Source organism: Aquibium sp. ELW1220, assembly GCF_030398385.1.
In the GTDB taxonomy this organism is placed as follows: Bacteria; Pseudomonadota; Alphaproteobacteria; order Rhizobiales; family Rhizobiaceae; genus Aquibium.
In genome coordinates this window covers 112,479-165,418 of the sequence record NZ_JAOAOQ010000010.1, presented here as the reverse complement: position 1 = coordinate 165,418, position 52,940 = coordinate 112,479, and the positions used below count along the sequence as shown (strand labels likewise).

Genomic DNA, 52,940 nt, shown 5'->3' with positions numbered 1-52,940 from the left:
GGTGTGGCTCGCGCGATGTTGTCGGCAGGATTGGCCTAAGCAACGAATCCTACGCCAAATCAACCGCTTATGCTACATCCGCCAGCCTTGCGAACACGCCGTCATGAATAAGACGGGCTAGGTTCGGGCAACTATAGAGAGCCATTCGAAACGAACTTTCGACTAACTCCAGGTAGCCGATGCGGGGATCGTGTGACACGGGGATTGTGTGATCCGGCTTGCGGCACCAATCGGCCATTGCCATCCAGAATTTTACATGGTCGCGATCAGCGAAGTTGCCGTAGTGATACGACAATATGTAGTTCAAGTCATCGAAGTGGCCTGCCCGCACGGACTCGTCAAAGTATGCAACCAGTTCTTGGTGACATAACTGGAATGCATCACGCACTCCGCGCAGAGGCAGCGCCCCGGGCGGTGTTCCCTGCCGAATTAGGAAGCTGAGAGCACGGAAGTGCTCGATCCTTGTATGGTCTTCATCTTTACGCTCCGTCTCTCCAAATCGCGGGAAGAGAACCTGTACCAGCTTCGCTTCTGGGCGCTTTCGCGTGTAGTCGTGCCCCAAAACGTCCGATAGCTGTTCTGCGGGCTTGGGAGCATTGACGCCGTACCGCAGATATGACGCACCGCCACGACCAAAATCTGACGAGAAGAATATTGGATCACTCTTGATCCGTTCCGTGAGGCTGGGCGCTTTCGTCAGCAAAGCCGCGTAACCAAGCAAGTCCATCCAACTGACTTCGCCTCCGACCATCAGAAAGAGTGCGCGGAAAATGCCGATGCATCTTTTCAGGTCACGTGGAGTTCGGATGAGACTCGGAAATATCGCATTCTCGACCTCTGAATAGCGATTGTCTGAATATCGCGAATCAGGGAATTCCACATCACCGACGATTACCTTCAGCTCCGTCCGAAACAACTCGATAAGTTCGGCTTCGAACAAAGCCGGTAGGAACACTTGGTGTTGAACCACTTTTTCGAGATATGCGCGACCCCGGTGATTAGGGTCTTCCGCGCTGCGTGCGTTCGCACCTAGGGCTTCCACAACTCGGTCAACATCGTAGGCCAGCATGTATGAAACGTTCGGGAAGTCAGCAACCGCCTTTACAAGCCGCATAATCTCCAATACTTCGCCGTCCTCTAGCCTGTCTACTTCATCTATAAGAATAATAATCGGATGTTTTATTTCCATAATTGCAGAATTTATCTCAGCCTTTAATTGATGAAGCGTCTTCTCCTTTTTCTTGAGCGCACTTTTTGTAGCTTTTAGCCCGCCCGTTAGAAACGGAATCGAAAGTAACCCAACTGCGTCTATGCCGACGTTGATTACGTCGTCATATTCTGAAAGGAGTTTTCCCGCCTTTTTCGCCGCACGGTGAGCAGCACCGGCATCTCTTGTAAGAATGGTCCCCAAGTCAGAGAGGAACTGCCTGATCAAGCTGTCACGATTGGCAATCAACCATGGATCGAAGCGCAACACTTTTGCATGGGCGTACCGTGACGTGATTTCCAACTCAAGCAGGTTTAGAATGCTTGACTTGCCACTTCCCCATGCGCCCAAAAGCGATACGACCAAGCCAGAAGATTTCCCGGTTGTTTTGTCTATAAGCGCATCTGTTAATTGCTGGACGAAAAGGCCTCGTCCTAGTCGGTCGTCTTCCTTCCTTGCAATTGGACGATCAAGTTCTTGAGCCACCGCTACCCTCCGCCGATGCAAGTCACTCCGAACTTTTACACAGTCGGAGCGAGTTGCCAAAGCGATCGTCGCCTAACCTTCGTCATCCCGGGCGAAGCCGGAGCGAAGCGGAGGCGCAGACCCGGGATCCATGCCTCGACGGTGGCGACGGGCATAGGGCTGGCTTTGCAACACCGTGCATGACGTCGGCGATCAGCCTGCACCGCCCTGCCCTCCGCCACCGTCGAGGCATGGATCCTCGGGTCTGCGCGACGGCCTTCGGCCTGCTTCGCCCGAGGATGACGAGGCGGAGGGGGTTGCCCCTGCGCCCCTACGCCCCCTCCCGATACCTGTTCGTGATCGGATACCGCCGGTCCCGCCCGAAATTCTTCCGCGTGATTTTGACGCCGGGCGCCGCCTGGCGGCGCTTGTATTCGGCGACGTAGAGAAGGTGTTCCATCCGGGTGACCGTGGCGGCGTCGTGGCCGCGGGCGACGATATCGTCGACCGACATCTCGTTTTCGACGAGGCATTCCAGGATGTCGTCGAGGACGGGATAGGGCGGCAGCGAATCCTGGTCGGTCTGGTTCTCGCGCAGCTCCGCCGAGGGCGCCTTGTCGATGATGTTTTGCGGGATGACCTCGCCCGACGGGCCGAGCGCGCCGGGGGGGACGGTCGTGTTGCGCCAGGCCGACAGCTTGTAGACCTGCATCTTGTAGAGGTCCTTGATCGGGTTGAAGCCGCCATTCATGTCGCCATAGAGCGTGGCGTAGCCGACCGACATTTCCGACTTGTTGCCGGTGGTGACGACCATCGAGCCGAACTTGTTGGACAGCGCCATCAAAAGCGTGCCGCGCGCGCGGCTCTGCAGGTTCTCCTCGGTGATGCCGGCCGTGGTGCCCTGGAACAGCGGGCCGAGCGCAGACATGAAGCCCTCGACGGGTTCGGCGATCGGGATGACATCGTAGCGGCAGCCGAGCGCCCGCGCGCAGGCCTCGGCGTCGGCAAGCGAATCCTTCGAGGTGTAGCGATAGGGCATCATGACGGCGTGCAGCCGCTCCTCGCCCAGCGCATCGACGGCGAGAGCCGCGCAGAGCGCCGAATCGATGCCGCCCGACAGGCCGAGCACGACGTCCCTGAAGCCGTTCTTGTTGACGTAGTCGCGCAGGCCGAGCATGCAGGCGCGGTAGTCGGCCTCCTCGGTCTCGGGAATGCGCGACATCGGCCCCTGGGCGCAGCGCCAGCCGGCCGCCTCCCGCTTCCAGGTGGAGACGGAGACGGCCTCCTCGAACTGGCTCATCTGGAAGGCGAGCGACTTGTCGGCCTGGATGGCGAAGGAGGCGCCGTCGAAGACGAGCTCGTCCTGGCCGCCGAGCTGGTTGGCGTAGAGGATCGGCAGCCCGCTCTCGATCACCTGGCGGATGACCACCTGGTGGCGCACGTCGACCTTGCCGCGATAATAGGGCGAGCCGTTGGGCACGAGCAGGATCTCGGCACCGGCCTCCGCCAGCGTCTCGCAGATACCGAGTTCGCCCCAGATGTCCTCGCAGACGGGGATGCCGAGCCGCACGCCGCGGAAATTGACCGGGCCCTGGATCTCGGGCGCCGGCTGGAAGACGCGCTTCTCGTCGAACTCGCCGTAATTCGGCAGGTCGAGCTTGTAGCGCTCGGCCAGCGCCCGGCCGGCATCGGCCACGACGACCGAATTGTGCAGCCCGGTGGCGCGGCGCAGCGGCGTACCGATGACGAGCCCCGGCCCGCCATCGGCGGTGTCGGCGACGAGATCGGCCACCGCCGCCTCGCAGGCCTCCACGAAGGAGGCGCGCAGCACGAGGTCCTCCGGCGGATAGCCGGAGATGAAGAGCTCGGTGAACAGCACCAGCTCCGCGCCGTGGCGCGCGGCTTCCGCGCGGGCCGCGCGAGCGCGGGCGAGATTGCCGGAAATATCGCCCATCACGGGGTTGAGCTGGGCGACGGCGATGCGGAGCGTGTCGGGCGTTGTCATGCGGCCGGTTTAGCGCGGGGCATGGGCGGCGGCAATGGCGGGTGGAGAGGAGGAAGCGAAGTGCAATCGCTGCATTGCCCAGCGAGCGTATCAGACCATGATACGGTCATGATGAGAACTGGTCATGCCCAGACCAGGAGGCCACGCCATGCTGCGCTTTTCCCGTCCGATCCATCCCGGCGAATATCTGCGCGAAGAGTATCTCACGCCGCTCGGCATGAGCGCTGGCCAGCTCGCCCGGCATCTCCGGCTGCCGCGCACGCGCATCGAAAGGATCGTCAAGGAGGAAATCGGTCTCACGCCTGATACGGCGCTGCGGCTGGCGCGCGTCTTCGACACGACGCCGCAGTTCTGGATGAATTTCCAGCAGGCCTGGGAACTGGAGACAGCCGCGGAGCGGCTGAAGGACGAGCTGGCGCATATCGAGCCGATGGACCGAGCCGCCGGAGTATCTACTCCCCCGCATAGGCCCTGAGATCCTCCGCCGCCCGGTTCTCGCCGATCGACATGGCGAGGATGCGCGAGAGATGGACGTAGGGGAGACCTGTCTCGGCGCGCCAGGCGTTGAGCTGCCCCTGGATGGCGGCGAGGTCCTTCTTCGAGGTCGGGGCCGCCGCGATCTCCAGCCCGGCGTCGCGGAGCGCGGCGGCCATGTCGGGCGAGACCACGTAGCTATCGAAGCCGATCCAGCGGAGAAAGTATTGGCCGGTCGCGCCGCCCAGTCGACTGCCCTGCTTCGCAAGCAAGGCGACGAGGCCGGCCTGGTCGTCCTTCGGCCAGGTGGCGAGGAAGCGGCCGAAGCCGCCATGCTCGGCCGAGACGCGGTCGACGAAGGCCGCGTTGTCGCGCACCGAGCGGATCTTCTGCGGGTTGCGCACGATGCGGGTGTCGCTGGCCAGCCCTTCCCAGAATTCGTCGGGCTGGAACAGCAGCCGCTTCGGCTCGAAGCCGAGGAAAGCCTCCTCGAAGCCCGGCCATTTCTGCTCGATGACGCGCCAGACGAAGCCGGCCGAAAAGACGCGCGCGGCCATCGCCGAGAGGATGCGGTGGTCGGGCACCGCGGCGAGCGCGGCGTTGTCTGGCGCTGCCGGCAGCAGCGTCGCCAGCACGGCCTCGCCGCCCTTGCGGCCGGCCGCCCGCGCCCGGATGGTCTCGAAACGCGTCATCCCATCCTCCCCGAACCGCCGCCTTGCGGCTTGCAACGCCGCGGTCGTCTCTGCTCTATGGCGGCCGGCACAGCACCGCCGGCGACCGCAGGAGACCCGCATGAACAGGACGATAGCCGATCTGGCGCACCGGATGCTAGGGCGCCGCCAGGAGGCGCTGTCGTCGGCGGAGAACCGGGTGCTGGCGAGCGCGATCGAGGGCCGCACCGTCGCCCGCGACGTCAACACCGACGTCTCCGACCGCCAGAGCCGCGGCGACCGCATCGCCGATTCGATCGCCCGGGTCGGCGGCTCATGGTCCTTCATCATCGGCTTCGTGGTCTTCCTCGCCGCCTGGACCTCGGCCAACGCGGTGCTGCTCGGCCGGGAGTCCTTCGACCCCTACCCGTTCATCTTTCTCAACCTGATCCTGTCGATGGTGGCCGCGCTGCAGGCGCCGATCATCATGATGGCGCAGAACCGGCAGGCGCAGCGCGACCGCATCGACGCCGCACACGACTATGAGGTGAACCTGAAGGCCGAGATCGAGGTCATGGCGCTGCACGAGAAGGTCGACGAGCTCCGCCGCAAGGAGATCGCGCTGCTGCGCGAGGAAATCGCCATCCTCACGGCCGAGCTGCGCGACTGGCGCGCCGAGGGACGCTCCGGCGCGACGTCATGAGCGATTTCGTCCACGGGCTGATCGAGCAGTACGGGCTGCTGGCGGTGTTCCTCGGCTGCGTGGCGGAGGGCGAGACGGCGGCGCTGCTCGGCGGCTTCTTCGCCCACCAGGCGGTCTTTCCCGCCTGGCAGGCTTATGGTGCAGCCTTCTGTGGCGCGTTCCTCGGCGACACGCTGTTCTTCTTCGCCGGCCGCCGCCTGCTTGGCCATCCGAGGCTTTCGCGGCTGCGCGGCACGCCCGGCTTCACCCGCGCGCTCGGCTGGATCGACCGCCACCCGAACCTCTTCGTGCTGGCCAACCGCTACGTCTACGGCCTTCGCCTCGTCGGCGGCGTCGCGGCCGGCGCATCCGCCATCCCGGCGGCCCGCTTCCTCGTCCTCAACGCGGTCTCGGCCGCGATCTGGGCAGCCCTGTTCACGACCGCCGGCTACGTCCTCGGCCTCGGCGCGGAGGCGGCCTTCGGCGCAGCGCTCGAACGCCACGAGCGCCTGCTCGCCGGGCTGGCGATCGCGGTCGTGGCGCTGGCGGTGGCGAGGCTGTTCGTGCGGCGACGCGCGCGACGGGGCGCCTAGGGCTCGAGCGCGGCGTCGCCGCGATCGAGAATCAGCGGGATGATCAGGTCTTCCTCGTCGTCGAGATGCCGGGCGAGCATGGCGACCAGCGACTGGTTCGCCTCGGCATAGGCGTCGGCGGCGAAGCGCTGCCGGTCCTCGCTCTCGCGCAGCGCCCGCAGGAAGACATTCGCCGTCTCGGCATTCAGCCCGAGCGCGTCGTGGATCTGGTGATGGTCGCCGTCGAGAATGTCGAAACCGCGCTTCAGCCGCGCCTCGGCCTTCGCAAAGACCGGAAAATAGTGCTGGTCTTCGACATTGTGGTGCCCGTCGAGATTGCCGAGGAAGAAGTTCAGCCGCGGCGCGAACCATTGCGCGAAGTCCGGCGCCGACTTGCGGCCCTCGCGATAGTCGGTGATGCCGTCCGTCAGCATGGCGCCGACCTCGCGGAACATGTCGTGCCGCTGCAGCCAGAAGGCGGCCATGCCCTGGATGTTGTCGTGCGAACTCCAGTCGCTGCGCGGATACTTCTCCACGAGAAAGCGCAGGTCGTCCGGCAGGCCGGCGCGCAGCTTAAGGTCGATGTCGGGTCTGTCGGTCATGCGGGAGGTCCTTTGTGCGCGCCCTATATAGGACCTTCCGCCCGCCGCGAAAGAAGGCACCCGCGGCTGCCTCGGTTACGCCCGCGAAACCGGCCTCAGTGGAAGAGATAGGAATCGTAGGCGAAGAAGCCGAGTTCCCGCGAGGCATGCACGCGCTCCGCCCTCGCCCCCTCGCCCGCCGCGCCGAGCGCAAAGAAGATCGGCATCAGATGATCGTCCGTCGGATGGTTGTCGGCCACGAAAGGTGCCTGACGGCGCCAGTCGAGCAGCGCCTCGACGTCACCTGCCGCCATCTTCTGCGCAAACCAGGCGACGAAGGCGTCGAACCGGGCACCGAGTTCCGGCGGCATCGTCGCCCCGGACCGCATGACGGTGATCACCGCGCGCAGATTGTGCGTGATGTGGCCCGAGCCGATCAGCAGGTTGCCCTCCTCGCGCAGCGGCGCCAGCGCACGACCCACCGCATGGTGCCAGCGCGCGTCGCGGTTCGGGTCGATCGAGACCTGCACGACCGGGATGTCGCCGCGCGGGAAGGCGAGCTTCAGCGGCGTCCAGGTGCCGTGGTCGTAGCCGCGCCGGCCGAGCCGCGCCGGCGAAAGGCCGGCCGCGTCGAGCAGCCCGACAACCCGCTCGGCCAGTTCCGGCTCGCCGGGCGCGGGATAGACCATGCGGTAGAGCTGCGGGTCGAAGCCGCCGAAATCGTAGATCATGGCCGGCTTCGGGTCCGTCACCACGGTGACGCCGTGGGTCTCGAAATGCGCGGACATGATGACGATGGCCTTCGGGCGCTCGACCAGCCCGGAAAGCCCCTCGAGGAAATGCCGCGCGGGCATGTCGTCGAGGACGATGTTGGGTCCGCCATGCGAGATGAAGAGCGAGGGAAGCGTTGTCATCGGCGATCTCCTTGACCGCAATGTAAGGCGGCCTGAATCGCTTGTGCAGGGTGCGGAGCCGAGACTGAGCGTTCAGCAATAGAGAACGACATTGAGGCTGCCGTTCAAGACGCAGCGGTTTGCAGCGGCATCAGGCGCTGAGCTGCAGCGGCTCGTTCGCGCGGGGATGAATGCACACCGTGCCGCGCCCCTGCGCCTTGGCGGCATAGCAGCCCTTGTCGGCATCGGCGACGATGTCGGCCGGGTCTCGGCCTGCGGCGATGGCGGCGATGCCGATCGAGGCGCCGACGCGGTGTTCCCTGCCGTCCCACTCGAAGGCGAGGCGCCCGATCGCCTGGACCAGCAGCCTGGCGATGGCTTCCGCTTCCATGGACCGGCAGCCGCGCAGGATGACGGCGAACTCGTCGCCTCCGAGGCGCGCGAGGATGTCGCTCGAGCGGATGCAGTCCTGCATGGTCGACGCGATCCGCTTCAGCAGCGCGTCGCCGGCGACGTGGCCCGCCGTGTCGTTGACCAGTTTGAAGCGGTCGAGGTCGATGAAGAGCATGTGGTTTTCTTCGCCGAAGACGCTGTCGCGGCCCTCGGTCAGGTCTTCGAGCGCATCCATGAAGCGGCTGCGGTTCGCCACCCCGGTCAGGGAATCATGGCTGGCCGCATGCGCGAGCTGGCGCTGCACGGCGCGCGCGTCCGACATGTCCTGGAAGACGATGACGGTGCCTTCGTACTCTCCGTCGGACGAGAGGATCGGCGAGGCGACCTGCCGGATGAAGCTGCGCGTCGCGTCGGGACGCACCAGCATCGCCCGGTGCTGCACGGCATCGCCCTCCGCGCCCGCGTCGCGGACGACGGCGGCGATCGGCTCGCGGGTGTCCTCGTCGAGCGGCGAATGGATGTCGGCGAGAGGAACGCCGATGGCCGTCTCCAGCCGATGCCCGGTCAGGCTCTCGGCAACCGGATTCATGAAGGCGACGCGCCCCTCGGCGTCGGTGCAGATGACGGCGTCGCCGATCGACCGCAACATGACGCGCAGGCGGTCCTTCTCGGCCCGCAGCGCCCGCGCGGTTTCCGCCAGGCGCTCCTGCGCCTCCTTCTGGCGGGTGATGTCGGTGTGCGTGCCGATCGCGCGGATGATCGACCCGCCCGGGCCGCGCTCGAGAATGCGGCCCCGGTCGAGCACCCAGATCCAGTGCCCGTCCTTGTGACGCATCCGGAACTCCGCCTCGAAGAAGGCATTCGAACCTTGCCGGTTGGCACGATCCATCCCGATCGCGATGTCGAGATCGTCGGGATGGATCAGCTGCAGCCAGAGGCCGGGGGCATCGGCCAGCTCGGACTCGCCATAGCCGAGCATCTCCTTCCAGATGGCCGAATGGTAGACCCTGTTCTTGCGCAGATCGAGATCCCAGACGCCCTGCCGCGCGCTCGACAGCGCAAAGTTCCAGCGGTTCTCTGCTTCGGCGATCGCCTCCATCGTGCGGCGCCGCTCGTCGACGTTCTCGATATGGCAGATGAGATGGGTCGCCCGATCGGTCTCGGCATTGAACACGGCGGAGATCGAGCCCTGCCCCCACACCTGGGTCCCATCCTTGCGGAGGTAGCGCTTCTCGACGCGCGCCGACGTCCGTCGATCCCGGATCGCCTGCCGGCCCTGATCGAGGGCGCTGGCGCGTTCATCCTCGTGGACGAGATCGGCCAGGACCATTCCTTCGAGTTCGTCGATCGAGTAGCCGAGCATGGAGGCCAGCGCGCCGTTGGTCTTCTGGATGCGGCCGCAGACGTCGAGGATCGCCATGCCGATCGCCGAATCCTCCATCGAGCGGCGGAACACGGCGTCGCTTTCTTCCTTGGCGCGACGGTCGACGAGGCCGCGCGCCCGGACGATGGCGAAGAAGGCGGGCACCACCAGCGCGAGGGACAGCGAAGCCTGAAGACGCGGGGGAAAGGGTGCGCCCATCGTCTCGAAGCCCGGAACCAGTCCGAGAGAGGCGATCACGACGGCGATCATCCCGCAGATCGAGCTGATGAACGCCGTTTCCTCCAGCGGTCGCACGAAGGCGACGACCAGCAGGCTGAGCCCGATGAGGGCCAGCGGATGATTGAGCGTCAGCGTGGCGACGCCCGTCGCGACGGCCAGGCCGATCGCTGCCTGCGCGAACGCCGTCCGGTCGGACCGGTTGGCGACGAGGTTCGTCAGCAGGGAGCCACCGCAAATCGCCAGCGGCATCATGATGGCCGCGCCGAGCAAATGGCCTGCGATGAAGTCATGAATCGTGACGATGGTATTCCAGCCGGCCAGCGGCGCGACCAGCGGTCCTGCGACCAGCCCGAACAGGAGCGGCATCGCGAGTGCGACGATCGCGAAGTACTGAAGCTGCTTTTCGGGCGAGCGCACCTCCGGGACGCCGGCCTCGAGCCACACGCGCGCGACCCAGACGGTGACCGACACCTGGGCGGCCAGAATCAGGGAGAGAGACACCGCCGCCAGTGGCGGCATGCCCGAGACGAGAAGCGGGAGAAGTGCAGCGGTCAGGACGATGACGAAGGGCGTTGCGCCCCGCGCGTCCATTCGCGCGAACTGCACCACCACGAGGGGACTGGCCAGCCATATGGCAATCGGAGCATCGGCGCCGCCCGAGAGCCACAGGGACACGGACGCCGCAAGCAGATACCCGGCCCATAGCCAGGCAAACTCCGCTTTGAGGCGAGGCTCCGTCCACAAGGTCGTGATGCTCCCCGATCCAGTGTCTGTTCTTCGATCGCGGGACAATGGCACCCCGGTGCTTAATGGCGGATTTCGGAAAATGACGTTTGCGGAAATCGGACGAATCCAGGGCAAACGGAGGGTTAACCGAAAGAACGGGATTAGAGTCATCGGCCCCGCCGGCTGCGATTTTGCCGGTGCCGCGCAGCTTCACCCGTCGCGCTGGCGGACCCGTAGAAAAGGAAAGGCCCGGACCTTCACTGGGAAGGCCGGGCCCTTTGGCGTTCGTCGATGCGTTCGGGGGAACGGCGGATCAGCCGTTGACGACCTGCTTCTGCGCGCCGCCGGCGTTGCTGTTCTTCAGAAGCTCGCTGACCAGGAAGGCCAGTTCGATGGCCTGGTCGGCATTGAGGCGCGGGTCGCAATGCGTGTGGTAGCGGTCCTGCAGCTCGTCGTCGCGGATGGCGCGGGCGCCGCCGGTGCATTCGGTCACGTTCTTGCCGGTCATCTCGATGTGGATGCCGCCCGGATGCGTGCCCTCGGCGCGATGGATCTCGAAGAAGCTGCGCACCTCCTTGAGGATCCGGTCGAACGGCCGCGTCTTGTAGCCGGCGGCCGTGATCGTGTTGCCGTGCATCGGATCGCAGGACCAGACGACCTTGCGCCCCTCCTTCTGCACGGCCCGCACCAGCGCCGGCAGGTGGTCGCCGACTTTCTCGGCCCCGAAGCGGGCGATCAGCGTCAGCCGGCCGGGCTCGTTCTCGGGATTGAGCAGGTCGATCAGGTTGAGCAGGCCGTCGGCCGTCAGCGACGGACCGCATTTCAGACCGAGCGGATTCTTGATGCCGCGGCAGTACTCGATATGCGCATGGTCGGGCTGGCGGGTGCGGTCGCCGATCCAGATCATGTGGCCGGACGTCGCGTACCAGTCGCCGGAGGTCGAATCGACGCGCGTCAGCGCTTCCTCGTAGCCGAGCAGCAGCGCCTCGTGGCTGGTGTAGAAATCCGTCTCGCGCAGCGCGTAATGCGTCTCCGAGGTGATGCCGACGGCGCGCATGAAGTCCATCGTCTCGGTGATGCGGTTGGCGAGCGCCTCGTAGCGCTCGGCCTGCGGGCTGTCGGAGACGAAGCCCAGCATCCACTTGTGCACGTTCTCCAGCGAGGCGTAGCCACCCTGCGCGAAGGCCCGCAGCAGGTTGAGGGTCGCCGCCGACTGGCGGTAGGCCATCTCCTGGCGCGCGGGATCGGGCAGCCGCGCCTTCTCCTCGAACTCGATGCCGTTGATGATGTCGCCGCGGTAGCTCGGCAGTGTCGTGCCGTCCTTGGTCTCGAAGTCGGACGAGCGCGGCTTGGCGAACTGGCCGGCGATGCGCCCGACCTTCACCACCGGCTGGGAGCCGGCGAAGGTCAGCACCACCGACATCTGCAGGAAGACGCGGAAGAAGTCGCGGATGTTGTCGGCGCCGTGCTCGGCGAAGCTTTCGGCGCAGTCGCCGCCCTGAAGCAGGAACGCCTTGCCCTCGGCAACGGCAGCCAGCTGCTTCTTCAGCTTGCGCGCCTCACCTGCAAAAACCAGCGGCGGGAAGGTCGAGAGCTGCTTTTCCACGGCCACGACCGCGGCCGGGTCCGGATAGGACGGGACCTGGCTGATCGGCAGGTTGCGCCAGGAGTTCGGTGACCACTTCTTCGACATGACAGCACCCAATGATGGCTCGCTGAAATCTTGCGATTTCACCCCCGGGATGGCCGGGATGCGGTCCTATACAGGAACAAGGGGGGCGATTCTACCCCCGTATCGGGCGCCGGCCCGCACCGCGCGGGGCCTCAGCCTGCAACGCCCGGGCGAGCAGCGTGTCGAAGAGCGCGGCCTCATGCGCGGCGAGGTCGACGGCCCGCGGGTAGATCGGTCGATGCCGGTCGTCGTGGACCGGCGTCTCGAAGCCCTCCGTCTCGGCCAGGAAACGGTGCACGCCCGCCTCGCCGTGCTCGGCCAGGAAACCCTGCAGCACGGCGTCGAGATAGGACCGCAGGATCATCGGCGGCTCGGGATGCGGCGGGATGTCGGTCTGCGCGACATAGACGAAGAGCGGCAGTGCGTCCGGCAACGGCGCCGCCGTCTGCAGGCTGCCGACGTCGAGCGCCACGCGAAGGTACCGCGCCTCACGCGCATCGACGGCGGCGAGGTTCTCCGCCCGGTCGAAGACGATCAGCCCGTCACAGACGGCTTGCGGTTCCGGCCGGACGCTGAGCAGGGCGGCGGGAAATCCCGGCATGTCGGGCCGCGGCCGCCAGATCCGACGCCAGCCCTTCAGCCGCGCAGGCACCGCATGCAGGATGGCGGTGCGGTGCGTGGCGCGGTTGACCAGCGAGCCATAGCCGAAATAGGCGACCACCGTGCCCCGCGCATGGAGCGAGGCGAGATCGCCGGGAGCCATGGTCGTCATCGCGGCCCTGCCCGTCCCGTCAGGCGACGCGCTCGCCGTCCTTCAGCCGGTAGGTCGGCTGGTACATGGTGACGAGTTCCTCGGCGGCGCTCGGATGGACGGCCATGGTGCGGTCGAAATCGGCCTTGGTGAGGCCGGCCTTCACCGCGATGCCGAGCAGCTGCGCCATCTCGCCGGCGTCCGGCCCGAGGATGTGCGCGCCGACGACGCGTTTCGACTGGCCGTCGACCACCAGCTTCATCAGCATCTTCTCGTCGCGCCCCGACAGCGTATGCCGCATCGGCCGGAACAGCGCGCGGTAGATCTCGACATCGGAATAGCGCTTGCCGGCATCGTCCTCCGACAGGCCGACCGTGCCGATCTCGGGCTGGGAGAAGACGGCGGTCGCCACGCAGTCGTGGTCGGGCGCGGTCGGATTGTCCCGGAACACCGTCTCCACGAAACACATCGCCTCGTGGATCGCCACCGGCGTCAGCGCCACGCGGTCGGTGACGTCGCCCACCGCGTAGATGTTGTCGACATTGGTGCGCGAATAGGCATCGACCCTGATCTCGCCCTTGGGGCCGAGCTCGACGCCCGCCGCCTCGAGACCGAGACCGTCGGTGTTGGGATCGCGGCCGAGCGCCAGCATGACGTGGTCCGTGGCAAGGACGCTGCCGTCGGACAGATGCGCGTCGAGCCGGCCGTCGCCGCGCTTCTCGATCTTCTCGAAGATCGTGTGGCAGAGGATGCGGATGCCCTTCTTCTCCATCGTCTCGTGCAGCTGGCGCCTGAGGTCCATGTCGAAGCGGCCGAGGATTTCGCGGCCGCGATAGACCAGCGTCGTCTCGACGCCGAGCCCGTGGAAGATGTTGGCGAACTCGACTGCGATGTAGCCGCCGCCCGCGATGACGATCGAGCGCGGCAGGTCGTTGAGGTAGAAGGCCTCGTTGGAGGAGATGCAGAGCTCGTGGCCGGGAAGCGCGGCATGGGGGTTCGGCCGGCCGCCGGTGGCAACGAGGATCGTGTCGGCCGTCACGGTGCGGTCCTGCCCGACGAGGCGGATCATGTGACGGTCGACGAGTTCGGCGCGGCAGTCGAACAGCTCCGCACCGGCATTCGACAGCCCGCGCCGGTAGATGCCCTCCAGCCGGGCGATCTCCAGGTCCTTGTTGGCGATCATCGTGCGCCAGTCGAAGGACGCCTGCGGCACCGTCCAGCCATAGCCGGCCGCGTCCTCGAAATGCTCTGGGAACTGCGAGGCGTAGACGAGGAGCTTCTTGGGGACGCAGCCGCGGATGACGCAGGTGCCGCCGTAGCGGTGCTCCTCGGCGATGCCGACCCGCTTGCCCATCGAGGCCGTCAGCCGGCCCGCCCGCACGCCGCCCGAACCGCCGCCGATGACGAAGAGGTCGTAGTCGTGATGCGCCATGTCGTCGGCTCCCGTGCTGCCTGAATGTGCCTGCGCGCCCTGTGCGCGGCCGTTTCGAAGATGCCCCGCCAGGCGGCGCAGCTCCTCCATAGAACAACGACCGCCGGCGCGAAATGCCGCGACCGCCCGCGGCCGGCCCGAAACGGAAGAAAGCCCGGACGATGCCGGGCTTTCACGATGGTTTGACGACGGCGTCTCTTACTGCGCGGGTGCCGGAGCCGGCTGCGCGGCCACCCTGGCCTGGATCGCCTGGCCAACGGCCTGTGCGAGATCGCGGGCCAGGCCGCGCTGCCAGATCTCGGCGGCCTGCGCCACCTCGCGAATGATGTTGGACCCGTTGGCCAGCAGGGCCTTGCCCGCCTCCGAATTGTAGAAGGCGGCGATCGCCGTCAGGTCGGCCTCGGAGAAGGTGCGGGCATAGGCGAGCGCGGCCTCGCGCTCGAGATCGCCGCGGCGGCTGGCGAATTCCAGCGACTTTTCGTCCACGATCTCGTTGATGACGTCCTGCAGGTGCGGATCCTTCTGGATCAGCTCGTTCTTCAGTGCCGCGCCTGCTCCGAGCAGGATGTTGTCATACTGCTCCGTGGCCTTCAGCGCTGCGATCGCCTCGCGCGCGGCCTTCAGGTGCGTGTCCGGGACGGTCTGCGCCAGCGCGGACGAGGCACCGGCCATGAAGGCCACCATTGCGATGGCCGTCGTGAGACGTCGCGCGGTCGGGATGAGGAACATGCGAGAAACTCCCTTCTATCGGGTGGCGGCGAGCGTGTTGATGCCGTTCTGGCCGGCAATGATCGCGACGCTCGCGAGATCGAGGAAAAGACCGTGCTCCACCACGCCTGGAATCGCATGGAGCGCATTCGAAAGTGCTCTTGGATCGGGAATGAGGCCAAAAGATGCATCGAGGATGCAGTGGCCACCGTCGGTGAGGAACGGCTCCTCGCCCACCATGCGCAGCTCGAGCGCGCCATCAAGGCCGAGCCGGGCGGCAGCCGCGCCGATGGCGCGCCGCGTGGCGGCGAGGCCGAAGCGGTTGACCTCGATCGGCAGCGGGAAGCGGCCGAGCGTTTCGACCAGCTTGGTCGCGTCGGCGATCACGATCATCCGGTCGGAGGCCGCCGCGACGATCTTCTCGCGCAGCAGCGCGCCGCCGCCGCCCTTGATCAGGGCGAGTTCCGGCCCGACCTCGTCGGCGCCGTCGATCGTCACCGAAAGATGCGGGTTCTCCTCGAGCGTGGTCAGCGGCACGCCGAGTTCGCGGCAGAGCGTGGCGGTGCGCTCCGACGTCGGCACGCCGGTGACCTGCATGCCGCCGGCGACCGCCGCCGCCAGCAGCCGCACGAATTCCTCGGCGGTCGATCCGGTGCCGATGCCGATCACCGTGCCGCTCTCGACATACGACAGCGCGGCGCGCGCGGCTTCGATCTTCAGCAGTCTGGCATCCATCGACGGCCCGTCGGCTCCCCTTGGCGCGCTTCTCGCGATTTTGCGGCTGCTCCTATCATTTCTGGCCCGCACGGCAAAGGCTTTCTCGCCGGGGCGGCAGGCGCCTTGCGGCGTCGCGCCGGAAGGCCTATCGCGGCGCAAGCAGCCGCAACGGACGGACACGCGCATGCCGGGCCCCTCGCCGACCATCGTCTTCGACCTCGACGGAACGCTGGTCGATACCGCCGACGACCTGATCGCCTCGATCAACCACGCGCTGGCCGACGAGGGCATGCGCGCGGTCGACCCGGCCTGGCTCCGGCCCTTCGCCGGCCATGGCGGCAAGGCGATGATCGAACGCGTGTTCTCGGCCGAGCGGCGGCTCCTGAAGCCGGAAACCACCGACCGGCTGGTGAAGCTGTTCCTCGACCACTATGCCGACACCATCCCCGGCGTATCGCGGCCTTATGACGGCGCGCTATCGGCGCTCGACCGCTTCGCCGGCATCGGCGCACGGCTGGCGATCTGCACCAACAAGCCGCAGGCCTTCGCCGACAAGCTGATCGGCGCGCTGGGGCTCGCCGGGCGCTTCGCGACGATCTGCGGCGCCGACTGTTTCACCTTCCGCAAGCCCGACCCGCGCCATCTGACCGAGACGATCCTGCGCGCCGGCGGCGACCCGGCGCATGCACTGATGGTGGGGGATTCGCGCACCGACGTCGACACCGCCCGCAACGCCGGCATCCCCGTCGTCGCCGTCTCCTTCGGCTATTCCGACGTGCCGGTGAAGGATCTCGGGCCGAGCGTCGTCATCGACCATCTCGACGAACTGACGGTGGAACTGGCGCAGCGGCTGATGCGGGCGGCGCGGGGATAGGCGCGGCGCGGCGCGCGCGAGACCATCGAAGGCCGTGAGACGCACCGGCCGACACGTCGTGAAAACGACCGCGCGACGGTCCTTGACTTTGCCCCGGACCCGAACGTATATCGCCGCCACTGTTCAGGGGCGACCAACGCCCCCGGCGGGCGCGTAGCTCAGCGGGAGAGCATTCGCTTCACACGCGAAGGGTCACAGGTTCAATCCCTGTCGCGCCCACCATTCGACCTCCATATCCGAAATCTTGATTACGTTCGAACGGACTGCGGGAAATGCCGCCTTCCACGCGGCGTGACAAACCCATGACCCTGCGCTAGTGTCCGACTCGTCCGGGGCTCAGTCGCCCACCGGTTCGCGGGAGAGAGCCCGAAAGGGTCGCCGAAGGGGAAATCGCCCGAAATCTCTCAGGCAAAAGAACCGCTTGCCGGAAGGACGCTCTGGAAAGTCGGGGGCAACCCCGCGCCGAAGGTGTAAGCGCAGCCGCCATCGTCAGGCCGCGCGAGTCTCTCAGGCTTCAGACAGAGGGGCACGAAATGGACCGCTTCGCGGCGGTCGAGGACGTGCGCCTTTGGAGAAGTCATGACCGGCCCGGACGAGCTGAAATCCCTCCCCCTTCGCGATCTGCCGCTCCGTGACATGCACGAGACCGCCGGTGCACGTTTCGGCGGCTTCGCCGGCTGGTCGATGCCGATCACCTATCCTCTCGGCGTGATGAAGGAGCACCTTCACTGCCGCGAGCAGGCGGGGCTGTTCGACATCTCGCACATGAAGCTGTTCCGGCTCGCGGGACCGCAGGCGGAGGCGGCGCTGGCCCGCGCCTGCCCCATCGCCCCGGCGGCGATCGCGCAGAACCGCTCGAAATACACGCTGCTGCTCGACGACCGCGCCGGCATCCTCGACGACCTGATCGTCACGCGGCTGGGGCCGGATGCCTTCATGGTGGTGGCCAATGCCGGCAACGCCGAGGCGGACGAGGCCGAACTGCGGGCGCGGGCCCAGGGGCTCGACGTCGCGATCGAGCCGCTCGACCGCGTGTTTCTCGCCTTGCAGGGCCTGGGCGCCGAGGCAGCCGCGATCCGCGCAGGTCTTCCGGTCGAAGGCCTGGTCTTCATGCAGGGCATCGAGCCGCGCGAACACTGGTTCCTGTCGCGATCGGGCTACACCGGCGAGGACGGCTTCGAGATCGGCCTGCCGGAAGCAGACGCCCGTGCGCTGGCCGGGACGCTTCTCGCGGATCCGACGGTCGCCTGGATCGGGCTGGCCGCGCGCGATTCGCTCCGGCTGGAAGCCGGGCTGTGCCTGCACGGGCAGGACATCACCTCGGAGGCGAACCCGGTCGAGGCCGGCCTGATGTGGGCGATCCCGAAGGCCGTGCGCGAGCGCGGCGGCTTCGTCGGCGCCGAGGCGCTTGCGGCCGCGATGGCGGCAGCGCCGGCCCGGCGCAGGGTCGGCCTGAAGCCGGAAGGCCGCCAGCCCGTACGCGCCGGAGCGGTCATCCTCGACGACGACGGCGCGGCGGCGGGCATCGTCACCTCGGGCGGCTTCGGCCCTTCGGCCAACCATCCCGTCGCCATGGGCTATGTCCGCGCCGATCGTGCCGACGATGCGTTCCACACCGAAATCCGCGGCAACCGCATCGCGCTCGCCGTCCACCCGCTTCCCTTCACGCCGCATCGCTATCGCAGAGGATGACCAGCATGGCAGCCACCTATTTTACCGAAGACCACGAGTGGATCCGCGTCGAGGGCGACACGGCCATCGTCGGCATCACCGACTACGCCCAGGAACAGCTCGGCGATCTGGTCTTCGTCGAACTGCCGGAGGTCGGGCGGACGCTGGCCAGGGGCGACGCCGCCGTCGTGGTCGAATCGGTCAAGGCCGCGTCGGACGTCTACGCCCCCTGCGACGGCGAGATCCTCGCGGTCAACGAGGCGCTGTCGGGCGACCCGGCGCTGGTCAATTCGGCGGCCACCGGCGACGGCTGGCTGTGGAAGATGAAGCTCGCCGACGCCTCGCAGCTCGACGGGCTGATGGACGCCGCCGCCTACGAAAAGCACATCGGTTAGGAGCTTCCATGACCGCCGCCCCACGCATCCTCCCCTTCGCCGACCGCCACATCGGCCCCGGCCCCGACGACGAGCGCACGATGCTGAAGACGCTCGGGCTCACCTCGCGCGAGACGCTGGTCAGCCAGGCGATCCCGCAATCGATCCGGCTTGATCGTCCGCTCGACCTGCCGGCGCCGGCCTCGGAGGCCGAGGCACTGGCCGAACTCGGCGCGATCATGGGGCAAAACGTCGTGGCCCGCAGCTTCCTCGGCCAGGGTTACCACGGCACTTTCGTTCCACCTGTCATCCAGCGGAATCTGTTCGAAAATCCGGCCTGGTACACGGCCTATACACCCTACCAGTCGGAAATCAGCCAGGGGCGGCTGGAACTGCTGTTCCACTTCCAGACCCTGGTGGCGGAGCTGACCGGCCTGCCGGTCGCGTCGGCCTCGCTGCTCGACGAGGCGACGGCGGTGGCGGAGGCCGTCGGCGTGGCGCTGCGCCACCATCGCGACAGGCGCCACCGCATCGCGCTGGCCGGCTTGCTGCATCCGCAGGTGCTCGACGTGGTGAAGACCCGCGCCACCGCCCTCGGCGTGTCCGTGGAGGCGGGCGAGGCAGACGATGCGACCGCGGCGCTGATCGTGCCCTGGCCGGACACGCACGGCGTCTACGGTGACCACGCGGCTGCGATCCGCGCGGCGAAGGCTGCGGGAGCGCTCGTGATCATCGTCGCCGACCCGCTCGCGCTGACGATCACGGCGTCTCCGGCGAGCCTCGGTGCCGACATCGCCGCCGGTTCTATGCAGCGTTTCGGCGTGCCGATGGGTTTTGGCGGGCCGCATGCGGCCTATCTCGCCGTCTCCGAACCGCTGACCCGGCTGATGCCCGGCCGTCTGGTGGGCCAGTCGGTCGACCGCCACGGCCGCCCCGGCTATCGCCTGGCGCTGCAGACGCGCGAGCAGCACATCCGCCGCGACAAGGCCACGTCGAACATCTGCACCGCGCAGGCGCTGCTGGCCAACATGGCGGCCAGCTATGCGATCTGGCACGGGCCGGAAGGCCTGCGCGCGATCGCCGCGCGGATCCACGGCCTCGCCGCGCGCTTCGCTGCCGCAGTGTCCTCGGAAGGCTTCGGCACGGCGGGCGACCGCTTCTTCGACACGGTGACCGTGCGGGCGAAGGGCAAGGCGCATGACATAGCCGTGAAGGCCGGGACCGCCGGCATGCTGCTGCGCGTCGTCGATGCCGACCGCATCGGCGTGACCTTCGACGAAACAACGACCGAGCCCGAGCTTGCCGCGCTCGGCGCGCTGTTCGGCGCGGCGGTTCCCTCGACGGCGCCGGCCGCCCTGCCCGCGACGCGGCCGCTCGACGGCTTCATGACGCAGACCGTGTTCCACCAGAGCCGGTCCGAAACCGAGATGATGCGATTCCTGCGAAGGCTGGCCGACAAGGACCTGGCGCTCGACCGGGCGATGATCCCGCTCGGCTCGTGCACCATGAAACTGAATGCGGCGGCCGAGATGATGCCGGTCTCCTGGGGCAGCGTGGCTGCCCTGCACCCCTTCGCGCCGACGGCTCACGTCGCCGGATACAAGGCCATGACCGACGAGCTGGAGCGCTGGCTGGCCGAGATCACCGGCTTCGACGCCGTGTCGCTCCAACCAAACGCAGGCAGCCAGGGCGAATATGCCGGGCTGCTGGCGATCCGACGCTTCCACGAGGCGAACGGCGACACGGAGCGCACCGTGTGCCTGATCCCGTCGTCCGCGCACGGGACCAACCCGGCGAGCGCCGCCATGGCCGGGATGCGGGTCGTGGTGGTGAAATGCACCGACGAAGGCGACATCGACGTGGAGGATCTGCGCGCCCGGGCCGACCAGCACGCCGGCCAGCTCGCGGCGCTGATGATCACCTATCCGTCGACGCACGGCGTCTTCGAGGAAGGCGTGAAGGCGATGTGCGGCATCGTCCACGCGCATGGCGGCCAGGTCTATCTCGACGGCGCGAACCTCAATGCCATGGTGGGCCTTGCGCGGCCGGGCGACATCGGCGCCGATGTCTGCCACATGAATTTGCACAAGACCTTCTGCATCCCGCATGGCGGCGGCGGTCCGGGCGTCGGGCCGATCGGGGTGAAGGCGCATCTGGCGCCCCACGTGCCGGGGCATGTCGCCTGGGGCAGCGGCCATGCGGTGGCAGGGGCGCCCTATGGCAGCGCCTCGATCCTGCCGATCACCTGGATGTACATCCGCATGATGGGCGCGGCCGGCCTCAGGCACGCCACCGAGACGGCGATCCTGTCAGCCAACTACATCGCCGAACGGCTGAAGCAGCATTACCCGGTGCTGTTTTCCGGCCGCAACGGCCGCGTGGCGCATGAATGCATCCTCGACACGCGGGTGCTGAAGGAGAGCGCCGGCATCGGCGTCGAGGACATCGCCAAGCGGCTGATCGACTACGGCTTCCATGCGCCGACCATGTCCTGGCCGGTGGCCGGCACGCTGATGGTGGAGCCGACCGAATCGGAGCCGCTGGCCGAGATCGACCGCTTCTGCGAGGCCATGATCGCCATCGCCGGGGAGGCAGCGGCCGTGGCGTCGGGCAAATGGCCAAAGGACGACAATCCGCTGGTCAACGCCCCGCATACCGCCGCCGAGACCATGGCCGACGACTGGTCGCACCCCTACCCGCGCAGCACCGCCGCCTTCCCGCTCGGCACCGGCGACGGCGCCGGCCTGAAATACTGGCCGCCGGTGTCGCGCGTCGACAACGTCGCCGGCGACCGCAACCTCATCTGCGCCTGCCCTCCGATCGAAGCGCTGGCGAGCTGAGCAACCGCTCTTCGCCGCCCCGCCGCGAGCCTCTTCGCTGCGGGGCCGGACGAGACCTGTTCGGCCGCAGGGTTCTTGATATGTTCCGAAAGTCGCGATAGACTCGCTTCGTCTTTCGCGACTTTCGGGTGGATCATGGAAGCGACGGCGGCCGGCCATTTCCTGTTCGATACCGCACTCGGCGTCGTCGGCATCGCCTGGACGCCGCGCGGGATCACGCGGCTGCAGCTGCCCGGCAGCGGCACGACGGATACGGAGCGCCTGCTGACGGCGGTCCGCAACGGCTTTCCGCGGTCCGAATGCGCCGCCGACGCCAGGGTGAGGCTGGAACGGCTGCTGCCGCCGAAGATTGCCGCAGCCGTCGACCTGCTGCGCCGCTATGCGACCGGTGAGCCGGTCGATCTTTCGAGCATTCCGGTCGACCTGCCGCATGTGTCGGACTTCCGGCGCGATATCTATCGAACGGCGCGGCGGATCGCCCATGGCGAAGTGCTGACCTATGGCGAGCTGGCCGATCGCGCCGGTCATGCGGGCGCTTTCAGGGAGACCGGTTCGGCGATGGGCTCGAACCCGGTGCCGCTGCTGGTGCCCTGCCACCGGGTGCTCGCTGCCGGCCACAAGGCCGGCGGATTCTCGGCGCCTGGCGGCGTCGAGACCAAGCTGCGGCTGCTCGCGCTGGAGGGAGCAAGACTGGAGCCTGTCGATCCCGCTCAGGCTAGCTTCGGCTTTTGAGACGGCGCGGCATGCAGACTGGGCGTGGGATCATGGGCACGGAGCCGGATGCGGGCGCAGTGGCCTCAGCGGAACTCCCGCACCACCTCGATCGTCCCGACGATCGCTGCGTTGAAAGCCTCGAGTTCTTCGGCGGGTATCCAGTATTCGCGTAAGGCGCGGCCACCGGCCTCCTGCACGTCGAATCGCGCCAGGAAGTCGCGGCGCACTTCGAAGCGCGTGACGAAACCCGCCCCACTTTGAGGCACGTTCCAGTCGCGCGCGATCCTGATCGCGTAGTCTTCCGACAGCACGGGATAGAAAATCGGCTGATCCGGCAGGCGCGGCGGGAACGAACGCATGCCGCTTTCGGCGATGAGCGCGAGTTCGGCCGGGCCAACCGGCCGCCACAACAGGATCGTGTCAGGCTTCATGTTGGCAGGTTAGCCGACGGCGGGCGACGTTTCCACCGTCGAACGCCTGCATGGATTCGCTGCTAGTCGCGGAACGGGAAGACGTTTTCCCGCTCGTAGGACCTGCACTTGAGGACGTAGCAGCTTCGGTCATCCCTGGTCGGGACCGACGAACCGACGGCCACCTCGCCCACGGAGCAGAAGCGCCCGCCGCTCACATAGCGGTCGTAGAGAGGCAGGCTCGGGTTGCGTGCCGAACGGTAGCGCAGGATCACAGCGCCCTCCCGCTGCACGGCCGCCTGGACCGCGTTGCAGCTCATGCCTTGCGAGTTGTAGCGCGAGATGGCGTGCGCCGGCGCGGCCAGCACGGTGGCCGCCAGCGCGATCATCAGAAGTCTCGTCATGATTCCTCCAGTGGCAGGACCTTTGGTGGCACATCAGCGCCCGGATTGCGGCGGGCTCACGGCATTGCACGTCCGTCCTGCCGGGAACGCGAACGAACCATCGGCCTTCCGGTTCCGCAGGCAGAATGCCGGCAACCGGCACCCGCGGCTGCGAAAAAACTCTCACTTCCAGTATCTTGTCTGAAAAGCGCGCAGCGTATATGTTTACCCCGTTGAAATTTTCGGCCGATCGATCTGGCTGCCCGCGATCTTCGCGTTTGCTCGGTTCTATCTCCAAAATCTCGATATCCCCGACCGCCGTTCGTGGGGGTCAACCGAAGTTGCAAACGCAAGGAATATCTACATGGCAACTGGCACCGTAAAGTGGTTCAACGCGACCAAGGGCTACGGCTTCATCCAGCCCGACAATGGCGGCGCTGACGTGTTCGTCCACATCTCGGCCGTCGAGCGCGCCGGCATGACCAGCCTCAACGAAGGCCAGAAGGTCTCTTTCGAGATCGAGCAGGACCGTCGCACCGGCAAGTCGGCCGCGGGCAAGCTCACCGCGGCCTGATCGCGAAGCATCCGGGTGACGCGCGGTCCGGGCGATCCGGCGGCGTGATCGGCGGAACGACAGTCCGCCTCCGGCGGATCGAAAGGCGGGGCTGGTCCCCGCCTTTCTGATTCGGATCCGCCGCCTGACCGCGGTTACCCCGTATCGACACCGGCGAAGACCACGGGTGACGGCCCCTGCCCCAGCCTCTATCCTGTCCTCCGGACAAGGAGGAGAACCGTCATGGCACAGGAACGAGTAGGCTTCGTCGGCATCGGACTGATGGGGCGTGGCATGGCGAGGAACGTCCTTGCCAAGGGCTACGACCTGACCATCCTGGCCCACCGCCGCCGCGAGGCGGCCGAGGAACTGGTCGCGCTCGGCGCGAGCGAGGCGGGCTCGGCCCGCGAACTGGCGGAGCACTGCGACATCGTCGTCCTCTGCGTCACCGGCAGCCCGCAGGTCGAGGCCATCGTGCACGGGCCGAGCGGGCTGGCGAGCGCCGGCCGTCCGATCCTGATCTGCGACTGCTCGACCTCGGACCCGTCGTCCACGGTGCGGCTTGCGACAGAACTGGCAGCAAAGGGCATCGCGCTGGTCGACGCGCCGCTGTCGCGCACGCCGAAGGAGGCAGAAGCCGGCACGCTCGACGTCATGGCCGGAGGAAGCGACGCGGATTTCGCGCGCGCGCGGCCGGTGCTCGCCACCTTCGCGCAGAAGATCGTCCACACCGGGCCGGTCGGTTCGGGTCACACGATGAAGCTCCTCAACAATTTCCTGTCGCTCGGCTACGCCGCGATCTATGCCGAGGCGCTGGCGCTCGGCGCCAAGGCCGGCCTGACGCCGCAGGTCTTCGACAGCGTCATCCGCGGCGGGCGCATGGACTGCGGCTTCTACCAGACCTTCTTCAAATACGTGCTCGAGCGCGACCGCAATGCCCACCGCTTCGCGCTCGCCAACGGCCTGAAGGATCTGAGCTACCTCTCGGCCTTCGCCAACGCCACTGAGACGCCCAATCCCGTCGGCGCCGCCGTCCGCAACACGTTCGCGCTGGCCGTCGGCACGGGCCACGGCGAGGATTTCGTGCCGATGCTGTCGGACGTCATCGGCGAACTGTCGGGGGTGGTGGCGAAGCCGGGCGGATAATATGGCTCAGGCGCGCCGCGTCACGCCGCCGGCCACGAGGTCGCGGATCTGGAGCGGCGCCTCGTCGACGATGGTGCCGGCGAGCGCGGGGCGCGCGAGCAGATAGCCCTGCAGCAGGTCGGCCCCCGCCTCGACGGCGGCGAGCAGGTGCCGCGGCGTCTCGATCCCCTCCACGAGGATGGTGCAGCCGAGATCGGAGAGCCGCGAAAACAGCACCGGCAGCAGCCGCAGCGCGTCCGGCCGTGCCACCACCGAGCGGAACCACTTCGCGTCGACCTTGACCGTATCCGGCCGCAAGGCGCGCACACGCCCGGCCGTGGAGTGCCCGGCGCCGAAATCGTCGACGGCGAGCCGGACGCCGATGGCCCGCAACTCGGCAGCAAGCGCTTGCAGGCGGGCGTCGTCGCCGGCCTGCTCGGTGATCTCGCAGGTGACGAGTTCCGGGGCGACCCCTTCTTCGGCCAGCATCCAGGCGAGGTGCTCGACGTCTCCGGCCGTGAACCCGGGGTCGGCATTGAAGAAGAGCTGCATTCCGGGCAGGCCCATGGCGTGGTGGTTGCGCACGTGCAGGGTCCGGCACAGCCGGTCGAGCGCTTCCCGTCTCTCGCCCGCGACGAGGCCGAGGATTTCGTCCGCCCGGACCGCCACCCCCTCCCGCAGGCCGGTGACGAGCGCCTCGACGCCGAAGGGCTGGAGCCAGTATCCTTCCACGCAGTACAGCGGCTGGTAGCTGCTCTTCAGCACGATGTCACCGAAGCGGCCATAGGCGATGCCGACCTCGTCGACCAGGAACTCCAGCGTCGCCGCATCGGTCACGCCGGCCGGCCCTGCCGGCGCCGCCGTGTCGTCGATCTTTCGAAGCGGGGCAGTCGTCCCGGACGCCATGCGTGTATGCCTCATCGAAGGGACCCGCGGCGGCCGAAGGCCCGCATCGCCGGGTGCGGGCGGACCGCCTGCGCGAACGTACGGTCGGGCGCAGCCGCAGCCTCGCAAGGCGGGGCGGCTTCGGCGGTCACCGGACGGGAGAAGACCGAGAAGCTGGTCGGCGCCAGCTCGGGCCGCGCCAGCACGAAGCCCTGCACCATCGAGGCGCCGCAGCGCTCGGCGATCTCGAGCTGCCAGGTCTCCTCGATGCCCTCGAAGACGGTGGCGATGCCACGCTCGCGGAAGGTCGAGACCATGGTCCTGAGCAAGGCGAAGCCTGGACCCGACAGCATCAGCCGCGAGATCCACTTGGCGTCGAACTTGACGATGTCCGGCCGCAGATCGTCGATCCGAGAGATGTCGGAATCGTCGGCCCCGTAGTCGTCGACCGCGATGCGGAAACCGTGCGCGCGCAGCATCCCGACGAAGAGGTGCAGCGTCGCCCGCGACCCCGTCTTCTGTTCGGTCATCTCGCAGACGATGCGCGCCGGCTGGATACCGGCTTCGTGCATGACGAGGCGCGTATCGCGCAGGGCGACCTCCGCCACGGCCCGGTCCGAAAACAGCGACGGATCGAAATTGACGAACAGGAGCGCCTCCGGATCGAGGCAGGCGCCGGCGTTGAGGAGATGCAGCGTCCGGGTCAGCGTCTCGACGTGGAAGCGGTCGACGGCCGGAACGCCGTGGAAGAAGCTTCCGGGAGACACCGGCTCGCCGTCGCGGAAGGCGCGGATGAGGCCCTCGTAGGCGGCGATGCGCAGCCTGCCGGCTTCGAAAGCGAAGATCGGCTGGAAGGCGCTCTTCAGCACATGGATTCCCCACACGCCGGTCGACGTGCCGTCGTCGTTGCGAACGATATGCGCCAGGCCCGCGCTGCGCGCCATTCAAAACCCCGGAGTTTCCTGAGCTCCCATCATGGCAGCAAAGGTTTCTTGGCGGGTTAACGGTCGAATTTTTCGGGATTCGAGCGCGGGGCGCCGCGACTTCCCTTGCGATCCGCCCGCCGTTCGGACATTAGAAAGCCGCCGAAACGGCGATCCGTCGTCACTCCCAGGAGAACTGAACCATGGCATTCCTTGCCGACGCCCTGTCCCGCGTGAAGCCTTCCGCAACGATCGCGGTCGCCCAGAAAGCGCGCGAGCTGAAGGCGCAGGGACGGGACGTGATCAGCCTCGGCGCGGGCGAGCCGGATTTCGACACGCCCGACAACATCAAGAATGCCGCCATCGAGGCCATCCGCCGCGGCGAGACCAAGTACCCGCCCGTGTCCGGCATCGTGCCGCTGCGCGAGGCGATCGCCGCCAAGTTCAAGCGCGAGAACAACCTCGAATACACCGCCGCCCACACCATCGTCGGTACCGGCGGCAAGCAGATCCTGTTCAACGCCTTCATGGCGACGCTGAACCCCGGCGACGAGGTCGTCATTCCGGCGCCTTACTGGGTCAGCTATCCCGAGATGGTGCTGCTCTGCGGCGGCACGCCGGTCACCGCCGACACGACCATCGAAAACGGCTTCAAGCTGACCGCCGAGGCGCTGGAGAAGGCGATCACCCCGAAGACCAAGTGGCTGGTGATGAACTCGCCGTCCAACCCGTCGGGCGCGGCCTACACCTGGGACGAACTGCGCGCGCTGGCCGACGTTCTCCTGAGGCACCCGCATGTCTGGACGCTGACGGATGACATGTACGAGCACCTTACCTATGGCGACTTCGTGTTCCGCACGATTGCCGAGGTGGAGCCGGCGCTGATCGACCGCACGCTGACCATGAACGGCGTGTCGAAGGCCTATGCCATGACCGGCTGGCGCATCGGCTACGCCGCCGGCCCGCTGCCGCTCATCAAGGCGATGGACACCATCCAGAGCCAGCAGACGTCCGGCGCCTGCACGATCGCGCAGTGGGCTTCGGTGGAGGCGCTGAACGGCCCGCAGGACTTCGTCGTGCAGAACAAGGCGATCTTCCAGGGCCGCCGCGACCTCGTGGTCTCGATGCTCAACCAGGCACGCGGCATCAACTGCCCCGTGCCGGAAGGCGCGTTCTACGTCTATCCGTCCTGCCAGGGCACGATCGGCCGCAAGGCGCCGTCGGGCAAGGTGATCGAGACCGACCAGGACTTCGTCACCGAACTGCTCGAGGCCGAGGGTGTGGCGGTCGTACACGGGTCGGCCTTCGGTCTCGGCCCCAACTTCCGCATCTCCTATGCGACGTCGGAGACGCTGCTGGAGGAATCCTGCATGCGCATCCAGCGCTTCACCGCCTCGCTCAGCTGAGACCGGCCTCGCCGCGGCGCCACTCTCCGGGCGTCGCGGCGAAGCGCGCCTTGAAGGCGCGTCCGAAATGGGAGACGTCGGCGAAGCCGCAGTCGCACGCCAGCGTCGCCACCGGCAGGCCGGCCCACCGCCGGTCACGCAGCCGCGACGCCGCCAGCAGCAGCCGCTCCTCGAGCACATGGGCACCGAAGCTCGTTCCGGCGCGTTCGAACAGACGGTGCAGATAGCGCGGCGAGATGCCGGCGGCGCGCGCGGTGCTGGCGACGTCGAGCCGCCGATCGCACAGATGTCGGGAAATGTGGCTCTTGAGCCGCAGCAGTGTGGCCTCGCCGCGCGCCGATTGCGCCTCCGCCGCACCCGTCTCCCGGCCACCGAGCGCCAGCGCCGTCAATTCGACGAGGACGGAGAACAGCCGCGCCGCCGCAGCCGGCGACAGTCCCGCCGCATCTGTCCCGAGCGTGCGCGCCGTCTCGACGATGAGGGGTCCCACCACGGGATCGCGTCCTACCTCCACCGGCCTCCGCGGCGCGCCACCTTCGACTCGCGCGTCGAGGAGCCGCGCGGGGACGAAGAACGAATGGACGCCGAGCGTCGGCCTGCGCCGATGTTCCAGCACGAAGGGCGCGCCCGAGGCGAAGATGGCCACGCTGCCGGGAAGAAGGGTGAAGCCGGCATCCGCCTGCTCGATGTCGCACAGGCCCTCCGTCTGGAAGTTCAGGTAGAAGCACTCCTCCGGCGAACGTGAGATCTCCGTGGGCGTGCGCACCACCTCGTGCGCGGTGGCGCGGACCCGGTTCACCGCCCCCTCGCCGAGCGGCACGTGCTCGACGCGGGCCGAGAACCGCTGCCGCACCGGCGCGTCCACTTCCGGTACGAGGTCCATGAAGGCCTCGCAGATGCCCTCGCGGTAGTAGCCGAACGCCTCGCGTGCATCCACGTCGCGCGTGTCCCAGACGCGGCCGGACACCGTGCAGGGCGCCTGCGACGATCCGGACGGAATGGGCTGGCGCATGGGCCTTCCCCCTTTGTGCACGCTCGGCAGTCGACGGTGCGCTCCGAGCCATGTTCAGCAGCCGGCGGACGCGCTCAACTGCTGCCCGTCACCATAACCCAAGGGGGAAACCATGACCACATATGTGCTTGTCCACGGCGCCTGGCATACGGGCGACCTGTTCGAGGAGGTCGCCGCGCCGATCCGCGCGGCGGGACACACCGTCCACCTGCCGACGATCGCCGGCAACCGTCCCGGCGACGCCAAGTCGACCGGACTGGCCGAGGCGATCGCCTCGATCGTCGACTATCTCGCCGCAAACGACCTGTCCGACGTCGTGCTGCTCGGCCACTCCTATGGCGGCATGATCATCACCGGCGTGGCCGATGCCGTGCCCGAGCGCATCCGCCGGCTGATCTACTGGAACGCCTTCGTCCCGAACGACGGCGAGTGCCTCAACGACATGGTGCCGCCGCACTACATCGCGCTGTTCGACGCCATGAGCGCCCAGAGCGGCGACAATTCCGTGGCGCTGCCCTACCCGATCTGGCGCGAGGCCTTCATCAACGACGGCGACGCGGAGCTCGCCCAGGCGTCCTACGACAGGCTCAACCCGCATCCCTATGCGACCTTCACCGACCGGATCAGCCTGAAGACCAACCCGGCCGCCATGCAGGTCGCGAAGTCCTACATCAACGCGACCGAGGACACCGCCCTGCCCCAGAGCCTCGGCTGGCATCCGCGCCTGTCGGAGAAGCTCGGCCTGTTCCGGCTCGTCCAGACGCCTGGCAGCCACGAGATGTGCTTCTCGAACCCGGCGGGGCTGGCGCAGGCGATCATGGCCGCGGGCCGCGACTGATTTTCCGCGCAGCGGCGCGCGCGTGCCGCTGCGCCCCGCAGCGTGCGTTTTCCGGCTTGTCATCCACCTGTCGAAAACGCACGCTACCCGCACGTCGATGCCAACGACTGCGCACCTCGGCGAACGGGAGAAGAAACAATGAAGAAGATATGGCTTGCCGCAGCGGCCGCCTGCGTGCTTGGCACGAATGCCATGGCACAGGACAATCGAATCGATCAGGTGCGCCCCGACGCGCCGGAACTTGCCGCTCCGGGCCCGAACGCCATCGGCGTGCGCACGCTCGATCTCGTCCACAAGGACCAGGTCGACATCCTCAACGTCGAGGCCGGCAAGGACCACCCGCGCTACGACCGGCCCCTGACCGTCGAGATCTGGTACCCGGCCGAGGGTGAAGCCGTCGGCGGCACCTACGAGGGCGTGTTCCTCCGCGACGGGGTCACGCAGGTTTCGCTGAAGGGCCGCGCCGTGCGCGACGCCGCGCCGAAAAAGGCTGCCACCGGCGCCTGGCCGCTGGTGGTGATCTCGCACGGCTATCCGGGAAATCGATTCCTGCTCAGCCATTTGGCGGAAAATCTTGCCACCAAGGGTTACGTCGTCGCTTCGATCGACCACACCGATTCCACCTACAACGACCAGGGCAAGTTCGGCTCCACGCTGGTCAACCGCTCGCTCGACCAGATCTTCGTGCTGAACGAGATGGCGCGGCTCTCGGCCGACGCGTCGAGCTTCCTCTCCGGCGTCGTCGACGCCTCGAACGCCGGCCTCGTCGGCTATTCGATGGGCGGCTACGGTGCGGTCATCACCGCCGGCGGCGGCGTCACGCAGGCTTCGGTCGACTTTGCCTGGGGCGCGCCGGACGGCACGCTCGGCATCCATCTCGCCGGCTCGGAAAGCCATGAGAGCCTGCCCGACGCGCGCTACAAGGCGGCCATCGCCTTCGCCCCCTGGGGCATGGAGCGCGGCTTCTGGGATGCCGAGGGCCTGAAGGGCATCGAGATCCCGATGTTCTTCGTGGCCGGCAGCGTCGACGACGTGTCGGGCTACGAGAAAGGCGTCAAGGCGATCTACGAGGGCGCCATCAATGCCGACCGCTATCTGCTCACCTTCGAGAACGCCAACCACAATGCCGCCGCCCCGATGCCGGCGCCGGCCGAATCCTGGACCGTCTCGGAAAAGCTCGGCTGGGCGCCCTTCGACCACTATGCCGACCCGGTGTGGGACACGGTGCGGATGAACAACATCGCCCAGCACTTCGCCACCGTCTTCCTCGGCAGGCACCTGAAGGGCGACGCGGCCATGGACCCCTATCTCGACCTGGTCGAGAACGCGCAGGACGGCGTCTGGGCGGTCAACGAGGACAAGAGCCTCAAGCCCGAGCACAGCTACTGGAAGGGCTTCGGCAACCGCACCGCAAAGGGCCTGAGCCTGATGCACGCGGAGCCGGCCGCGCAGTGAGGGTTTAGGCGGGCGGCGGTCGAGGGGCTCGCGGCAGGCCGGGTGCGCAGGCGCGGACGTCGCACCACGTCGCGCCCCCCTCTGCCCTGCCGGGCGGGGCGAACCACCGGTCTCGCCCGTCCTTCGGACCCCCCACGAGGGGGGAGATCACGTGCTCCGCCGCCTTCGACAACAGCCGACGTCGTTGGACGGGCGCCGAGACCGAAGCTGCCGATCTCCCCCCGTGTGGGGGAGATGGCCGGCAGGCCAGAGGGGGCGCGACGGGCCGTGACGTCCGCGCCTCGGCCTGCCGCAACCTCCCTTCGATACCACCCCTTCCGATGGACTTTTCAGGCGGCGCCGCTACAACGGCGCTGCCTTTCGTTCCAGCCAGGAGCCCGAACGTGACCGAGCCGGTTCTCGCCGACCTCTTCCCCTTGGCGCCCGACCAGACGCCCTATCGCAAGCTCACCTCCGACCACGTGGCCGTCGAGACATTCAGGGGCCAGGACGTCCTCGTCGTCGAACCCGAGGCGCTGCGGCTCCTGTCGGAGACGGCCTTCGCCGACATCAACCACCTCTTGCGCCCCGGCCACCTGCGGCAGCTGGCGTCGATCCTCGAAGACCCGGAGGCGACCGACAACGACCGCTTCGTGGCCTACGACCTCCTGAAGAATGCCAACATCGCCGCCGGCGGCATCCTGCCGATGTGCCAGGACACCGGCACGGCGATCATCATGGGCAAGAAAGGCCGCCGCGTCTGGACCGAAGGCGGCGACGCGGCAGCGCTGGGCCAGGGCGTGCTCGACGCCTATGAGCGCAAGAACCTGCGCTATTCGCAGCTCGCGCCGCTCTCGATGTTCCAGGAGAAGAACACGAGGAACAATTTGCCGGCGCAGATCGACATCTACGAGGAGGGCGAGGACGCCTACAAGTTCCTGTTCGTGGCCAAGGGCGGTGGCTCGGCCAACAAGACCTTCCTCTACCAGGGCACGCCGTCGCTGATGACGCACGACCGCATGATCGACTTCCTGAAGGAGAAGATCCTGACGCTCGGCACCGCCGCCTGCCCGCCCTACCACCTCGCCATCGTCATCGGCGGCACCTCGGCCGAGATGAACCTGAAGACCGTCAAGCTCGCCTCGACCCGCTACCTCGACGGCCTGCCGACCGAGGGTTCGGAGGACGGCCACGCCTTCCGCGACGTGGCGATGGAGGCCGAAATCCACCGCCTGACGCAGCAGATGGGCGTCGGCGCGCAGTTCGGCGGGAAATATTTCTGCCACGACGTGCGCGTCATCCGCCTGCCCCGCCACGGCGCCTCGCTGCCGATCGGCCTCGGCGTCTCCTGCTCGGCCGACCGCCAGGCGCTGGGCAAGATCACGAAGGACGGCGTCTATATCGAGGAACTCGAGACCAATCCGGCCCGCTACATGCCCGACATCGACGAGGAGAAGCTGACCGCGCACGTCGTCCAGGTGGACCTGAACCGGCCGATGGCGGAGATCCTCGCCACGCTGTCGCAGCATCCTGTGAAGACGCGTCTGTCGCTGACGGGAACCATCGTCGTTGCGCGCGACATCGCCCATGCCAAGATCCGCGAGCGGCTGGAGCGCGGCGAAGGCATGCCCGACTACATGAAGAACCACCCGGTCTACTATGCCGGCCCGGCCAAGACGCCCGCCGGCTACGCCTCCGGATCCTTCGGGCCGACGACGGCGGGCCGGATGGACAGCTATGTCGACCAGTTCCAGTCCTTCGGCGGGTCGATGGTGATGCTGGCCAAGGGCAACCGCTCGCGCCAGGTGCGCGAGGCCTGCGGGACGCATGGCGGCTTCTACCTCGGCTCGATCGGCGGCCCTGCCGCCCGGCTGGCGCAGGACTGCATCAAGAAGGTCGAGGTGCTGGAATATCCAGAACTCGGCATGGAGGCGGTGTGGCGGATCGAAGTGGTCGATTTCCCCGCCTTCATCGTCATCGACGACAAGGGCAACGACTTCTTCAAGGAGCTCAATCTCGGCTGACAGTCGGCGGGCCGGACGGCCGCACGCCGCGCGCGTGAAATATCTCGCAGTAACCCTTCCGTTACCGGGTTTAATGTCTGTTGAGCGTTCGCGCTCGACTGATAATCTCCGGACAACGACGAGAGAGGGGAACCATGAGACAGATCGGATTTCGACTTGCCGCCGTCTTCGCAGCGGTGATGACGCTGAGCCTCGGCCTGCCGCTGGCAGTCGCGCCCGCTGAGGCCGAAACCTTCTGGCAGAGGGTGATCCGCGGCGGCCACGACCGCCCGGGCGCCGGCACCCAGCGCATGTCGAACCAGTCGCCGATCCCGCGCCAGACCGTGCGTTACGACGGGCCGCACGGCCCCAACACCATCATCGTCGACACCTCCGAGCGCCGCCTCTACTACACGCTGGGCAACGGCCGGGCGATCAAGTACGGCGTCGGCGTCGGCCGCGACGGCTTCACCTGGGCGGGCTCCAACCGCATCACCCGCAAGGCCGAATGGCCGGGCTGGACGCCTCCCCCGCAGATGATCCGCCGGGAGGCCGCCAAGGGCCGCAAGCTGCCGGCCTACATGCCGGGCGGTCCCAACAATCCGCTGGGCGCCCGGGCGCTCTACATCGGGTCGACGATGTACCGGATCCATGGCACCAACCAGCCCTGGACGATCGGCCAGGCGATGTCGTCGGGCTGCATCCGCATGGCAAACGACGATGTCGTCCACCTCTACAGCCAGGTGAACGTGGGCACGAGGGTCGTCGTCCGGCACTGACGGGGACGCGCGGAGAAAAACGCATGACGGCGAAGAAGGGCTACAAGGATCTGCTGGCGGAGGCGAACGCCATGGTCGAGGCCCTGGCCCCGGCCGCCGCCGCGGAACTGCTCGGCCGCGAGGACGTCGCCTTCATCGATCTGCGCGATCCGCGCGAACTCGACCGCGAGGGGCGCATGGCCGGCGCGGTCCACTGCCCGCGCGGCATGCTGGAGTTCTGGATCGACCCGGAGAGCCCGTATCACAAGGAGATCTTCTCCTCGGACAAGCACTTCGTGTTCTTCTGCGCCGGCGGCTGGCGCTCCGCGCTCGCCGCAAGGACCGCGCTCGAGATGGGGCTCGAGCGTGTCAGCCACGTCGAAGGCGGCTTCTCGGCCTGGAAGGAAGCCGGCATGCCGCACGATCCCGGCAAGCCGAAGCCCTGAGATCTCAGTGGACGGCGGAGAGATCCGTCGCGCCGGCCACGAAGCCCGACAGTTCCGCCAGAACACCCGGCCCCGCGACGATCCGCCGGTGGCCGAGCCCCGGCGCCCAGACGAGCTGCACGTGCCGTCCGGCCGCCGCATAGGCTTTCGCATCTTCCGCCGAGACCTCCTTGTCGTCGGGCGCATGGATGACCAGCGTCGGCACTTCCACCTCCGCCAGCTGGTTGGCGCCCACGAAGCGTTCCAGCGGCCGGCCGGCCACCCGCTCGACGTGATCGAACAGCGCCGTCTGCGCGCGCGGCCCCAGCGACAGCATGCGGCCGAAATCGGCGAAGAAGGCCGGCATCGAATTGGGTGCGGAGATCAGCACCAGCCGGTCGGCGGCGATGGGGGCGAAGCGCGGGATCGAGCCGGTGACGGCGTTGACCGCCACGGCCCCGCCGAAGGAATGGCCGACGACCGCCGCGAAGGGGCCGAACCAGTCGCCCGCCGCGCTGACGGCCTCGACGGCGTTGGCCATCGTCAGGCGCCGTCCCGACGAGACACCGTGCCCCGGCAGGTCGAGCGCGACCACCCGTGAGCCGGCGCGGCGCAGTGCGTCAACCAGCGCCGCCATGTGCTCCGTGCGCGAGCGCCAGCCATGCAGGACGAGCACCGTGCGCCGGAACGGCGTGCCCGCCGGCGGCCGGAAGTCATGCGCCACGACGTGGCCGGAGCGGATCGGCAGGCGATGATGCCTGGCCTCCGCCATGAAGGGAGCCGCCTGCGCCACGGCTGCGCGCTCCTTTTCGGTGAGCTTTGCCGGATTGGGCGTGCGGCAGAACAGTTCGAAGGCGGCGCGGCCGGCGAGCACGGGCGCGAGGTGGTCCGCCACCCGGAACGTGGAACGGATGACACTCAGCGGAAATGATGCCATGGTGGGAATCCGAAATTCGTTCAATCGTGAACATTATTAGTTCAAGCATGAACAAAAAACAAGACCTTCCGTGGGACAACCCGCGCTTTCGCAACTGGATCGCCGTCGTGCGCGCCGAGAAGGCGGTGGTGCGCGCACTGACCAAGGCGCTGGCGCCCTTCGACCTCAAGCTGGCGCAGCTCGACATGCTGATGAACCTCTACCGGCATCCCGGCATGTCGCAGCACGATCTCGCGCGCAAGCTGCTGGTCGGGCGGTCGAACATCACCATGCTCCTGCCGCAGCTGGAGAAGCAGGGCCTGCTGCGCCGCGAGAACGACTTGAGCGACAAGCGGGTGATGCGGCTGACGCTGACCCCGCAGGGCGAGGCGCTGCTGATGGAGGCGCTCGCCGTCTACACCGCGCTGATCGACAAGGTGATGGCGCAGTCCTCGCCGCGCGACTGCGACATGCTCGGCGAGCAGATGCGCCGGATCGAGGCGATCCTCGCCGAGGACTGAGCCGCCACGGCTGCAATCCAAAGCTGCATTCACTCAAGCGATTGACATCCACCCCCTCCAGGACACAAGACTTGGTGGTCACGGTCTCTCGAATCGCAAGATCGAGAGCCAAGAGGGAAGCCGGTGCGATGCCGGCGCTGCCCCCGCAACTGTAAGCAGAGAGCTGCTGTCACGCAGAGCCACTGGCGCCTTCGGGCGCTGGGAAGGCAGACAGCAGCGACGACCTGCGAGCCAGGAGACCTGCCGCGACACCAAGAACGTCCACGGGCGGGGTGTCCCGGTGGTTCGCTTGCTCCGGTCGCCTTATGGCGTCCGGATTCCCGCATGCGTCCGCCTGCTCTCCGTCCCCAGCGCATCGGGGATGATGATGACAGCGACTGCCGAACGACAAGCCAGCCCGACCCAATTCGCCAGGCCCCCCGCCGCGACCGCCGACGACGGTTACCGGCTGATCCGCCGCAATGGCTCAGTCACCCCCTTCGACCCGTCGAAGATAGCGGTCGCTCTGACGAAGGCGTTCCTGGCCGTGGAAGGCCAGTCCGCTTCGGCTTCGCGCCGCATCCACGACATCGTCGCCGGTCTGACCGGCCAGATCGTCGCCGGTCTCGCCCGCCGCGCCGACGCCGGAAGGGTCTTCCACATCGAGGACGTCCAGGATCAGGTGGAACTGGCGCTGATGCGTGGCGAGCATCACAAGGTCGCCCGCGCCTACGTGCTCTACCGCGAGGAGCGGACGCGCGAACGCGCCCGGGCGCAGGCCGCGGCGACCCCGACCGCCGCCCCTGCCCGGGCGCTCCATGTGACCACCGCCGACGGCGCGCGCGCGCCGCTGGACGAAGGTCGCCTGGCGACCGTCATCGGCGAGGCCTGTGCCGGTCTCCCCGGCGTCGCGGCCGATGCGATCCTCGCCGAGACGCGGCGCAACCTCTACGACGGCATCTCGCTCGACGAACTGGCGCAGGCGCCGATCCTGGCCGCGCGGACGCTGGTGGAGACCGAGCCGAACTATTCCAAGGTCAGCGCCCGGCTGCTGCTCGACAAGCTGCGCCGCGAGGCGCTGAGCTTCGTCGCCGGCCGCCCCGACCAGGCCACGCAGGCCGAGATGGCCGACCGCTACGGCGACTATTTCCGCGCCTATGTGAAGGCCGGCATCGACAACGAACGGCTGGACCCGGAACTCGCCCGCTTCGACCTCGCCCGGATCGCGGCCGCCCTGAAGCCCGAGCGTGACCTGAAGTTCGACTATCTCGGCTTCCAGACGCTCTACGATCGCTATTTCCTGCATGTCCGCGGTCATCGGTTCGAGCTGCCGCAGGCCTTCTTCATGCGCGTCGCGATGGGGCTTTCGCTGCGCGAGATCGACCGTGAGGCCCACGCCATCGCGTTCTACGACCTCATCTCGTCCTTCGACTTCATGACCTCGACGCCGACCCTGTTCAATTCGGGGACGTTGCGGCCGCAACTGTCGTCCTGCTTCCTGACGACGGTGGCCGACGATCTCGACGGCATCTTCAAGGCGGTGAAGGACAACGCGCTGCTCGCCAAGTTCTCCGGCGGCCTCGGCAACGACTGGACCCCGGTGCGCGGCCTCGGCGCCCACATCAGGGGCACCAACGGCGAGAGCCAGGGCATCGTGCCCTTCCTCAAGGTCGCCAACGACACCGCCATCGCGGTCAACCAGGGCGGCAAGCGCAAGGGCGCAGTCTGCGCCTATCTCGAGACCTGGCACATCGACATCGAGGAGTTCCTCGACCTGCGCAAGAACACCGGTGACGACCGCCGCCGCACCCACGACATGAACACCGCCAACTGGATCCCCGACCTGTTCATGCAGCGGGTGGAGGCCGGCGGCCAGTGGACGCTGTTTTCCCCGGACGAGACGCCCGACCTGCACGACCTCTACGGCAAGCCGTTCAAGACGGCCTACGAGGCTTATGAGGCCAAGGCAGACCGCGGCGAAATCAAGGTGTTCAAACGGGTTGCGGCCGTCGACCTGTGGCGGCGCATGCTGACCATGCTGTTCGAGACCGGCCATCCCTGGATCACCTTCAAGGACGCCTGCAACCTACGCTCGCCGCAGCAGCATGCGGGCGTGGTGCATTCCTCCAACCTGTGCACGGAGATCACGCTCAACACGAGCGCCGACGAGGTGGCGGTCTGCAATCTCGGCTCGGTCAACCTCGCCGCCCACGTCACCGCCGACGGGCTGGACCAGGCGCGGCTGGCGCGCACGGTGAAGACCGCCATGCGCATGCTCGACAACGTGGTCGACATCAACTTCTACACCATCCCCGAGGCGCGCCGCTCCAACCTGCGCCACCGCCCGGTGGGCCTGGGGCTGATGGGCTTCCAGGACGCGCTGCAGACGCTGCGCTTGGCCGCCGCCTCGGACGCCGCCGTCGCCTTCGCCGACACCTCGATGGAGGCGATCAGCTATTGTGCGATCTCCGCTTCCGTCGATCTCGCCGCCGAGCGCGGCCGCTATCCGAGCTTCGACGGCTCGCTCTGGTCGAAGGGCATCCTGCCGATCGATTCGCTCGACCTCCTGGAAGACGCCCGCAACGGCGACGTCGAACTGGACCGCTCCAGAACGCTGGACTGGAAGAGCCTACGCCGTCGCGTGGTGTCCATCGGCATGCGCAACTCCAACTGCATGGCGATCGCGCCGACGGCCACCATCTCCAACATCGTCGGCGTCTCGCAGTCGATCGAGCCGGCCTACAGCCAGCTCTACGTCAAGGCGAACATGTCGGGCGATTTCACCGTCGTCAGCGCCGATCTGGTGCGCGATCTCAAGGCGCGCGGGCTCTGGGACGAGGTGATGGTGTCGGACCTGAAGTACTTCGACGGCAAGGTCAGCCGGATCGACCGCGTGCCCGACGATCTGAAGGCGCTCTACGCCACCGCCTTCGAGATCGAGCCGCAATGGCTCATCCGCGCCGCTGCAGCCCGGCAGAAATGGATCGACCAGGCGCAGTCGCTCAACCTCTATATGGCCGAACCCTCCGGCCGGAAGCTCGACGAAGCCTACCGGCTCGCCTGGCGGCTTGGCCTGAAGACGACCTACTACCTGCGCACGTTGTCGGCGACACATGTCGAAAAGTCGACGCTGAAGGGCACCGACGGCAAGCTCAATGCGGTGAAGGCCATGGTTTCGGCACCGCCCGCCATCGTCCACGCTCCGGCCAGGCCCGCTCCCGAGCCGGCGGCGATCGAGGCAGCGGCCGCCTGGGGCAAGGCCTGCGCCATCGACGATCCCGACTGCGAGGCCTGCCAGTAGCGCCGCCAAGCACCCCCTCACCGTCTCGGGCTTCGCCCGATCCACCGTTCCGGGTCGAAAGCCCGCGAGGGGAGCCGCCAAACGCCCCCTCACCGTCATGCTTCGCATGCCACCTCTCCCCCTGCCCGGGGGAGAGGAAAAGGCGCGGCGTCGAGGCGCTTTTCCTCGCCCCCATGAAATGGGGGAGAGGTGGATCGGGCGAAGCCCGAGACGGTGAGGGGGAACCTTCGAACGCAAGCCGCGGCGGTTGTCCTTACCCACGCCGACGTCCCTTTCAGGAGATCCCATCCCATGCTCGACTGGTCAGACCCCGGCCCCGCTCCCCTCCCCGCCCTCGAAACCAATCCCGCACCTGCCGCCGACCCCACCGGCCTCGGCGACATCGACCGCGCGGGCGGCCGCGTCTCCGTCGACGAGAAGCGGATGATCAACTGCCGTGCCGACGTGAACCAGCTTCTGCCTCTCAAGTACAAATGGGCCTGGGAGAAATACCTGGCGGCCTGCAACAACCACTGGATGCCGACCGAGGTCTCCATGCAGGCCGACATCGCCTTGTGGAAGTCGCGCGACGGGCTGACGCAGGACGAGCGCCACGCCATCAAGCGCAATCTCGGCTTCTTTGCCGCCTCCGAATCGCTCGTCGCCAACAACATCGTGCTGGCGATCTACCGCCACCTGACCAATCCCGAATGCCGGCAGTACCTGCTGCGCCAGGCCTTCGAGGAGGCGGTGCACACCCACACCTTCCAGTACATCGTCGAAAGCCTCGGCCTCGACGAGGGCGAACTGTTCAACATGTATCGTGAGGTGCCGTCGATCACCGACAAGGCGGCCTGGGCGCTGAAGCACACGCAGAGCCTCGACGACCCGGAATTCCGCACCGGCACGCAGGCAGCCGACCAGCGCTTCCTGCGCGATCTGGTCGCCTTCTACGTCGTCTTCGAGGGCATGTGGTTCTACACCGGCTTCGCCCAGATCCTCTCGCTCGGCCGCCGCAACAAGATGGTCGGCATCGCCGAGCAGTACCAGTACATCCTGCGCGACGAATCGATTCACCTGAATTTCGGCATCGACGTCATCAACCAGATCAGGGCCGAGAACCCGGATCTGTGGACGACGGCGTTCCAGGACGAGGTGCGCGGCATGCTGCGGGACGCAGCCGAGCTCGAGGCCGCCTATGGCCGGGACACCATGCCGCGCGGCTTCCTTGGCCTCAACGCGGTGCTGTGCGAGCAGTACATGCGCTTCATCGCCAACCGCCGCTGCGCCCAGCTCGGGCTCGTCCCGGTCTTCGCCGAGACGGAAAACCCCTTCCCGTGGATGAGCGAGGCGATGGACCTGAAGAAGGAGAAGAACTTCTTCGAGACCCGCGTCATCGAGTACCAGAACGGCGGCGCGCTGGCCTGGGACTGAGAGCCCTCGCCGTCACGGACAGGGCGCGCCGTCCGTCGTGTCGAGGATGACCGGCTCGCCGCGATGGAGCCGCGCCGCGACGTCTTCGCGCAGTTCGAGATGGTCGGGCAGGAACAGCCTGAAATAGGCGACGCTCGCCCGGTGCGCCTCCTCGACGGCCTCGTCGGTGATATCGCCGTCGCGGACATAGGAAATGCCCAGGACGGCATCGACCACCTCGATGAAGGTCAGGAGCTTGGTCTCGACATCACGGATGAACGGCAGGTGGAAGGCACTGTTCAGCCGCCTGAACAGCAGCTGCGCGGCGCTGGTGTTCTGCGCGATTTCGGCGCGCCAGGTCTCCATGCCGCCGAAGCGCCCGAGGAACAGCTTCTTTGCCTGCGGCGTGGCGCGAAAGAACTCGACGGCCTCGCGCAGCTCCTGCGCGAGAAAATCCTGCCAGCTGCGCAGTGCCGAAGGCGGCACCGGCCGACGCTTCTGCATGATGCGTATCTCCGACACGTAGCGCTGCACGAGCGCCATGAAGGCAGCCTCCTTCGTCGGGAAGAAGTGATAGACCGAAGCTGCAGGAACGCGGGCGTGCTCGGCGATCTGCGAGAGGCCGACATCCTCGAGGTCGTGGTCCACGAGCAGCGCCTCGAGACTGTCGAGCAGTCCCTCGTAGCGCATGATGCCGCGGCCGCGCGACGGCACCCGCGGACTGGCCCGCGTCTGCCGCTTCACCGCCTTGCCGGCTCCCTCATTCTCGATTCCCACGTCTTCCCCTCTCCTTTTTGGTCCCCGAACCAGCATAACGCATGCAACGCGGATTGTTCACCATATTGAGAATAAAGGACGATTTTCTTGTGCTGGCCTTCGTCTGGAAAAGCGGGACGCCGCAGGGGCAGGCACGACCGCCGGATTCGACAGGTCTGCCAGCATAGCGCGGACCGGCGCCGATGCGCCATCGATCGCGCAACGCCGGCGCCTCACCGGCCAGCTGTGGAGCAGACGCGTTTTTGTCACGATCAAGGCTTGCATGCCGCGGATCGACCCGCTATGAACCCGCCACGTTCGAGGTCACGACCGGCCGCGAACTCCGTGGGTGATTAGCTCAGTTGGTAGAGCAGCTGACTCTTAATCAGCGGGTCGTAGGTTCGATCCCTACATCACCCACCAAAAATCCTTTCCGATCAGAGATATACGACCGCTCGCAGAAGCCGCGATCCGCGCCCGCCTAAATCGCGGCGGATGTTTGGCCCGTAGGAAGGCTCGCTTGGAAGATAGCCTGCCACCACAGCGGTCCTGGCTCGCTCCCCTTGCTGCCGGATCCGAACACGCCTGCGCATGAGCCGAACGCTGGACGGAATTGCCATCGCGACGTTCGTCGCGATGGCCGGGATGGAAGGCCTGGATGACTCCGCCTCGGAAGAATGGCCAGAGGGATGGACTTCTTCACCCGACGATCGTGGCTCACGTCCTGATCGCTTCGCGACGAATTCCGAACCGTCGCCGGAACGACAGGCTCGATCACCCGGCGCAGGATCGACCGCTTGATACGGCCGCATTTCGAAGCGCGCGCAGCGGCAGTCACTGTTGCGACCCGAGTGAATTCTGCTATCAAGTGTCGACAATCGAGGAGCGCGAATGTCAGCGATACGGCTTCATGTCCAGAGGTCCGGCACCGGGAGCCCATTGGTTCTGCTCCATCCCGTCGGCCTCGACGGCACGTTCTGGGACGGGTTGATCGGACCCCTGTCCAGACGCTGCCAGGTTCTGGCCGTCGACACCGCCGGACATGGCGCCTCGGCGGATCCGACCCGTCCGGGGCGGATGGCCGAACGGGTGACGGACGTCATCGATCTGATCCTTCAGGAAAAATGCGGACCGGCCGTGCTCATCGGCGTCTCGTTCGGCGGCATGATCGCGCAGAATGTCGCCCTGGCCCGGCCGGACCTCGTTTCGGGCCTCGTTCTCGCAGGCTGCCCGGGTCGGATTCCGGCGGAAGCGCGCGAAGCGATCCTCGCGCGCGGTGCGGAAGCGGAGCGCGACGGCATGCCGGCGGTGGTCGAGGCGACGCTGCAGCGCTGGTTCACGCCATCCTTCTTGTCGACAGAAGAGGTTGCGGGCGTCCGCCGTCGGCTGCTCGAGGACCTGCCATCGAACTGGGCGGCGTCGTGGGAGGCGATCGCCGAACACGATGCGCTGGAGCGACTGGGCAGCTTTGCCGGCAAGGCGCTCGTGATCGCCGGTGAGGCCGATGCCGCCACACCGCTTCCGGCAAAGCAGGCGCTTGCCGCAGCCATTCCAGGAGCGCGGCTCGTCGTCCTGCGCAACGCGCCGCACATGATGCAGATCGAGCAGCCCGAAGCCTTTCTCGGCGCGGTCGAAAGCTTCCTCGACGAAACGACGGGGACGACATGACACACGCCCGGGGACTTCTGCTCGTCCATTGCGATCCGGAGCCGACGCTCGAGGAAGAACTCAACGCCTGGTACGACACCGAACATCTGCCGGAGCGCGCGGCGATCGCGGGGTTCGAGACCGCGCTGCGTTTCACCTCGCTCGGCGACGGGCCACGCTACCTCGCGATCTACGATCTCGCCGACCTCGACGTGCTGGAATCGCCGGCCTATCGGGCGGTGTCGGGTTTGAACTTCAGCCCGTGGACGAAACGCGTCACGTCCCGCGCGCGCCCGGTCCGGCTGACGGCGCGCCAGGTCGAAACGCAGGCCGGCACCGTCGCCTGCACACGGCTGCTGCTCTTGCAGTTCGACGCTACGAGCAAGGACGCCGCGGCGATCGAGGCAGGCCTGGAGGCGAGCTTCGGCAGCCACCCGGGGCTGCTCCAGTGCCGTCTTTTCGAGGGTATCGAGCCGGCGCAGGATTTCATGCTGGCGATCTGCGGTTTCGCGGGACCAGACATCCCTGCCCTCGACATGGCCGGCTTCGGCACCCTGGCGGGCCGGCTGACGCTTGCCGCGCGCTACCGGCCCTACAGGCGCTGAACGCCGACGGTCAGTCCACCGCCCGCGCCATGGCCCGGACCGGCGACCCGTCCGAGCCGGCGATGCCGAGGCCGGCAAAGATCGCCTCGATGCGACGGTTGGACAGTTTCGGCAGGTTCGCCACGTGCTCGGCGATCAGGATGCCGTGCGGCAGCAGCGTGTGGTGGACCGGCCAGTAGAATCCGGCCGGCCGGTTGGTCGGAGCGCGGTCGGGCGTGGCAAAATCGACGCCGATCATCTTCACGCGCCTGTCGAGAAGCCACTCGGCCGCTTCGGGCGTAAGCGAGGCGTGGCGGGTGTAGGATGGATCGTCGATCCGGGCCGCCCAACCGGTGTCGAACAGCACGATGTCGCCGGGCTGGACGACCGGGCGCGCCTTGTCCAGATCCGCGGCGTCGATCAATCCATATTCCTCGACGGCGAAGGACCAGACCACACCCGGGCCGTAGAGCCGCTCGAGCGGGATCTCGTCGGCGGCCGGCCCGTCGATGATGAAATGGTTCGGCGCGTCGAGATGCGTCCCGTGATGGGTGATCATCTCCATGATCGTCAGGTTGGCGTTGTAGTCGGGCATGCTCTTCCACTTGCGGAAGGACGGTCGCGGGTAGTTCGGGATCGCAGACAGGTCCTCCGTCAGGCGGTGAGACAGGTCGATCCAGGGCGTCGTGCCCACGCCGATGACCGGATCGGGGATGTCGATCCAGCCCTTCCAGCGGGTGCCCCTGAAATGGGTCTGGTCGCACATCTCAGGCATCCCTCCGCGCGGCCTTGCCGACGACCTCGACGCCGGCCCACTTCTCGACCACCTTGATCAGGCTGGTGTAGTCGTCGTCGCCCCGCCCTTCCGCCATGCCCTGGAACCAGATCTGCGCCGCGCTGGAGCTGACGTGGTGCGGAACACCTCGTTCCCGGTATTCCTCGAGGCAGAGCATGACGTCCTTGTACATGGTGGCGAGCTTGCCGCCGTAGTCGAAGGTCCGCGGCAGGATCGACTGCGGAAACTTGTCGAGCGTCGCGCCGGTGCGACCCGTGCTGACGTTGATCAGCCCGACGAGCGTGTCGGCGTCGATGCCGGCCTTCACGCCCATCGTCACCGCCTCGAAGGACACGGCCATGGCAGTGGCCGAGATCATGTTGTTGCAGAGCTTGGCGACCTGCCCCTGCCCCGGCCGGCTGCCGACCCTGAAGACGTTTCCGGCGATCGCGTTGAGCACCGGTTCGCAGGTGGCGAAATCGGCGTCGCTTCCGGCGACCATCGTCGTCAGCGTGCCGGCATTGGCGCCGCGCGGTCCGCCGCTGACTGGCGCGTCGAGAAAGCCCGCCCCGCGCGCCGCCATCGCCGCGGCAATCTCCTCCACCACGGCCGAGCCGATGGTCGACATCTCGACATAGACGCCGAAATCCGCCGCGTCGCGCACCCCGCCTGCTTCGAGGCCGACGGCGCGGCTGACGGCCTGGTTCGGCAGGCAGGCGATCACCACGTCCCTGCCCGAGGCCGCCTCGGCGATCGACGCGGCCGCCGTGGCGCCTTCGGCCGTCAGCGGAGCGGTGGCGCGTGCGGAAGGATCGTAGACGGTCAGGTCGAACCCCGCCCGCACCACCCGCAGCGCCATCGGTGCGCCCATCTGGCCGAGCCCCAGAAACGCGATCCTTGTCATGGGCGGCTCTTCCTCGTTGCAGCGACGGCCGACTTATGTCGACAGAATTCGGAATAGATACCGGTCGCCGGCGCCTCCGGTCAAGCGCGCCGACCATCGAAAGGCTCACCGGATTGTCGCGCCAAGGCCTCGCGCCAGTTGCCGGATATGAACAAAGCACACGATTTCCCGTCTCAGTCCGGAAACGACGTCGCTTCTCTGCCCTTTCCTCGCCGAAGGAAAGATGTGAGTTCTGCCAAATTGAGTGTCGACACTCTTGACGACACATTCCGCGTCTGGCTATCTGTCGACACTTGAACGGCCCGGGTAGCCGGGCAGCATCGCTCTGGGAAGGAACGTCGTCATGGCTGCGGGCTCGCTGGTCACGGGAAGCATGGAATATCTGCGCAAGCCGCTGGTCCGGAACGTCAAGAAGGGCGACCGAGCGCTGGTGCTCACCGATACGGCGCATGACCCACGCGTCTGGCAGGTCGTCATGAGCATCCTCCAGGAGATCGGCGCCGACGTGACGGTGGCGCTGTTCGAGCGGCGGCCGGCCGACTACTACGATCCGCCCTCCGCCGTGTGCGAGGCGATGATGAAGTCGGACGTCAACATCCTGCTCGCGTCCACCGGCATGCTGCATTCTCCGGCCAGCTTCCGCGCCATGGAAGCGCGCATCCCGTCCATCTGCATGGATGGCGGCATGACGCTGGAGTGGTTCCAGTCGGGCGCGGTGACCGAGGACATGAAGCAGGTGATGGTGCGCAAGCACTACGTGGCGAAGGACATCTTCGGCGCCGACGCGAAGGAATGCCGCGTCACTTCGAAATACGGGACCGACTTCACCTACCGCGTCGACGGCCGCATCTTCGTGCCGCCGCTGCCGGGCGAGAGCTTCGACCCCTACAAGATCGTCGATTTCGACAAGGACGAGAACCGCAAGGGCGGCAACCTGTATTACTACCTGTTCCCGACCGGCGAATTCAACGTCGCGCCGGTCGAGGGCTCGGCCAATGGAAAGCTGGTCATCGACCTGACGATGCATCACATCGGGCGACTGGAAGACCCTATCGAGCTAAACGTGGAGAACGGTCGTGTGGTCTCGATCGAGGGTGGCGCCTCGGCGCGTGTGCTGCGCGACTATCTGATCGAGTACGGAGACGAGAACGCCTACATGTGCCCGGCGGAAGCGTCCATCGGCGTCAACGCCAAGGCGTTGATCCGCGGCATCCAGCGCGAGGACAAGAACGTGATGGGGGCGATGCATTTCGGCCTCGGCACAAACATCGACGTCGGCGGGTCGATCCGCTCGAAGATTCATATGGACGGCGTCGTGCTGGCGCCGACGCTGTACGTCGACGGCGACATGCGGATGGAAGAAGGCCGGTTCCTGCGGCCGATCGAAGGCAACTGACCGCCCGACTGGACAGGCCTGCCGGGTCGCGCAACCGGGTGCTGGCACGGGCGTCGCAATCGCGCAAGATTGTCTCTGGGAGGAGATCATGCTGAAGATCATGAAGACGATGTTCGCGGCGCTGACCGCGTCCGCGGCGATGACGGCGGTGGCATCCGCCGACACCACCCTGCGCTGGGGCGAGCACCTGCCGCAGTGCTGTTCGATGTATGCGGCCGCGGCGCAGTGGGCCGTCGACGAGACCGCCAAGCGGTCCAACGGCGAGATGAAGATCGACATCCAGTATGGCGGCGTGCTGGCCACGGTGGGCGAGATTCCCACCGCGATCGAGAACGCGGTCATCGACATGGGCAATCTGGTCACGCCCTATTTCCCGGACCAGTTCGTCATCAACAATGCGATCCCCTTCTTCTGGCCGCAGCCGAAGAGCCAGCAGGAACTCGGCGAACTGATGCTGAAATGGCATGCCGAGATTCCGGCCTTCGGCGAGGAACTGGCCAAGTACAAGCTCAAGCTCGTCGCCGTGCGGCCGCTGCCGCCCTACGGCTTCATCTGCAACAAGCCGATCCGCACGCTGGAGGACTTCAAGGGCAAGCGCATCCGGTCCTACGGCGTGGCGCTGCCCGCGACGCTCGAGGCCTTGGGTGCCGTGTCGGTCGGCATGGCGGACGTCGAGGCCTACGAGGCGATGTCGAACAACGTGCTCGACTGCTCGGCCGCCGACATCGCGCTGGTCGATGCCTTCAAGCTGCACGAGGTGGCCAAGTACTTCGTCGACGTGCCGATGGGCGCCTCCTGGGGCCACATCATCGTCATGAACACCGACAAGTACGCATCGCTGACGGATGAGGAAAAGAAGGTCATCGACTCGCTCAAGGGCGACCACCTGACCGAACTGCTGCGCCTCTTCCGGGCCAAGGAAGACGAGCTGAAGGCGAAGTGGAAGGCGGAAGGGACGGTCGAGATCATCGACTCCATCCCGGCCGAGGAATTCCTGAAGGTGACGCTTGGCTCCGACCGGGTCCAGGGCGTTCGCAACAGCTGGAAGGACCGCGCGGTTGCCGCCGGCATGCCGGCCGCCGATGCCGACCGCGTCATCGGCGAACTCACCAACTGACGAGACCCGACGACAGAGGCGCGGCGACGAGCCGCGCCTCCCCTCGCGACCGAAGGAGGATCGCCGTGCAGGACGGGTTCCTGAAGCTCTACAGCCTCTATGGCCGGACGCTCTGGATGTTCGCCGTCCTGGCTGGCGCCTTCACCTTTGCCATCATGGTCGTGATCGACACCAACGCGTTCCTGCGCAAGCTCATCAACTGGCCGCTGCCGGCCGCGCTCGAAATCACCCAGTCGCTGCTGGTCGGCGCGATCATGCTGCCCTTTGCCTATGCGCTGTTCCAGCGCGACCACGTGAGCACGGTGTTCCTGACCTCGCGGCTGTCGCCGGCGACGCGCCGCTGGCTCGCCTTCTTCTGGTCGGTGGTGGGCTTCCTGCTGTTTGCGGCAATCACCTACGGGACCTTCCAGTACGCCATACGGTCCTGGCGCATGAACGAGCAGATCTGGGGCTCGACGATCCAGTTCTCGATCTGGCCCTCGAAGATGGCAGTCAGCCTCGGCACCGCGCTGATCTCCATCCAGTTCCTGCTCGACGCTGTCGGAACGGCGCTGATCCGTGGCTTCAACGAACGGAAACCGGAAGACGAGGCGATGGACGGACATGTCTAGCCTGGCCATCGGTTTTGCGGGCGTCTTCGCCCTTCTGGCCTCCATCCTGCTCGGCGCGCCGATCATGGTGGCGCTCACCGCCGTCGGCTTCGCCGGCCTGATCGCGCTGAACAACTTCACCGCCGCGATCTCGATCGTGGGGACGCTCTACTACTCCGTCGTCAGCAGCTTCCACTTCAGCGTCATCCCGATGTTCCTGCTGATGGGCTTCTTCGCCATGCGGGCGGGCATCGGCAGCGACCTGTTCGACGCCTGCGCCAAATGGTTCGGCCGTCTGCCCGGCGGTCTCGCCATCGCCAGCACCGGTGCGGCGGCGGCCTTCGGCGCCGCGTCCGGATCGAGCGTCGGGACGGCCACGCTGTTCACCAAGCTCGCCCTGCCGGAGATGATCGAGCGCGGTTACGACCGCGGCTTCGGTGCGGCCTCGATCGCGATCGCCGGTACGCTGGCGGTGCTTATCCCGCCGAGCGCGCTGATGGTCGTCTACGGCATCCTGACGAACGCTCCGATCGGACGCCTGCTGATCGCCGGCATCCTGCCCGGCATCGTCTTCGCCGCTCTGATCGGCGCAACCATCCTGATCGTCGCGCTACTCAAGCCGGGCATCGCGCCGGCCGACGACCGCCGCTACTCCTGGCGCGAACGCTTCTGGTCGCTGCGGATGGTCGGGCCGCTCTTCCTCGTCATCGCCATCATGCTGGGCGGGCTCTACGGCGGCGTGTTCACGCCCACGGAGGCTGGCGGCATCGGCGCGCTGGTGACCTTCGTCATGGCGCTGATCCGACAGCGCGGCCTGCGCGGCCTCGGGCTCGGGCGCACCCTGATCGACACGGTGACCCTCACCGCCATGATCTTCGCCATCATCATCGGCGGCCTCCTGTTCGCCCGGTTTCTGGCGCTCAGCGGCGTCTCGGGCGCGATCCACACCGTGCTCGTCGACGGCGGCCTGCCGATCTGGGTGGTCGTGACGATGGTGACGTTCATCTACCTCATTCTGGGAATGCTGATGGACGCGCCTTCGCTGCTCGCCATCTCGCTGCCGATTACCCATCCGGTGATGATGGGGCTCGGCTTCGACCCGCTGTGGTTCGGCGTCTACGTGATCGTGCTGGCCGAGATCGGCGCCATCACGCCGCCCGTCGGCATCAACTGCTTCGTGGTCAAGGGCGCGGCGGGCAACATGGTGACGCTGGAGGAAATCTTCGCGGCGCTCTGGCCCTTCATGATCGCCTGTGCCGTGATGCTGGTGCTCCTGCTGTCCTTCCCGGATCTCGCCCTCTATCTGCCGAGGTCGATGAACTGATGACCGGCGAGACCGCCAGCGGCACCCGCCCTTCCCGGCCCTATTCCGGTGTTCGGGTCCTGGATCTCACCCGGCAGTTCGGGCTCTACGCAGGCCGGCTCTTCGCCGATCTCGGCGCTGAGGTCATCCTGGTCGAGCCCCCCGAAGGGCTGGCGGACAGGCAGGAAGGTCTGACGGGTGATTTCGCCCGTTTCGCCTTCCTCAACGCCAGCAAGAAGAGCATCGTCATCGACGAGGCGGCACAGGGCGCGACGGCTGCGCTGGAGCGGCTGGTGGCACGATCCGACATTGTCCTTCTGGAGCGCGGCGGACCGTTCTACGGCGACGTCGAGCGGGTCGCGGCAATTCAGCCGCGGGCGGTGGTGACGGCGATCTCGCCCTACGGCATGACCGGACCGATGGCCGACGCACCGGCTTCGGACCTCGTGCTCCAGGCGGCGGGCGGCATCGCGTGGATGTCAGGCCGCATCGAGGACGCGCCGCTGTCGCTGCCCTTCGACCAGGCGACGATGGTCGGCTCGATCTATGCCGCGACCGTCACCGCGATCGCGCTGGCCGATGCCGAACGCACCGGCCGAGGCCATGTGATCGACGTGTCGATCCAGGAGTGCATCGCCCATTCGCTGCAGAACGCCGTCCAGGTCTGGGACCTCGAACAGCGGATATCGACCCGTGGCGGCGCTGGCACGCGCGACGCGACCGAGGACATCTTCCCGTGCCGCGACGGCTATGTCTTCCTGGCGTCGCCCCTGTCGCTCGGCGCCTCGTGGCGATCGCTGGTCGCCTGGATGGTCGAGGTCGGCCATCCCTCCGGTGATGCGCTGTCGCAGGACAGATGGGTCGACCGCGAGTGGCGCCTGACGGCCGAAGCGCGTGCCGGGTTCCGGACGCTGTTCACTGCCTTCACGATGGAGCGTGACAAGGAGACGCTGACCGCCGAAGCGCTCGCCCGGCGCATCGTGATGGGACCGGTGAACCGGCTCTCGGAAACCTTCAGTGATCCGCAACTGGCGCATCGCGGCTTCTATCGCTCCGTGCAGCTTGCCGATGGCAGCGCGGTGGCCTTCCCTGGACCGCCTTACAAGCTCGATCCGCAGGTCTGGACCGCGTCCCCCGCCCCTGCGCTGGGATCGGCCGACGCCGGCCTCACGGAGCGCGCAGGATGAAACCGGACTTCCTTTCCGACGTCCGTCTCGCAGACTTCACCTGGGCCGGCGCGGGTCCTTTCGGGACCAAGATCTTCTCCGACTTCGGCGCCGACGTCATCAAGATCGAGAGTTCGGTGCGCCTCGATTCAGTGCGCACCGGCGGGCCGTTCAAGGATCGCAGGTCCGGCGTCAACCGCAGCGGCTACTTCGCCTCGCGCAACACCGGCAAGAAAAGCGTCGTGCTCGACCTCAAGTCGGAGGAGGGACGGCGGATCGCGCACGACATCGTCCGGCACTCGGACGTCGTCTCCAACAATTTCGGCCCGGGGGCGATGGAGCGGCTGGGCATGGACTACGAGACGGTGCGGCGGATCAAGCCCGACATCGTCTACCTTTCGATGCCGATGTATGGCGAGGACGGCCCGCGCGCCGAACTGCTCGGCGTCGGCATGACCATCAGCGCCGTCACCGGCCTGATGTGGTCGACGGGCTACCGCGCCGACGATCCCGTCGGACCGGGCACGCATTATCCCGATCATGCCGCAAACCCGTACCATGCCGCCTTCGCGGTCCTGGCCGCCCTGAGGCACAGGCGGCTGACCGGCGAAGGCATGAAGATCGACCTGTCGCAGGTCGAATCGACCATCAACTTCATCGGCTCGGCCATGGTCCGGTGTGCGGCCGAACAGCACGACAGGCCGCAACCCGGCAACGCGTCGTGGAGGATGGCGCCGCAAGGCATCTATCGCTGCGCCGGCGACGACGCCTGGTGCGCGATCACGGTGGCGACGGACGAGCAGTGGGCCATCCTCGCCGCAATACTCGGCGGCGCCGCGATGGCGGAACGGTTCGCCTCCGTCGAGGCACGCCTGGGCGCGCGGAGCGAGATCGACCGGCTGGTGGGCGCCTGGGCTGCCGAAAAGGGTGCCGATCTCGTCGCGGAGACGCTGCGGACAGCAGGCATTCCCGCCGCCCTCGTGGCGAATGCGCGACACCTGATCGAGCACGACCGTCAGCTGGCGGAGCGCGACTACTGGCAGCGTGTCGCGCACCCGGAACTCGGCCACAGCCTTTACGCCTCCCCGCCCTACCGGGTCGACGGCGAGCGCGTCGAACTCGCGCGCCCGCCTTTGCTGGGCGAGCATACGCGCGACGTGCTGGGCGACCTGCTTGGTTTGTCAGACACCGAACTCGACAGGCTCGAAACCGCCGGAGTGTTCAAATGAAATCGCTGAAGCGCGTGGCCTCCGTCATCGGCGTCGGCCACACCGACTGGGTGAGCGACTGGCATCGGGTGCGGGCCGGCGAACGTCCCGACGACTGCTACGGCTATGCGGCCGGCGCTCTGCGCAATGCACTCGCCGACGCGGGGATCGGCAAGGAGCAGGTCAACGGCCTCATCGTCGGACCGACGACCGCCTATGAACGCATGGCAGAGGTGGTGGGCCTCAACGTCCGCTGGGGCGACCAGGCCGACGCGGTGCTGTCGGTCGTCCAGGCCTGCATGGCGATCGAGTCGGGCGCTGCCGACGTCGTGGCGCTGGTCTACGGCAACGACCAGCGGTCGGTCGGCACGCAGTATGGCGGACCGCAGGCGATGGGCGGCGACCAGTTCCTGTCCTATGTCTACCATGCACCCTGGGGGCTGACCTCGCAGGGAGCGCTCTACGCGCTGATGTTTCGCCGCTTCTGCGAACTCCACGGCGTCAGCGAGCGCGATCTCGGCCATGTCGCGGTGGCCCAGCGCGAGGGATCGTCGCGCAATCCCAACGCCATCCAGCGCAAGCCGATCTCGCTCGACGACTACATGGCCGCCCCCTACATCACCGAGCCGCTCCGGCTCTTCGACTACTGCCTGATCAACGACGGTGGGGTGGCGCTGATCATCGCGGAGGCGGGGCTGGCCAGGAAGCTGTCGCCGCGCGCCGTCAGCATCGAGGCAGTGGGGCGTTTCGACCTGAACCAGGGCGCCACCAGCCTGGAACCGCGCCTGACCGATTTCTACAGGCCGGCACAGCAGGCGGTGGCCGAGCAGATCTTCGGCGCTTCCGGGCTCGATCCGTCGGACATCGACGTGCTGCAGGTCTATGACAGCTTCTCCGTGCACGTGCCGCTGGCGCTGGAGGGCTATGGCTATTGCGGCATCGGCGAATCCGGCCGCTTCATGCGCGAAAAGGGCATCGGTCTCGGCGGCCTCCTCCCGACCAACACCAGCGGTGGCCATCTCTCGGAGTCCTACATGCAGGGCTGGAACCACCAGATCGAATGCGTGCGCCAGGCGCGCGGCGAATGCGGCGACCGCCAGATCGAGAACTGCCGCCGCGTGCACTACACGTCCGACGTCGCCGGCAAGGCCGTCTCGATCATCTACGGAGCGTGAACGCGATGCCGACCCAGACCGCCGCCACCCCGCCCCGCGTCCTGGGGCTCT

The 52,940-nt window shown here is 67.1% G+C and carries 49 protein-coding genes, 2 tRNA genes and 2 riboswitches (1 of these 53 only partly in view); of the genes, 31 read left to right on the top strand and 20 right to left on the bottom strand.

Features of this window, described 5'->3' with window-relative positions; translation table 11 throughout:
* Positions 1–67 precede the first annotated feature (67 nt).
* Together N1F91_RS12105 and N1F91_RS12100 are read right to left on the bottom strand one after the other, a co-directional pair.
* On the bottom strand, positions 68–1,693 hold the full coding sequence (locus tag N1F91_RS12105; RefSeq protein WP_289992426.1) for a P-loop NTPase fold protein: 1,626 nt from the start codon (positions 1,691–1,693) through the stop codon (positions 68–70).
* A gap of 310 nt (positions 1,694–2,003) precedes the next feature.
* Positions 2,004–3,677: an NAD+ synthase gene (locus tag N1F91_RS12100; RefSeq protein WP_289992425.1), complete on the bottom strand. Its 1,674-nt coding sequence runs from the start codon at positions 3,675–3,677 to the stop codon at positions 2,004–2,006.
* Positions 3,678–3,825: 148 nt separating this feature from the next.
* On the opposite strand from N1F91_RS12100, the gene N1F91_RS12095 reads away from it, so the two are divergent.
* Positions 3,826–4,152: a HigA family addiction module antitoxin gene (locus N1F91_RS12095; protein WP_289992431.1), complete on the top strand. Its 327-nt coding sequence runs from the start codon at positions 3,826–3,828 to the stop codon at positions 4,150–4,152.
* Here N1F91_RS12095 and N1F91_RS12090 read toward each other — a convergent pair.
* Complete coding sequence (locus tag N1F91_RS12090; RefSeq protein ID WP_289992422.1) at positions 4,130–4,843, bottom strand: DNA-3-methyladenine glycosylase I; 714 nt, start codon at positions 4,841–4,843, stop codon at positions 4,130–4,132. The two genes, N1F91_RS12095 and N1F91_RS12090, sit on opposite strands and share 23 nt — an antisense overlap.
* 100 nt (positions 4,844–4,943) lie before the next feature.
* Between N1F91_RS12090 and N1F91_RS12085 the strand changes: the two genes are divergently transcribed.
* The gene (locus tag N1F91_RS12085; RefSeq protein WP_289992421.1) at positions 4,944–5,504 is read left to right on the top strand and encodes a DUF1003 domain-containing protein; all 561 of its coding nucleotides are present in this window, start codon (positions 4,944–4,946) and stop codon (positions 5,502–5,504) included.
* On the top strand, positions 5,501–6,076 hold the full coding sequence (locus N1F91_RS12080) for a DedA family protein (RefSeq protein ID WP_289992420.1): 576 nt from the start codon (positions 5,501–5,503) through the stop codon (positions 6,074–6,076). The genes N1F91_RS12085 and N1F91_RS12080 overlap by 4 nt, the downstream gene beginning before the upstream one ends.
* Here N1F91_RS12080 and N1F91_RS12075 read toward each other — a convergent pair.
* From N1F91_RS12075 to rpiA, 8 genes are all read right to left on the bottom strand, one after another.
* A complete protein-coding gene (locus N1F91_RS12075; RefSeq protein ID WP_289992418.1) occupies positions 6,073–6,657 on the bottom strand; it encodes a hemerythrin domain-containing protein in 585 nt (194 codons plus the stop codon). The two genes, N1F91_RS12080 and N1F91_RS12075, sit on opposite strands and share 4 nt — an antisense overlap.
* Before the next feature lie 95 nt (positions 6,658–6,752).
* Complete coding sequence (locus tag N1F91_RS12070) at positions 6,753–7,550, bottom strand: class III extradiol ring-cleavage dioxygenase (protein WP_289992416.1); 798 nt, start codon at positions 7,548–7,550, stop codon at positions 6,753–6,755.
* Between the two features lie 130 nt (positions 7,551–7,680).
* Positions 7,681–10,200: a PAS domain S-box protein gene (locus tag N1F91_RS12065; protein ID WP_289992414.1), complete on the bottom strand. Its 2,520-nt coding sequence runs from the start codon at positions 10,198–10,200 to the stop codon at positions 7,681–7,683.
* Between the two features lie 364 nt (positions 10,201–10,564).
* Entirely contained in the window at positions 10,565–11,944 is a 1,380-nt protein-coding gene (locus N1F91_RS12060; protein ID WP_289992413.1) for a class II 3-deoxy-7-phosphoheptulonate synthase, read from the bottom strand.
* A 91-nt stretch (positions 11,945–12,035) separates the two neighbouring features.
* Positions 12,036–12,695, bottom strand: a complete 660-nt coding sequence (locus tag N1F91_RS12055; RefSeq protein WP_289992412.1) for a gamma-glutamylcyclotransferase family protein — start codon at positions 12,693–12,695, stop codon at positions 12,036–12,038.
* 19 nt (positions 12,696–12,714) lie between these two features.
* Complete coding sequence (gene gor, locus N1F91_RS12050) at positions 12,715–14,106, bottom strand: glutathione-disulfide reductase (protein ID WP_289992410.1); 1,392 nt, start codon at positions 14,104–14,106, stop codon at positions 12,715–12,717.
* 198 nt (positions 14,107–14,304) lie between these two features.
* Positions 14,305–14,835, bottom strand: a complete 531-nt coding sequence (locus tag N1F91_RS12045) for a DUF2059 domain-containing protein (RefSeq protein WP_289992409.1) — start codon at positions 14,833–14,835, stop codon at positions 14,305–14,307.
* A 15-nt stretch (positions 14,836–14,850) separates the two neighbouring features.
* On the bottom strand, positions 14,851–15,549 hold the full coding sequence (gene rpiA / locus N1F91_RS12040) for a ribose-5-phosphate isomerase RpiA (RefSeq protein WP_289992408.1): 699 nt from the start codon (positions 15,547–15,549) through the stop codon (positions 14,851–14,853).
* A gap of 166 nt (positions 15,550–15,715) precedes the next feature.
* Between rpiA and N1F91_RS12035 the strand changes: the two genes are divergently transcribed.
* The 6 genes from N1F91_RS12035 to N1F91_RS12010 all read left to right on the top strand — a co-directional run bounded on the left by N1F91_RS12035 (position 15,716) and on the right by N1F91_RS12010 (position 22,022).
* Complete coding sequence (locus tag N1F91_RS12035; RefSeq protein ID WP_289992407.1) at positions 15,716–16,405, top strand: phosphoglycolate phosphatase; 690 nt, start codon at positions 15,716–15,718, stop codon at positions 16,403–16,405.
* A 147-nt stretch (positions 16,406–16,552) separates the two neighbouring features.
* Positions 16,553–16,627, top strand: a tRNA-Val gene (locus N1F91_RS12030).
* Positions 16,628–16,750: 123 nt separating this feature from the next.
* Positions 16,751–16,835: riboswitch (glycine riboswitch) on the top strand.
* A 149-nt stretch (positions 16,836–16,984) separates the two neighbouring features.
* On the top strand, positions 16,985–18,097 hold the full coding sequence (gene gcvT, locus N1F91_RS12025; RefSeq protein WP_289992406.1) for a glycine cleavage system aminomethyltransferase GcvT: 1,113 nt from the start codon (positions 16,985–16,987) through the stop codon (positions 18,095–18,097).
* A gap of 5 nt (positions 18,098–18,102) precedes the next feature.
* Positions 18,103–18,471 (top strand): glycine cleavage system protein GcvH, encoded by a 369-nt coding sequence (gene gcvH / locus N1F91_RS12020; RefSeq protein ID WP_289992405.1) that lies wholly within the window; start codon positions 18,103–18,105, stop codon positions 18,469–18,471.
* 8 nt (positions 18,472–18,479) lie between these two features.
* Entirely contained in the window at positions 18,480–21,290 is a 2,811-nt protein-coding gene (gene gcvP, locus N1F91_RS12015) for an aminomethyl-transferring glycine dehydrogenase (protein ID WP_289992404.1), read from the top strand.
* Positions 21,291–21,425: 135 nt separating this feature from the next.
* Complete coding sequence (locus N1F91_RS12010; protein ID WP_289992403.1) at positions 21,426–22,022, top strand: methylated-DNA--[protein]-cysteine S-methyltransferase; 597 nt, start codon at positions 21,426–21,428, stop codon at positions 22,020–22,022.
* A gap of 65 nt (positions 22,023–22,087) precedes the next feature.
* Here the strand turns inward: N1F91_RS12010 and N1F91_RS12005 are convergent, their stop codons facing one another.
* The gene (locus N1F91_RS12005; protein ID WP_289992402.1) at positions 22,088–22,435 is read right to left on the bottom strand and encodes an ADP-ribosylation/crystallin J1; all 348 of its coding nucleotides are present in this window, start codon (positions 22,433–22,435) and stop codon (positions 22,088–22,090) included.
* A 62-nt stretch (positions 22,436–22,497) separates the two neighbouring features.
* On the bottom strand, positions 22,498–22,818 hold the full coding sequence (locus N1F91_RS12000; RefSeq protein ID WP_289992400.1) for a hypothetical protein: 321 nt from the start codon (positions 22,816–22,818) through the stop codon (positions 22,498–22,500).
* A gap of 343 nt (positions 22,819–23,161) precedes the next feature.
* On the opposite strand from N1F91_RS12000, the gene N1F91_RS11995 reads away from it, so the two are divergent.
* Positions 23,162–23,371, top strand: coding sequence for a cold-shock protein (locus N1F91_RS11995; RefSeq protein WP_289992399.1), 210 nt, complete (start codon positions 23,162–23,164; stop codon positions 23,369–23,371).
* 222 nt (positions 23,372–23,593) lie between these two features.
* Positions 23,594–24,496 carry an NAD(P)-dependent oxidoreductase gene (locus N1F91_RS11990; protein ID WP_289992398.1) on the top strand — a complete coding sequence of 301 codons (903 nt, stop codon included), beginning with the start codon at positions 23,594–23,596 and terminating at the stop codon, positions 24,494–24,496.
* A gap of 6 nt (positions 24,497–24,502) precedes the next feature.
* Here the strand turns inward: N1F91_RS11990 and N1F91_RS11985 are convergent, their stop codons facing one another.
* Positions 24,503–25,381 carry an EAL domain-containing protein gene (locus N1F91_RS11985; protein WP_289992396.1) on the bottom strand — a complete coding sequence of 293 codons (879 nt, stop codon included), beginning with the start codon at positions 25,379–25,381 and terminating at the stop codon, positions 24,503–24,505.
* Positions 25,382–25,392: 11 nt separating this feature from the next.
* The gene (locus N1F91_RS11980; protein WP_289992395.1) at positions 25,393–26,304 is read right to left on the bottom strand and encodes an EAL domain-containing protein; all 912 of its coding nucleotides are present in this window, start codon (positions 26,302–26,304) and stop codon (positions 25,393–25,395) included.
* A gap of 182 nt (positions 26,305–26,486) precedes the next feature.
* On the opposite strand from N1F91_RS11980, the gene N1F91_RS11975 reads away from it, so the two are divergent.
* Positions 26,487–27,689: a pyridoxal phosphate-dependent aminotransferase gene (locus tag N1F91_RS11975; RefSeq protein WP_289992394.1), complete on the top strand. Its 1,203-nt coding sequence runs from the start codon at positions 26,487–26,489 to the stop codon at positions 27,687–27,689.
* On the opposite strand, the gene N1F91_RS11970 is transcribed toward N1F91_RS11975, so the two are convergent.
* A complete protein-coding gene (locus N1F91_RS11970) occupies positions 27,682–28,701 on the bottom strand; it encodes a helix-turn-helix domain-containing protein (RefSeq protein ID WP_289992392.1) in 1,020 nt (339 codons plus the stop codon). The genes N1F91_RS11975 and N1F91_RS11970 overlap by 8 nt on opposite strands.
* A gap of 112 nt (positions 28,702–28,813) precedes the next feature.
* Here N1F91_RS11970 and N1F91_RS11965 point away from each other — a divergent pair, with 112 nt between their 5' ends.
* From N1F91_RS11965 to N1F91_RS11945, 5 genes are all read left to right on the top strand, one after another.
* Positions 28,814–29,539: an alpha/beta hydrolase family protein gene (locus N1F91_RS11965; RefSeq protein ID WP_289992391.1), complete on the top strand. Its 726-nt coding sequence runs from the start codon at positions 28,814–28,816 to the stop codon at positions 29,537–29,539.
* Between the two features lie 138 nt (positions 29,540–29,677).
* Complete coding sequence (locus N1F91_RS11960; protein WP_289992390.1) at positions 29,678–30,994, top strand: dienelactone hydrolase; 1,317 nt, start codon at positions 29,678–29,680, stop codon at positions 30,992–30,994.
* A 383-nt stretch (positions 30,995–31,377) separates the two neighbouring features.
* Entirely contained in the window at positions 31,378–32,997 is a 1,620-nt protein-coding gene (locus N1F91_RS11955) for a fumarate hydratase (RefSeq protein ID WP_289992389.1), read from the top strand.
* Positions 32,998–33,131: 134 nt separating this feature from the next.
* Complete coding sequence (locus tag N1F91_RS11950; RefSeq protein WP_289992388.1) at positions 33,132–33,755, top strand: L,D-transpeptidase; 624 nt, start codon at positions 33,132–33,134, stop codon at positions 33,753–33,755.
* 23 nt (positions 33,756–33,778) lie between these two features.
* The gene (locus tag N1F91_RS11945) at positions 33,779–34,180 is read left to right on the top strand and encodes a rhodanese-like domain-containing protein (RefSeq protein ID WP_289992387.1); all 402 of its coding nucleotides are present in this window, start codon (positions 33,779–33,781) and stop codon (positions 34,178–34,180) included.
* A gap of 4 nt (positions 34,181–34,184) precedes the next feature.
* On the opposite strand, the gene N1F91_RS11940 is transcribed toward N1F91_RS11945, so the two are convergent.
* Positions 34,185–35,096 (bottom strand): alpha/beta fold hydrolase, encoded by a 912-nt coding sequence (locus N1F91_RS11940; protein ID WP_289992385.1) that lies wholly within the window; start codon positions 35,094–35,096, stop codon positions 34,185–34,187.
* Between the two features lie 47 nt (positions 35,097–35,143).
* Here N1F91_RS11940 and N1F91_RS11935 point away from each other — a divergent pair, with 47 nt between their 5' ends.
* The 3 genes from N1F91_RS11935 (at position 35,144) to N1F91_RS11925 (ending at position 40,289) form a co-directional block, all read left to right on the top strand.
* On the top strand, positions 35,144–35,596 hold the full coding sequence (locus N1F91_RS11935; RefSeq protein ID WP_289992382.1) for a MarR family transcriptional regulator: 453 nt from the start codon (positions 35,144–35,146) through the stop codon (positions 35,594–35,596).
* Between the two features lie 64 nt (positions 35,597–35,660).
* Positions 35,661–35,859: riboswitch (cobalamin riboswitch) on the top strand.
* Between the two features lie 104 nt (positions 35,860–35,963).
* Positions 35,964–38,876 carry a ribonucleoside-diphosphate reductase subunit alpha gene (locus N1F91_RS11930; protein ID WP_289992379.1) on the top strand — a complete coding sequence of 971 codons (2,913 nt, stop codon included), beginning with the start codon at positions 35,964–35,966 and terminating at the stop codon, positions 38,874–38,876.
* Between the two features lie 291 nt (positions 38,877–39,167).
* Positions 39,168–40,289 carry a ribonucleotide-diphosphate reductase subunit beta gene (locus N1F91_RS11925; RefSeq protein WP_289992378.1) on the top strand — a complete coding sequence of 374 codons (1,122 nt, stop codon included), beginning with the start codon at positions 39,168–39,170 and terminating at the stop codon, positions 40,287–40,289.
* Positions 40,290–40,301: 12 nt separating this feature from the next.
* On the opposite strand, the gene N1F91_RS11920 is transcribed toward N1F91_RS11925, so the two are convergent.
* Positions 40,302–41,045 (bottom strand): TetR/AcrR family transcriptional regulator, encoded by a 744-nt coding sequence (locus N1F91_RS11920; RefSeq protein WP_289992377.1) that lies wholly within the window; start codon positions 41,043–41,045, stop codon positions 40,302–40,304.
* A gap of 326 nt (positions 41,046–41,371) precedes the next feature.
* Here N1F91_RS11920 and N1F91_RS11915 point away from each other — a divergent pair.
* The 3 genes from N1F91_RS11915 (at position 41,372) to N1F91_RS11905 (ending at position 43,276) form a co-directional block, all read left to right on the top strand.
* A tRNA-Lys gene (locus tag N1F91_RS11915) sits at positions 41,372–41,447 on the top strand.
* Positions 41,448–41,963: 516 nt separating this feature from the next.
* Positions 41,964–42,692 carry an alpha/beta fold hydrolase gene (locus tag N1F91_RS11910; protein ID WP_289992376.1) on the top strand — a complete coding sequence of 243 codons (729 nt, stop codon included), beginning with the start codon at positions 41,964–41,966 and terminating at the stop codon, positions 42,690–42,692.
* Complete coding sequence (locus N1F91_RS11905; protein WP_289992375.1) at positions 42,689–43,276, top strand: DUF4286 family protein; 588 nt, start codon at positions 42,689–42,691, stop codon at positions 43,274–43,276. Before N1F91_RS11910 ends, N1F91_RS11905 begins: the two co-directional genes overlap by 4 nt.
* A gap of 10 nt (positions 43,277–43,286) precedes the next feature.
* Here N1F91_RS11905 and N1F91_RS11900 read toward each other — a convergent pair whose 3' ends face one another.
* A complete protein-coding gene (locus tag N1F91_RS11900; RefSeq protein ID WP_289992374.1) occupies positions 43,287–44,021 on the bottom strand; it encodes a cyclase family protein in 735 nt (244 codons plus the stop codon).
* 1 nt (position 44,022) lies between these two features.
* Positions 44,023–44,934, bottom strand: coding sequence for an NAD(P)-dependent oxidoreductase (locus N1F91_RS11895; RefSeq protein WP_289992373.1), 912 nt, complete (start codon positions 44,932–44,934; stop codon positions 44,023–44,025).
* Positions 44,935–45,277: 343 nt separating this feature from the next.
* Here N1F91_RS11895 and N1F91_RS11890 point away from each other — a divergent pair, with 343 nt between their 5' ends.
* The 8 genes from N1F91_RS11890 to N1F91_RS11855 all read left to right on the top strand — a co-directional run.
* The gene (locus N1F91_RS11890) at positions 45,278–46,330 is read left to right on the top strand and encodes an aminopeptidase (RefSeq protein WP_289992372.1); all 1,053 of its coding nucleotides are present in this window, start codon (positions 45,278–45,280) and stop codon (positions 46,328–46,330) included.
* A gap of 88 nt (positions 46,331–46,418) precedes the next feature.
* Positions 46,419–47,447, top strand: a complete 1,029-nt coding sequence (dctP, locus tag N1F91_RS11885; RefSeq protein ID WP_289992371.1) for a TRAP transporter substrate-binding protein DctP — start codon at positions 46,419–46,421, stop codon at positions 47,445–47,447.
* 65 nt (positions 47,448–47,512) lie between these two features.
* On the top strand, positions 47,513–48,058 hold the full coding sequence (locus N1F91_RS11880; protein WP_289992369.1) for a TRAP transporter small permease: 546 nt from the start codon (positions 47,513–47,515) through the stop codon (positions 48,056–48,058).
* The gene (locus tag N1F91_RS11875; RefSeq protein ID WP_289992368.1) at positions 48,051–49,361 is read left to right on the top strand and encodes a TRAP transporter large permease; all 1,311 of its coding nucleotides are present in this window, start codon (positions 48,051–48,053) and stop codon (positions 49,359–49,361) included. The genes N1F91_RS11880 and N1F91_RS11875 overlap by 8 nt, the downstream gene beginning before the upstream one ends.
* Positions 49,361–50,527: a CoA transferase gene (locus N1F91_RS11870; RefSeq protein WP_289992367.1), complete on the top strand. Its 1,167-nt coding sequence runs from the start codon at positions 49,361–49,363 to the stop codon at positions 50,525–50,527. The genes N1F91_RS11875 and N1F91_RS11870 overlap by 1 nt, the downstream gene beginning before the upstream one ends.
* Complete coding sequence (locus N1F91_RS11865; RefSeq protein WP_289992366.1) at positions 50,524–51,735, top strand: CoA transferase; 1,212 nt, start codon at positions 50,524–50,526, stop codon at positions 51,733–51,735. The genes N1F91_RS11870 and N1F91_RS11865 overlap by 4 nt, the downstream gene beginning before the upstream one ends.
* On the top strand, positions 51,732–52,889 hold the full coding sequence (locus N1F91_RS11860; protein WP_289992364.1) for a thiolase family protein: 1,158 nt from the start codon (positions 51,732–51,734) through the stop codon (positions 52,887–52,889). The genes N1F91_RS11865 and N1F91_RS11860 overlap by 4 nt, the downstream gene beginning before the upstream one ends.
* A gap of 5 nt (positions 52,890–52,894) precedes the next feature.
* Positions 52,895–52,940, top strand: the 5' end (the start) of a protein-coding gene (locus N1F91_RS11855; protein ID WP_289992363.1) for an OB-fold domain-containing protein. The gene runs 371 nt beyond the window's last position; only the first 46 of its 417 coding nucleotides appear in the window; its start codon is at positions 52,895–52,897; the stop codon falls past the right edge of the window.

Excerpts from the sequence above, each read along its gene's own strand:
- dctP (WP_289992371.1), top strand. The coding sequence starts at position 46,419 with ATGCTGAAGATCATGAAGACGATGTTCGCGGCGCTGACCGCGTCCGCG.
- N1F91_RS11975 (WP_289992394.1), top strand. The coding sequence starts at position 26,487 with ATGGCATTCCTTGCCGACGCCCTGTCCCGCGTGAAGCCTTCCGCAACG.
- gcvP (WP_289992404.1), top strand. The coding sequence starts at position 18,480 with ATGACCGCCGCCCCACGCATCCTCCCCTTCGCCGACCGCCACATCGGC.
- N1F91_RS11985 (WP_289992396.1), bottom strand. The coding sequence starts at position 25,381 with ATGGCGTCCGGGACGACTGCCCCGCTTCGAAAGATCGACGACACGGCG.
- N1F91_RS12075 (WP_289992418.1), bottom strand. The coding sequence starts at position 6,657 with ATGACCGACAGACCCGACATCGACCTTAAGCTGCGCGCCGGCCTGCCG.
- N1F91_RS11970 (WP_289992392.1), bottom strand. The coding sequence starts at position 28,701 with ATGCGCCAGCCCATTCCGTCCGGATCGTCGCAGGCGCCCTGCACGGTG.
- N1F91_RS11950 (WP_289992388.1), top strand. The coding sequence starts at position 33,132 with ATGAGACAGATCGGATTTCGACTTGCCGCCGTCTTCGCAGCGGTGATG.
- N1F91_RS12035 (WP_289992407.1), top strand. The coding sequence starts at position 15,716 with ATGCCGGGCCCCTCGCCGACCATCGTCTTCGACCTCGACGGAACGCTG.
- N1F91_RS12095 (WP_289992431.1), top strand. The coding sequence starts at position 3,826 with ATGCTGCGCTTTTCCCGTCCGATCCATCCCGGCGAATATCTGCGCGAA.
- N1F91_RS12070 (WP_289992416.1), bottom strand. The coding sequence starts at position 7,550 with ATGACAACGCTTCCCTCGCTCTTCATCTCGCATGGCGGACCCAACATC.
- N1F91_RS11940 (WP_289992385.1), bottom strand. The coding sequence starts at position 35,096 with ATGGCATCATTTCCGCTGAGTGTCATCCGTTCCACGTTCCGGGTGGCG.
- N1F91_RS11980 (WP_289992395.1), bottom strand. The coding sequence starts at position 26,304 with ATGGCGCGCAGCGCGGGCCTGGCGCATATCGTTCGCAACGACGACGGC.
- N1F91_RS11945 (WP_289992387.1), top strand. The coding sequence starts at position 33,779 with ATGACGGCGAAGAAGGGCTACAAGGATCTGCTGGCGGAGGCGAACGCC.
- N1F91_RS11870 (WP_289992367.1), top strand. The coding sequence starts at position 49,361 with ATGACCGGCGAGACCGCCAGCGGCACCCGCCCTTCCCGGCCCTATTCC.
- gcvT (WP_289992406.1), top strand. The coding sequence starts at position 16,985 with ATGACCGGCCCGGACGAGCTGAAATCCCTCCCCCTTCGCGATCTGCCG.
- rpiA (WP_289992408.1), bottom strand. The coding sequence starts at position 15,549 with ATGGATGCCAGACTGCTGAAGATCGAAGCCGCGCGCGCCGCGCTGTCG.
- N1F91_RS11860 (WP_289992364.1), top strand. The coding sequence starts at position 51,732 with ATGAAATCGCTGAAGCGCGTGGCCTCCGTCATCGGCGTCGGCCACACC.
- N1F91_RS12005 (WP_289992402.1), bottom strand. The coding sequence starts at position 22,435 with ATGAAGCCTGACACGATCCTGTTGTGGCGGCCGGTTGGCCCGGCCGAA.
- N1F91_RS11895 (WP_289992373.1), bottom strand. The coding sequence starts at position 44,934 with ATGACAAGGATCGCGTTTCTGGGGCTCGGCCAGATGGGCGCACCGATG.
- N1F91_RS11890 (WP_289992372.1), top strand. The coding sequence starts at position 45,278 with ATGGCTGCGGGCTCGCTGGTCACGGGAAGCATGGAATATCTGCGCAAG.
- N1F91_RS12090 (WP_289992422.1), bottom strand. The coding sequence starts at position 4,843 with ATGACGCGTTTCGAGACCATCCGGGCGCGGGCGGCCGGCCGCAAGGGC.
- N1F91_RS11900 (WP_289992374.1), bottom strand. The coding sequence starts at position 44,021 with ATGTGCGACCAGACCCATTTCAGGGGCACCCGCTGGAAGGGCTGGATC.
- N1F91_RS11930 (WP_289992379.1), top strand. The coding sequence starts at position 35,964 with ATGACAGCGACTGCCGAACGACAAGCCAGCCCGACCCAATTCGCCAGG.
- gor (WP_289992410.1), bottom strand. The coding sequence starts at position 14,106 with ATGGCGCATCACGACTACGACCTCTTCGTCATCGGCGGCGGTTCGGGC.
- N1F91_RS11990 (WP_289992398.1), top strand. The coding sequence starts at position 23,594 with ATGGCACAGGAACGAGTAGGCTTCGTCGGCATCGGACTGATGGGGCGT.
- N1F91_RS11965 (WP_289992391.1), top strand. The coding sequence starts at position 28,814 with ATGACCACATATGTGCTTGTCCACGGCGCCTGGCATACGGGCGACCTG.
- N1F91_RS11925 (WP_289992378.1), top strand. The coding sequence starts at position 39,168 with ATGCTCGACTGGTCAGACCCCGGCCCCGCTCCCCTCCCCGCCCTCGAA.
- N1F91_RS11995 (WP_289992399.1), top strand. The coding sequence starts at position 23,162 with ATGGCAACTGGCACCGTAAAGTGGTTCAACGCGACCAAGGGCTACGGC.
- N1F91_RS12060 (WP_289992413.1), bottom strand. The coding sequence starts at position 11,944 with ATGTCGAAGAAGTGGTCACCGAACTCCTGGCGCAACCTGCCGATCAGC.
- N1F91_RS11865 (WP_289992366.1), top strand. The coding sequence starts at position 50,524 with ATGAAACCGGACTTCCTTTCCGACGTCCGTCTCGCAGACTTCACCTGG.
- N1F91_RS11960 (WP_289992390.1), top strand. The coding sequence starts at position 29,678 with ATGAAGAAGATATGGCTTGCCGCAGCGGCCGCCTGCGTGCTTGGCACG.
- N1F91_RS12010 (WP_289992403.1), top strand. The coding sequence starts at position 21,426 with ATGGAAGCGACGGCGGCCGGCCATTTCCTGTTCGATACCGCACTCGGC.
- N1F91_RS12085 (WP_289992421.1), top strand. The coding sequence starts at position 4,944 with ATGAACAGGACGATAGCCGATCTGGCGCACCGGATGCTAGGGCGCCGC.
- N1F91_RS11875 (WP_289992368.1), top strand. The coding sequence starts at position 48,051 with ATGTCTAGCCTGGCCATCGGTTTTGCGGGCGTCTTCGCCCTTCTGGCC.
- N1F91_RS12000 (WP_289992400.1), bottom strand. The coding sequence starts at position 22,818 with ATGACGAGACTTCTGATGATCGCGCTGGCGGCCACCGTGCTGGCCGCG.
- N1F91_RS11935 (WP_289992382.1), top strand. The coding sequence starts at position 35,144 with ATGAACAAAAAACAAGACCTTCCGTGGGACAACCCGCGCTTTCGCAAC.
- N1F91_RS12045 (WP_289992409.1), bottom strand. The coding sequence starts at position 14,835 with ATGTTCCTCATCCCGACCGCGCGACGTCTCACGACGGCCATCGCAATG.
- N1F91_RS12100 (WP_289992425.1), bottom strand. The coding sequence starts at position 3,677 with ATGACAACGCCCGACACGCTCCGCATCGCCGTCGCCCAGCTCAACCCC.
- N1F91_RS11905 (WP_289992375.1), top strand. The coding sequence starts at position 42,689 with ATGACACACGCCCGGGGACTTCTGCTCGTCCATTGCGATCCGGAGCCG.
- N1F91_RS12080 (WP_289992420.1), top strand. The coding sequence starts at position 5,501 with ATGAGCGATTTCGTCCACGGGCTGATCGAGCAGTACGGGCTGCTGGCG.
- N1F91_RS12055 (WP_289992412.1), bottom strand. The coding sequence starts at position 12,695 with ATGACGACCATGGCTCCCGGCGATCTCGCCTCGCTCCATGCGCGGGGC.
- gcvH (WP_289992405.1), top strand. The coding sequence starts at position 18,103 with ATGGCAGCCACCTATTTTACCGAAGACCACGAGTGGATCCGCGTCGAG.